General features: G+C 55.7%; 52 protein-coding genes (1 of these 52 running past the window's edge). 49 read left to right on the forward strand and 3 right to left on the reverse strand.

The genetic code is table 11. The features are described from left to right. The first annotated feature begins 114 nt into the window (after nt 1-114). The 37 genes from BUB68_RS15410 (at nt 115) to BUB68_RS06125 (ending at nt 39,421) form a co-directional block, all read left to right on the forward strand. The gene (locus BUB68_RS15410) at nt 115-309 is read left to right on the forward strand and encodes a hypothetical protein (protein ID WP_073089032.1); all 195 of its coding nucleotides are present in this window, start codon (nt 115-117) and stop codon (nt 307-309) included. A 177-nt stretch (nt 310-486) separates the two neighbouring features. Then, nucleotides 487-1,251, forward strand: a complete 765-nt coding sequence (locus tag BUB68_RS05950; RefSeq protein ID WP_073089035.1) for an MlaE family ABC transporter permease — start codon at nt 487-489, stop codon at nt 1,249-1,251. A gap of 18 nt (nt 1,252-1,269) precedes the next feature. After that, nucleotides 1,270-2,028, forward strand: a complete 759-nt coding sequence (locus BUB68_RS05955; protein ID WP_073089038.1) for an ABC transporter ATP-binding protein — start codon at nt 1,270-1,272, stop codon at nt 2,026-2,028. Then, nucleotides 2,025-3,308, forward strand: coding sequence for an MlaD family protein (locus BUB68_RS05960; RefSeq protein ID WP_073089041.1), 1,284 nt, complete (start codon nt 2,025-2,027; stop codon nt 3,306-3,308). Before BUB68_RS05955 ends, BUB68_RS05960 begins: the two co-directional genes overlap by 4 nt. Nucleotides 3,309-3,348: 40 nt before the next feature. Beyond that, nucleotides 3,349-4,980 carry a TolC family protein gene (locus BUB68_RS05965; protein WP_073089043.1) on the forward strand — a complete coding sequence of 544 codons (1,632 nt, stop codon included), beginning with the start codon at nt 3,349-3,351 and terminating at the stop codon, nt 4,978-4,980. Between the two features lie 67 nt (nt 4,981-5,047). After that, complete coding sequence (locus tag BUB68_RS05970; protein ID WP_081371884.1) at nt 5,048-9,373, forward strand: translocation/assembly module TamB domain-containing protein; 4,326 nt, start codon at nt 5,048-5,050, stop codon at nt 9,371-9,373. A gap of 30 nt (nt 9,374-9,403) precedes the next feature. Beyond that, entirely contained in the window at nt 9,404-10,036 is a 633-nt protein-coding gene (locus tag BUB68_RS05975) for a sigma-70 family RNA polymerase sigma factor (RefSeq protein WP_073089047.1), read from the forward strand. A 163-nt stretch (nt 10,037-10,199) separates the two neighbouring features. Continuing rightward, on the forward strand, nt 10,200-10,757 hold the full coding sequence (locus BUB68_RS05980; RefSeq protein ID WP_073089050.1) for a hypothetical protein: 558 nt from the start codon (nt 10,200-10,202) through the stop codon (nt 10,755-10,757). Between the two features lie 41 nt (nt 10,758-10,798). Next, nucleotides 10,799-12,868: a BamA/OMP85 family outer membrane protein gene (locus tag BUB68_RS05985; protein WP_256625804.1), complete on the forward strand. Its 2,070-nt coding sequence runs from the start codon at nt 10,799-10,801 to the stop codon at nt 12,866-12,868. Continuing rightward, nucleotides 12,869-14,161 carry an acylphosphatase gene (locus tag BUB68_RS05990; protein ID WP_073089052.1) on the forward strand — a complete coding sequence of 431 codons (1,293 nt, stop codon included), beginning with the start codon at nt 12,869-12,871 and terminating at the stop codon, nt 14,159-14,161. It begins immediately after the preceding gene. A 99-nt stretch (nt 14,162-14,260) separates the two neighbouring features. Further along, nucleotides 14,261-14,725, forward strand: coding sequence for an OmpH/Skp family outer membrane protein (locus BUB68_RS05995; protein WP_073089054.1), 465 nt, complete (start codon nt 14,261-14,263; stop codon nt 14,723-14,725). 153 nt (nt 14,726-14,878) lie between these two features. After that, nucleotides 14,879-15,967: a coiled-coil domain-containing protein gene (locus tag BUB68_RS06000; protein WP_073089056.1), complete on the forward strand. Its 1,089-nt coding sequence runs from the start codon at nt 14,879-14,881 to the stop codon at nt 15,965-15,967. 34 nt (nt 15,968-16,001) lie between these two features. After that, a complete protein-coding gene (locus BUB68_RS06005) occupies nt 16,002-16,451 on the forward strand; it encodes an OmpH/Skp family outer membrane protein (protein WP_073089058.1) in 450 nt (149 codons plus the stop codon). Nucleotides 16,452-16,466: 15 nt separating this feature from the next. Further along, entirely contained in the window at nt 16,467-17,483 is a 1,017-nt protein-coding gene (gene lpxD / locus BUB68_RS06010; RefSeq protein ID WP_073089060.1) for a UDP-3-O-(3-hydroxymyristoyl)glucosamine N-acyltransferase, read from the forward strand. Between the two features lie 3 nt (nt 17,484-17,486). Beyond that, nucleotides 17,487-18,368 (forward strand): lysophospholipid acyltransferase family protein, encoded by an 882-nt coding sequence (locus BUB68_RS06015; protein ID WP_073089063.1) that lies wholly within the window; start codon nt 17,487-17,489, stop codon nt 18,366-18,368. A 29-nt stretch (nt 18,369-18,397) separates the two neighbouring features. After that, nucleotides 18,398-19,225: a UDP-3-O-acyl-N-acetylglucosamine deacetylase gene (gene lpxC, locus BUB68_RS06020; protein WP_178139474.1), complete on the forward strand. Its 828-nt coding sequence runs from the start codon at nt 18,398-18,400 to the stop codon at nt 19,223-19,225. Between the two features lie 27 nt (nt 19,226-19,252). Further along, nucleotides 19,253-19,693, forward strand: coding sequence for a 3-hydroxyacyl-ACP dehydratase FabZ (fabZ, locus tag BUB68_RS06025; protein ID WP_073089068.1), 441 nt, complete (start codon nt 19,253-19,255; stop codon nt 19,691-19,693). 167 nt (nt 19,694-19,860) lie between these two features. Then, nucleotides 19,861-20,679 carry an acyl-ACP--UDP-N-acetylglucosamine O-acyltransferase gene (gene lpxA / locus BUB68_RS06030; protein ID WP_081371885.1) on the forward strand — a complete coding sequence of 273 codons (819 nt, stop codon included), beginning with the start codon at nt 19,861-19,863 and terminating at the stop codon, nt 20,677-20,679. 36 nt (nt 20,680-20,715) lie between these two features. After that, entirely contained in the window at nt 20,716-21,519 is an 804-nt protein-coding gene (locus BUB68_RS06035) for an LpxI family protein (RefSeq protein WP_073089070.1), read from the forward strand. A 98-nt stretch (nt 21,520-21,617) separates the two neighbouring features. Then, on the forward strand, nt 21,618-22,763 hold the full coding sequence (gene lpxB / locus BUB68_RS06040) for a lipid-A-disaccharide synthase (protein WP_073089072.1): 1,146 nt from the start codon (nt 21,618-21,620) through the stop codon (nt 22,761-22,763). Nucleotides 22,764-22,780: 17 nt separating this feature from the next. After that, the gene (gene msbA / locus BUB68_RS06045; protein WP_073089074.1) at nt 22,781-24,520 is read left to right on the forward strand and encodes a lipid A export permease/ATP-binding protein MsbA; all 1,740 of its coding nucleotides are present in this window, start codon (nt 22,781-22,783) and stop codon (nt 24,518-24,520) included. 4 nt (nt 24,521-24,524) lie between these two features. Continuing rightward, nucleotides 24,525-27,023 carry a tetraacyldisaccharide 4'-kinase gene (gene lpxK / locus BUB68_RS06050; protein WP_073089076.1) on the forward strand — a complete coding sequence of 833 codons (2,499 nt, stop codon included), beginning with the start codon at nt 24,525-24,527 and terminating at the stop codon, nt 27,021-27,023. Nucleotides 27,024-27,088: 65 nt separating this feature from the next. Continuing rightward, entirely contained in the window at nt 27,089-27,817 is a 729-nt protein-coding gene (kdsB, locus tag BUB68_RS06055) for a 3-deoxy-manno-octulosonate cytidylyltransferase (RefSeq protein ID WP_073089079.1), read from the forward strand. A 215-nt stretch (nt 27,818-28,032) separates the two neighbouring features. Then, nucleotides 28,033-28,860, forward strand: a complete 828-nt coding sequence (kdsA, locus tag BUB68_RS06060; protein WP_073089081.1) for a 3-deoxy-8-phosphooctulonate synthase — start codon at nt 28,033-28,035, stop codon at nt 28,858-28,860. Between the two features lie 32 nt (nt 28,861-28,892). After that, nucleotides 28,893-29,870 carry a KpsF/GutQ family sugar-phosphate isomerase gene (locus tag BUB68_RS06065; RefSeq protein ID WP_073089083.1) on the forward strand — a complete coding sequence of 326 codons (978 nt, stop codon included), beginning with the start codon at nt 28,893-28,895 and terminating at the stop codon, nt 29,868-29,870. Next, a complete protein-coding gene (locus tag BUB68_RS06070) occupies nt 29,870-30,439 on the forward strand; it encodes a KdsC family phosphatase (RefSeq protein ID WP_073089091.1) in 570 nt (189 codons plus the stop codon). Before BUB68_RS06065 ends, BUB68_RS06070 begins: the two co-directional genes overlap by 1 nt. A gap of 39 nt (nt 30,440-30,478) precedes the next feature. Further along, a complete protein-coding gene (locus tag BUB68_RS06075; RefSeq protein WP_073089093.1) occupies nt 30,479-31,390 on the forward strand; it encodes a lysophospholipid acyltransferase family protein in 912 nt (303 codons plus the stop codon). After that, a complete protein-coding gene (gene lptC, locus BUB68_RS06080; RefSeq protein ID WP_073089095.1) occupies nt 31,390-31,953 on the forward strand; it encodes an LPS export ABC transporter periplasmic protein LptC in 564 nt (187 codons plus the stop codon). Before BUB68_RS06075 ends, lptC begins: the two co-directional genes overlap by 1 nt. Then, on the forward strand, nt 31,950-32,639 hold the full coding sequence (locus tag BUB68_RS06085; RefSeq protein ID WP_073089097.1) for an LptA/OstA family protein: 690 nt from the start codon (nt 31,950-31,952) through the stop codon (nt 32,637-32,639). The genes lptC and BUB68_RS06085 overlap by 4 nt, the downstream gene beginning before the upstream one ends. Nucleotides 32,640-32,663: 24 nt before the next feature. Next, nucleotides 32,664-33,383: an LPS export ABC transporter ATP-binding protein gene (lptB, locus tag BUB68_RS06090; RefSeq protein ID WP_073089099.1), complete on the forward strand. Its 720-nt coding sequence runs from the start codon at nt 32,664-32,666 to the stop codon at nt 33,381-33,383. An 11-nt stretch (nt 33,384-33,394) separates the two neighbouring features. Further along, nucleotides 33,395-34,495 (forward strand): LptF/LptG family permease, encoded by a 1,101-nt coding sequence (locus BUB68_RS06095; protein WP_305887657.1) that lies wholly within the window; start codon nt 33,395-33,397, stop codon nt 34,493-34,495. Nucleotides 34,496-34,530: 35 nt separating this feature from the next. Beyond that, nucleotides 34,531-35,769 carry a DUF3084 domain-containing protein gene (locus BUB68_RS06100; RefSeq protein ID WP_073089104.1) on the forward strand — a complete coding sequence of 413 codons (1,239 nt, stop codon included), beginning with the start codon at nt 34,531-34,533 and terminating at the stop codon, nt 35,767-35,769. 34 nt (nt 35,770-35,803) lie between these two features. Then, nucleotides 35,804-36,214, forward strand: coding sequence for a RuvC family protein (locus tag BUB68_RS06105; protein ID WP_073089225.1), 411 nt, complete (start codon nt 35,804-35,806; stop codon nt 36,212-36,214). A 3-nt stretch (nt 36,215-36,217) separates the two neighbouring features. Then, on the forward strand, nt 36,218-36,688 hold the full coding sequence (locus tag BUB68_RS06110; protein ID WP_073089107.1) for a deoxycytidylate deaminase: 471 nt from the start codon (nt 36,218-36,220) through the stop codon (nt 36,686-36,688). Nucleotides 36,689-36,830: 142 nt separating this feature from the next. Further along, nucleotides 36,831-37,883 carry a glycosyltransferase family 4 protein gene (locus tag BUB68_RS06115; RefSeq protein WP_073089109.1) on the forward strand — a complete coding sequence of 351 codons (1,053 nt, stop codon included), beginning with the start codon at nt 36,831-36,833 and terminating at the stop codon, nt 37,881-37,883. 144 nt (nt 37,884-38,027) lie between these two features. Then, entirely contained in the window at nt 38,028-39,194 is a 1,167-nt protein-coding gene (gene wecB / locus BUB68_RS06120; protein ID WP_073089227.1) for a non-hydrolyzing UDP-N-acetylglucosamine 2-epimerase, read from the forward strand. Continuing rightward, complete coding sequence (locus BUB68_RS06125) at nt 39,191-39,421, forward strand: AtpZ/AtpI family protein (RefSeq protein ID WP_073089111.1); 231 nt, start codon at nt 39,191-39,193, stop codon at nt 39,419-39,421. The genes wecB and BUB68_RS06125 overlap by 4 nt, the downstream gene beginning before the upstream one ends. Nucleotides 39,422-39,460: 39 nt before the next feature. Here BUB68_RS06125 and BUB68_RS06130 read toward each other — a convergent pair whose 3' ends face one another. Continuing rightward, on the reverse strand, nt 39,461-39,772 hold the full coding sequence (locus tag BUB68_RS06130) for a hypothetical protein (RefSeq protein WP_073089114.1): 312 nt from the start codon (nt 39,770-39,772) through the stop codon (nt 39,461-39,463). 152 nt (nt 39,773-39,924) lie between these two features. On the opposite strand from BUB68_RS06130, the gene BUB68_RS06135 reads away from it, so the two are divergent. The 11 genes from BUB68_RS06135 (at nt 39,925) to BUB68_RS06185 (ending at nt 53,497) form a co-directional block, all read left to right on the forward strand. Then, on the forward strand, nt 39,925-40,461 hold the full coding sequence (locus BUB68_RS06135; RefSeq protein WP_073089117.1) for a GNAT family N-acetyltransferase: 537 nt from the start codon (nt 39,925-39,927) through the stop codon (nt 40,459-40,461). A gap of 22 nt (nt 40,462-40,483) precedes the next feature. Next, a complete protein-coding gene (locus tag BUB68_RS06140) occupies nt 40,484-41,794 on the forward strand; it encodes an ATP-binding protein (protein ID WP_073089119.1) in 1,311 nt (436 codons plus the stop codon). A 9-nt stretch (nt 41,795-41,803) separates the two neighbouring features. Beyond that, entirely contained in the window at nt 41,804-42,559 is a 756-nt protein-coding gene (locus BUB68_RS06145) for a YdcF family protein (protein ID WP_073089122.1), read from the forward strand. After that, nucleotides 42,556-43,893: an MATE family efflux transporter gene (locus BUB68_RS06150; protein ID WP_073089124.1), complete on the forward strand. Its 1,338-nt coding sequence runs from the start codon at nt 42,556-42,558 to the stop codon at nt 43,891-43,893. The genes BUB68_RS06145 and BUB68_RS06150 overlap by 4 nt, the downstream gene beginning before the upstream one ends. A gap of 218 nt (nt 43,894-44,111) precedes the next feature. After that, the gene (locus BUB68_RS06155) at nt 44,112-45,605 is read left to right on the forward strand and encodes a hypothetical protein (protein ID WP_143188101.1); all 1,494 of its coding nucleotides are present in this window, start codon (nt 44,112-44,114) and stop codon (nt 45,603-45,605) included. A gap of 105 nt (nt 45,606-45,710) precedes the next feature. Beyond that, nucleotides 45,711-47,393 (forward strand): phospho-sugar mutase, encoded by a 1,683-nt coding sequence (locus BUB68_RS06160; RefSeq protein WP_073089130.1) that lies wholly within the window; start codon nt 45,711-45,713, stop codon nt 47,391-47,393. Nucleotides 47,394-47,548: 155 nt separating this feature from the next. After that, nucleotides 47,549-47,776 carry a preprotein translocase subunit SecG gene (gene secG, locus BUB68_RS06165; protein WP_073089132.1) on the forward strand — a complete coding sequence of 76 codons (228 nt, stop codon included), beginning with the start codon at nt 47,549-47,551 and terminating at the stop codon, nt 47,774-47,776. A 75-nt stretch (nt 47,777-47,851) separates the two neighbouring features. Then, nucleotides 47,852-48,586, forward strand: coding sequence for an alpha/beta hydrolase (locus tag BUB68_RS06170; protein WP_073089134.1), 735 nt, complete (start codon nt 47,852-47,854; stop codon nt 48,584-48,586). A gap of 157 nt (nt 48,587-48,743) precedes the next feature. Further along, nucleotides 48,744-51,485, forward strand: coding sequence for a ribonuclease R (gene rnr, locus BUB68_RS06175; RefSeq protein ID WP_073089136.1), 2,742 nt, complete (start codon nt 48,744-48,746; stop codon nt 51,483-51,485). A 15-nt stretch (nt 51,486-51,500) separates the two neighbouring features. Beyond that, complete coding sequence (gene smpB, locus BUB68_RS06180) at nt 51,501-51,974, forward strand: SsrA-binding protein SmpB (protein WP_073089138.1); 474 nt, start codon at nt 51,501-51,503, stop codon at nt 51,972-51,974. 185 nt (nt 51,975-52,159) lie between these two features. Further along, nucleotides 52,160-53,497 carry an amino acid permease gene (locus BUB68_RS06185; RefSeq protein WP_073089140.1) on the forward strand — a complete coding sequence of 446 codons (1,338 nt, stop codon included), beginning with the start codon at nt 52,160-52,162 and terminating at the stop codon, nt 53,495-53,497. Between the two features lie 689 nt (nt 53,498-54,186). On the opposite strand, the gene BUB68_RS06190 is transcribed toward BUB68_RS06185, so the two are convergent. Both BUB68_RS06190 and BUB68_RS06195 read right to left on the reverse strand, forming a co-directional pair. Then, nucleotides 54,187-56,184 carry a molybdopterin-dependent oxidoreductase gene (locus BUB68_RS06190; protein ID WP_073089142.1) on the reverse strand — a complete coding sequence of 666 codons (1,998 nt, stop codon included), beginning with the start codon at nt 56,182-56,184 and terminating at the stop codon, nt 54,187-54,189. A 20-nt stretch (nt 56,185-56,204) separates the two neighbouring features. Next, on the reverse strand, nt 56,205-57,092 hold the full coding sequence (locus BUB68_RS06195) for a 4Fe-4S binding protein (RefSeq protein WP_073089144.1): 888 nt from the start codon (nt 57,090-57,092) through the stop codon (nt 56,205-56,207). Nucleotides 57,093-57,310: 218 nt separating this feature from the next. On the opposite strand from BUB68_RS06195, the gene BUB68_RS06200 reads away from it, so the two are divergent. Then, nucleotides 57,311-57,671: the 5' portion of an ECF transporter S component gene (locus tag BUB68_RS06200; RefSeq protein WP_073089146.1), read on the forward strand. It continues 158 nt past the right edge of the window; only the first 361 of its 519 coding nucleotides appear in the window; the start codon lies at nt 57,311-57,313; its stop codon lies off the right edge, out of view.

A 57,671-nucleotide genomic window follows, 5' to 3' on the forward strand; every position in this document is an offset into this window, starting at 1 on the left:
GATTTTGGCAATTGGCACGAACTCGGTTCTCCTGTAACAAGAACATCGATGTGCTTGCACCTTACAGCAAAGGCGTAGTGGTCTTTACGTGCGTATCTTTGGGTGGCGGTGGGGATGCTTTTTCGCCGACGGAACGACTGCCTGAACGAAGTGAAGGCTGGCCCGCAAACAGCATTTGCTGGAAGCTTCGTTGATTGGAGCGCCGTTGGCCTGCCCGGCGCAGGTAGCTGGAAGATGCGTAATTCTGCTGGCGGGTCATTTAGTGGAGCGGCGAAAAAGTATTCCCACCGCCGCCCCACTGAGCTGTAACAAATTTTATTCAGGCTCGCATTGATAAACTGCAATTTATCTGTGTGGATGTTTGAGGGAAATAACTTGAAATTTTGACAAAAAAATAGTACACTTATATTTACTAATTGCCCTTTGCCTGTTACAATCAAAGGGTGGAAAAAATTAGTGTTTTTTGAGTGAGAGGAGGCACGTTGGATGCGGGTTTTGGAAGCTGTGGGCGCCTGGGTTTTGGCGCGGCTGGCAGAATTTGGCACCATCGTGCTTCTTTATCGTGAGACCATACAGGAGCTTTTCCGGCGGCCCCGTTACGGGCATATCCTGACGCAGATGAGCCATCTGGGCGTGGATTCCCTGCTGATTGTGAGCCTGACCCTGCTGTTTACCGGTGCGGTCTTTGCCTTGCAGACGGCGGATATATTGATTCAATTTGGAGCCCAGGGCACCGTTGGCGGGATTATTTCCATTGCCATCGGGCGTGAGTTGGGACCGGTACTGGTGGGGGTGGTCTGTGCCGGACGGGTGGGAGCTGCCATTACAGCAGAGATTTCCACCATGAAAGTAACCGAGCAGATCGATGCCTTGCGGGTGATGGCGGTGAATCCCGTCAATTACCTGATCGTGCCGCGGATGCTGGCCTGCATGATGGTGGTGCCGCTGCTGACCGTCTTTGGCGATGTCATTGGCGTGCTGGGTGGTTATCTGGTGGCGGTGTTTTATTCCGGCATCAGCTCGTATAGTTACATCAACTCCATCCATATTTTCGCCGAGGCCTTTGATCTTACCGGCGGTATGATCAAGGCAATTTTCTTTGGCAACGTCATCGCTGTGCTGGGCTGTTATTACGGTCTGCACTGCCCGGCGGGCGCTGAGGGGGTAGGTAAGGCCACCACCCGTACGGTGGTGACCTCCATCATCGTGATCTTCATCCTGAATGCCCTGCTGACGTTTATCTTATATTGATTTTACTGAGGTGTACCGATGATCCGGCTGTCCCATGTTAGTAAGATTTATGATGGCAATTATGCCCTGCATGATATCAATATGGAAATCAAAACCGGGGAAACCCTGGCGATAATCGGCGGTTCCGGTTCCGGCAAGAGCACGCTGCTGCAGCTCCTGGTGGGGCTGATCCGTCCCGACGAGGGTGAGATCTATATCGGTGAGCGGGAGATCAGCCGGCTTTCGGAAAAAGAGATGGACAAGGTACGGCTCCATATGGGCATGGTCTTCCAGTATTCGGCGCTCTTTGACTCGATGACTGTGGGTGAGAACGTGGCCTTTGGCCTGCGGGAGCACAGGCATCTGCCGGAAAAAGAGATCCGGCGGATCGTCCGTGAGAAGCTGGAACTGGTAGGCCTGCCCGGCGTGGAAGCGAAGATGCCTGGAGAGCTCTCTGGCGGCATGAAGAAGCGCGTGAGCCTGGCCCGGGCCATCGCCATCGAGCCGGAGACCATCTTCTATGATGAGCCGAGTTCCGGGCTGGATCCTTTGACCACGGCGAAGATTGACGAACTTATCGTGGACATGCAACGGAAATTAGGAGTGACCTCTGTGGTGGTCACCCATGATATGGCCAGTGCCTGCCGCATTGCCGACAGGATCGCTATGGTCTATGAAGGCGAGCTTATCGCCGTGGATACGGTGGAGCGCTTCCAACAGATTCAGGATGAACGGGTGCAGGCCTTTTTCAGGACCCTGCATACGCGGAAGGCAAAAAAGGAGGAACAGCGGGCATGAATGTAGAAGCGAAGGTAGGAGCCTTTACGTTAGCGGGCCTGGCATTGCTCGCCGGCGTGGTGATCATGCTGAGCGGTTTCAAGCTGGGCGGGGATAAGGGCTATACGGTCTATGCCGGCTTCAAACAGGTTACCGGCGTGGAACCGCAGTCTCTCGTACGGCTGTCCGGTGTGCCCATCGGCAAGGTCAAGTCCGTGGAAAATGATGGCAGGGGGGTCACCGTGACCATGCAGATCAACGAGGGGGTACAGATTCCCAAAGGATCGCAGGTGGGAATCGGTTCTTCTGGCATCATGAGCGACAAATACATCAATATCACGCCTGCCGATAGCGCCAATGGCTATCTGTCCGAAGGAGATTACCTCACCGGCACGGATGAGGCCGGCATGGACGAGATGTTCCAGAATGCCAACAAGATCATGATACAGGCGCAGGAACTCCTGACCAGCATGAACAACATCATCGGCAATGGGGATTTCCAGTCCTCCATCGTCCAGATGGCTGTGAATATGCGGGATGCCACTGCGCACCTGAATGGCATGATGGCAGCCTTTGATGCGATGCTGCAGGCCAATCAGGGCAATATCAATCAGATCCTGACGAACATGAATGCCATTACGGGCAGCCTGAACCGCACCATGAATTCCGTGGAAGCGATGGTAAGCAATCTGGCGACGGTGGGCGCTGACCCGCAGACCGCTGAAAATTTGCGGCTGACGCTGGAGAATATCACCCAGACCAGTGAGAAGGTGCGGCTGATTTCGGAAGACATCGCCAAGGTGACGCATGACGAAAAGACCGTGGAAGATGTCAAGGCCACGATCCACAATGCCCGGGAGATCACTGAGAAAGCCCAGCGGGCCAAGAAGAAACTGGAATCCATCCGGACCTCCGGGGAGATGTCGGTTCTCTACAGTGGTGGAGCCCATGACTGGGATACGAATTTTTCCTTTACGGCCGGCAATGATAACGGTGCATTCCTGAACGTGGGCCTGGAGGACGCCGGTGAATCCAATCGCGTGGATTTTCAGGTGGGCAAGCGCCGTGGGAATCTGGCCGCGCGGGCCGGGGTCATCCATGGTGATGCCGGCGTGGGCCTCGATGCGTATGCGGGCCAGAACTTCAAGTTCTCTGCCGATGCCTACAATCTCGATGATGTGGATGTGCGTCTGGGCGCACAGTGGCGCCTGAAGGACGATACCTGGCTGATGGGGCAGTGGCAGAACGTCAACGACCGTGACCGTCGTGCCGCTTATTTGGGAATCAAGCAGGCCTTTTGAGGCTGAACGATAGATTAACCTTTGCTGAGGAGGAATTATAATGAATAAATTGCGTTTCTATAAAAAACTGACTGCTCTTGTCTTGGGCGGTCTCATGACTTTTTCCGTCGGTTCTGCGGACGCGGCCAACCGCGTGCAGCTGAATCTGGATGATGCCGTGCAGATGGCGCTCGAGAACAACCGCAGTGTGAAACAGGCACTGGCCGGGGTGGATGCTGCCAAATGGAACCTGTCCAACTATCGCCGCCAGACCGGTGTGACGCTGTCGCTGTCTTCCGGCTACAACCGGGTCAATGATACGCTGGCGCTTAACCACGGAGGGGATAATTCTTATTTCACCAACAGTGCTTCTGCGTCCATTCCCCTTTACAATTTCTCCCTGCGCAGCGGCATTGATTCCGCCGGCTATGGGGTGAATGCGGCTGACGTGACGCTGGAGAACACCAAGCAGGCTGTGCGCTATCAGGCTACGGCAGCTTATTACAACATCCTGAACTACCAGAATCAGATCAAGGTGCAGGAAGATACCGTCCGGGCTTATCAGGAACACCTCGACAACGTAAATGCCCAGTACCGTGTGGGCACCGTTGCCAAGTCGGATGTGCTGTCTTCGAGCGTCAACCTGGCCAATGCCCAGCAGTCTCTGGTCAGTGCGCAGAACAACTATGATATCGCCGTGGCGACGCTCAATAACCTCATTGGCCTGCCCACGGATACGATGCTGGAGATCAAAGATGAATTGCAGCATCCCAGCTATAAATTCGAACTCAGCGATTGCACGAACTATGCGCTGCAGAACCGTGCAGATGGGGCTGCCGCTTACTATACGGTGAAACAGGCTGAAGCGGGCATCAACAGCGCCAAGGCCGGCTGGTATCCGACGGTGTCGGCTTCGGCTTCGAAGGCCATAGAGGGCAAGCGGGAATTCCGCGCGGATCACAGCAATGCCTGGACGATCGGTGCTACCGCCAACTGGAATGTCTTCGACAATGGCGTGACTTCTGCCAGCGTCCATAGTGCGGAAGCCTCGCTGATCAAGGCACAGGAAGCGCTGAAGGCACAGGATGAGACCATCCAGCTCGATGTGCGCACGGCACTGCTCAATCTGGAAGCGGCAGAGAAGAATATCAGCACCGCGGAGAAGGCTGTGGCCCAGGCGCAGGAAGACCTCAAGATCGCCAATGTGCGCTATGCTGCCGGTGTGGGCACCAACCTGGACGTCATGGACGCCACGGAGAAGATGACGCTGGCCAGCACGAATTACAATGCGGCGCTCTACAGCTACAACGTCAATAAGGCAGCGCTCGATAAGGCAATGGGCGTGCCAGTGGATATTGATGTGGCCAAATACAAGGCCTCCCAGATAGAAGGCAATAAGTATAAGCAGGCTCGGGAAGATGCCAAGCTCAAGGACAATCCGGTACTGGAACTCACACCGGAAGCCATCCAGGCATCCAAGGCTGAAGTGAAGGCCATGCGGGAAAAGGAACTGGCAGCCCGCAAGGCGGCTAAGGCAGCCAAAGCCGAGAAGAAGAACCAGAACAAGAAGGCCAATAAGAAGGATAAGCCTGCCGCTGCACCGGAAAGTGCACCGGCAGAGAGCAGCACATCTGCGCCGGCACCGGAGAAACCGGCCAGCACGGCAGATGTGGCTGGTGAGATGGCAAACTGACAGCGGATTGAAAAATACATGCCTATGAAGGGCTATTGGGGAGAATGAAATGAAGGGGAAAACATGGATGATAGGAGGTGTGTTTACCGCTGTCGTAGCGGTCAGCACTCTCTGGTACTATGTGCAGACGAATAACTTCATGCAACAGGCTGGTGAGCAGGTTGCTGCACTGGCTACCCAGGCCCTGGGAACACAGGTGGATATTGGCAGGATTGAAGTGGACTCGCTTCATGAATTGAAACTGCATGATCTGGCTATTTATGACAAGCAGGCGGAGCTCATAGCCCGTGCCGATTCGGCACGGGTTAGCTATCGCCTGCTTTCTGCGCTTTCAACGCCTGCTGATGCCATCAGTGAGATTGCCGTCAGCGGCGTGGATGCACAGCTGACCGAGCGCAGTGATGGCACCTGGAATGTGGAGGATCTGATCTCCCAGGAAAAATCCTCCCAGGAATTCCATGGCCGGATCAAGGTGGACGATGCCAGGATCAATGTGCGCCGCCAAGGACAGGAACTGGCCCTGACGGATGTGGCCGCCTCGGTGGATTGCGCGGACTTCCCCGTTTACAAGGCTGATTTTGCCGCCAAGAATCAGGGGACGGCTGTAGCGGGCAATGCGGTTATTTCCGATACCCGCCAGATCCTGAATGCCAAGGTATCCGGACTGGATATCGAGAAGTATCTGCCGCTGGTTCCTGCCGGGCTTATTCCAGAGAATGTGGAGATTCAGGAAGGCCGGCTGCCGCAGGCAGAGATTCACGCTTATCGGCGGGATGGGGATCTTTTCGTCAGCGGTGAGGGGGATCTGGCAGATGGCAAGGTGCAGGTGGATGGAACCACGATTGAGGCTATCCAGGCGCATGCCAGCTTCACCAATGAGGAAATCCTCCTGAGCGCGCAGGCCGAAGCTGCCGGGCAGCAGGCTAAGGTGCATGGCAAGATCAAAAATCTGACCACCCGGCCCTATCTGGACCTGGAAGCGGAATCGGAGTCCTTCGATCCCAGCATGATCTTGACGAATATTCCCTACAGCGGTGCGGCCCGCTTCGCGGTCAAGGTGACCGGGGACATCAAAGACCCCAGTGTGGATGGCAGCGTGGAAGTGCCGCAGGGCCAGGCTGCGGGCATCGCTTTTTCCGGGGCGCGGGCGAATGTACGCTATCAGGACAAGAACGTCTTTGTGCGGAATTTCTCTGCTCAGCTCTGCGGAGGCAAGGCCAGTGGTGAGGCCGTGCTCTCCACGGAGAACCTGGGGTACACGGTCCATCTGAAGGCCGATGATATCGATGCTGCCCAGGGGGCAGCGTTTGTACCGGAACTGGCCGGAGTCAGCGGGCGGGTGTCGGTTGACATCGGCGGCAATGGCACGGGCACGGATTTGAGCACCCTGCAGCTTTATGGCACGGCAGCGGTGAAGAATGCTGCTTATCAGGGCTTTACCATCGACCGGGCGAGCACGTCCTTCTATCTGGCCGATGACGATCTGATCGTGGACTATTTGAGCGTCAATATGCCCAATCACAGCAGTCTGGGATTGGAAGGCTCGATCCGGGACATGCGCGGGCGTGCTCAGCTGGATCTGGCTTTCTATGGCGGTCATGTCGACCTTTCCCTGCTGCAGAATCTGGACCCGCGGCTGGAGCTTTCGGGCCTCTCGGATTTCAAGGGCACCGTTCATGGTGATAAGGCCAATCCGCAGGTGGAAATCAAGTTCTCCGGGCTTAAAGGCTCGATCTTCAAGCAGCCCTTTGACAGCCTGAAATTCAAGGCCAGCGGCAGTCTGGACGGCGTGGGCATCGATGATTTCCTCATGGAGAAGGGCGGCAAAGAGGTATGGCGTGCTGCTGGTTCTGTGGGCTTCACGGGCGAGAAGAAGGTCAATCTCCAGCTCGATACCATGGGGGCCCGCATGGAAGATATCGCTGCCCTGATCGCGCCCGACCAGCCCATCACGGGTAATGTGGACAACATCATCAAGGTGACAGGAACGCTGGACAACCCGCAGGCTGTGGGATACATCCACTTCTATCGGGGCAGTTATCATGGCGTGCTGCTCTCCGGTATGGATGGTGACTATTTCCTGGAGAATGGCCGGCTGCGCCTGCAGGATTTCCATGCCTATTCCCCGATGATCGACATGGTGCTCAACGGGACCATAACCACGGATAATCAGGCGCTGGATATGGAAGTGGTGGCCAAGGATATCGACCTCACGCGGGTGAAGCATAAGCTCCCTTATGATATCAGCGGCCACGGCACTTTCAAGGGCAAGATCAGCGGTACGGCAAATGACCCCGAGTTCCACGGCATCCTGGATTTCCCGGAAATCCAGGCTAATGGTGAGACCGTCACCAATCTGCGGGGCATGGTCAAGTACCGCGGCAAGAGCTTCGATATTGACCATTTCGGCTTTGAACAGAATGGCGGCAGTTACGATATGGAGCTGTCCTATCATACCGATACCGATGCTGTCCTGGGCGATGTGGTGCTGCAGAAGGTGGATATGGCCGGCCTGGCTGCGCTGCTGGACAAGAAGAATGATGTCCTGAGCGGTACGGCAGACCTTACGGCCCATATCAGCGGCACGGCGCATAATCCCACGGCGCAGGTGTCGGGCAAGATCGACAAAGGCATAGCGGGTGGCTATGACATTCATGGCGTGGAACTGGATCTGCGCTTGCTCAACAATGTGGTTTATGTGAAGAAATTGCAGGGCAGCCAGGGCGACAACGGCAAGTTTGCCGCCGATGGCACGGTGGAGATCGGTGGTCCCATCAATGCGAAGCTCACCGCCAGCCAGCTGGAACTGGGCATGTTCACCGGCCTGGCCGGCATCAAGGCCCGGGGCGTGACGGGTACGGCGGACATCGACGCCGTGCTGGGCGGCTATACCCATAATCCGGCCGCGGATGTCAAGGTCAAGGCGGTCAACGGCGGTTTCCAGGGGGCTTCCTTCGATACCCTGAGCAGTGAAGCTCATCTGAAAAACGGCCTGATCGACCTGACGGAACTGCGGGTGGACAAGAAGGTCGGCGAGAAAGACTGCGCCGCTACAGCCAAGGGCATCGTGCCGCTGAAGGCCTTGACGGCCAAGCCAGATGAATGGCTGGAAGATTTCGAGCAGATCCAGCTGACCATCGGCCTGCAGAATGCGGACCTGTCCCTGCTGCCCACCATTTCCAAGCAGATCGACTGGGCGGTGGGCGCGACTGAGGGCGAGCTGAAGATCCATGGCGCCCTGTCGCATCCGCAGTTTGACGGCAACATCACCATTCCGAATGGTGCGGTGAAAATAAAGGATATCAAAGACCCTGTCACCGATATGGCAGCGCGTGTGAATTTCCGCGGCCAACAAGTGACAGTTGAGGAATTTTCTGGTAAAATGGGCGGTGGTTCCTATAATCTCAAAGGCAAGCTGACCCTGAACGGCCTGGAGCCTGAGCATTATGATTTTTCCCTGCTCGTGGATCAGCTGGGCATCAAGAGCAGCTTCTTTGAAGGGCCATTGAACGGCGAGTTGTTCCTCACCGATACGGATTTCTACGGACAGCATCTGCCGAAGCTGGCCGGACATATCGATTTTGACCGCTGCAAGGTCAGTGTGCCCACCATTCCCGAAGGGGAGGGTGAGCTGCCGGAAATGGTTCTTGATGTGCAGGTCAATGTCGGGGACAAGGTGCATTTCTATACCCCGTATCTCTATGACCTCTACCTCACTGGCGGCTTCCATGCCGGCGGGATCACGAGCCATCCCAAGATGAGCGGTTCCCTGCAGGTGAAGCGGGGCGGAACCATCAACTATCTGAAGACGGAATTCAAGATCCGCGAAGGCATTGCCAACTTCAATCAGGTGGCATCCTTCCTGCCCAGTATCGACTTCTTTGCCGATACCAAGCTGAGCCGGACCCGGGTATTCCTGTCGGTCAAGGGGCCGCTGGGGGCAGCGGAGATGAAGCTTTCCTCCAGTCCGGAAATGAGCCAGACCCAGATCATCCAGCTCCTGACGCTGCGTGATGCCTACAAGGAGGGGCAGGCCAATATGGATGCCGGTGACCTGCTGGTCGTGGGCCTGCAGATGGGCTTCCTGTCGGAGATGGAGGCCATGATGCGCCAGTACCTGCTGCTGGACAAGTTCTCCATTTCCCGCGGCAATGGTTCGGCCTTCGATAATAATCGGGCAGAAAAAGAAAATAGCGAAAACAAATATGATTTTAATGTTTCTATGGGAAAATATGTTACAGATAAGGTCATGCTCCGTTACATCAAGGGGTTTGGTGGTGACAACATCAACCGCTATGGTGTGCAGTACGATCTGGATGATCGCTGGGGCCTGACCGTGGAACGGGAAGCCAATGAGTACATCTTTGGCGTGGAAGCCCGTATCCCGTTCTGATTGCATGCCGGCTGAAAGGAGGTGGCTGATTTGCGCTTTGAACAATATGTAGAAGAATTACAACGGGTGAGACCTTTGTCCCGGGACCAGGAGGCTGAACTCTGGCGGGCCTATAAGGAATGCGGTGATGAAGATGCCCGCCGCCAGATCATCGAATCGTATCAGCCGCTGGTATTCAAGCAGGCCCTGCCTTTCCGCAGCCTGCAGAATGTCATGGATGTCGTGCAGGAGGGGACGGTGGGCCTGATCGAGGCCGTGGAACGCTATGACCCGGCACGGGGGGTAGCGTTCAGCCTCTTTGCTGTCCACCGTATCCGCGGACGGATGCTGGATTTCCTGCAGAGGGAAGGCCGCTCCGACAGTCCCTGCATGGATGTCTGGCTGGAGGATGGCGGCGTGAGCCTGAAGGAAAACCTGATGGATGCGTCACCTACCGTGGCGGAGCAGGCTGAGACCCATGAGCTGGTGGGACGCCTGCGCACGGCTATGGCGCGCCTGCCGGTCAAGGAAAAGGCGGTGCTGGAGAATGTATTCCTGGGCAGCCGGGATGTAGCGGCCGTGGCTGAGGACATGGAACTGAGTCCCGGCCATGTCTACCGCCTGCAGAAAAATGGCATACGCCGCATCCGGGGAATGCTGGCTAAATTTATGCAAAACTGGTGAAATTTTATTAAAATCAGTAGAAATAAGCAGAAAAACGCTGAAAAACTGTGCTGAGCACAATTATTGCCTGCTGACAGGCGGACAAATCGTGTGAAGGCAGGGCTCCTTTCGTCGATTGTAAATGTAGATTTGGAGATTTTAGGTGAGCGATGGAGGGGCGCATATGGACAGGCGTTCACAGCGGAATCATATCCGGGCGGCACGGGACTGGCTCGGCAAGGCAGAGGACTCTCTGGCCCGGGAAAAGGACGTGCAGGGGGATTTGAAGCTGATGCTGGCCAAGGCGGAGCTGGCACAGATGGATCCAAGCCCGCAATCCCGCCGGTTATCCTCATGGGGAGGCCGGCTGGCGGCTTTGCTGCTGGCTATGGGCATAGCTGGTGGCTTTTGCTGGTGGAAGGCGGTGACGCTGCCGGTGGCAACGCCGGCCGTCCCGGCTGTGACTGCTGACCGGCAGGGGGATATGCCGGAGCCGGCAAAGCTGCCGGAAACAACCCCGCCGGCGGTTCCCGCCAGACCGGATTTTTCGGCACAGCCCGAAGCACAGCCTGCACCGCCGGTAAAAGTGACGGAACAGGCAAGTCCTGCTCCGCCGGTGGAAAAGACTGCGCCTGTATCGCAAGGCATGGCTGCGCCGCAAGGACAGCCCGTGCCGCCAAAGGTACCGGATGTAGATAAACAACAGCTTATGCAGTCCGCAGGCAAGATCCTGCGGCAGTGAAAAAGTGATATTGGGAGGTTTGACCTTTGTACAAACGCAACATGAAGAACAGGAAATTTTTAGCTTGCGCGGTGGCGCTGGCTACTAGTTTTGCGGCTGTGCCCGGCATGAGCCAGGCAGCAACCGAAGATGAGATGTCAGCAGCCAATGCGCCGGCAATCACCGAGCCTGCAGACAGCAGCACGGCAGCGGCGCAGACCAGTGCAAGTGCACCCCAGAGCGAACCGGCACCAGCCACTGAAGCTCAGGATGCGGCAAAGGACAATTCTCCCGCAGCAGAGACCAGCGGGGCAGCAACGCCTGCAGCTGATGCAGCAGCCCCGGCAGAGTCTGCCCAGGCTGCCCAGACGAACCAGACGGATCAGTCTGCCGGCCAGGAAGAACGGCAGAATGAAGATCCCCGCACCAGCGAGTGGGCCAAGAACCGTCCCAATGAAGACTTCATTGAAAAGTACAGCAAGCAATTTGAAGGCCAGACCATCGTGGATACGGTCTTTGATGGCGCTACGGCACTGACGGAAGGCACCGCCAAGGCTGCGACGTCGATGAAGACCGGTGATATGTTCACGGTGAAAGGCTTGAATGCCGACCGTGAGGCCATTTACAATACGGGTTATTTCTATGACCTCTTCCCCACCTTTGAGAAGGTGCCGGAAGGTGTGGTCGTGACTTATCATGTGCTGGAAAATCCTGTGATCAAGAGCATCACCATCACGGGCAACACGGTGATCAAGACAGCTACGCTGATGTCGGCGGTGACGGTCAAAGAAGGCGAGATCCTGAACAGCCGCAACCTGCAGCAGAACGTCCAAGCCATCAAGGAGATGTACCGCAAGGACGGCTATATTCTCGCCAAGGTCACGGATATGAACGTGGACAAGGATGGCAACCTGATCCTGCGTGTCAATGAAGGCATCCTGGAGGGCTACAAGGTCAAGGGCAATACCAAGACCAAGGATTACGTCATCCTGCGTGAGATGCGCCAAAAGGTCGGGGAGCCGTTCAATTCCAAAATGGCCCGCCGTTCCATGCAGCGCGTTTACAACCTGGGCTTCTTTGAAGACGTCAACATCAAGATGAACCCGGGCGTAGAGCCGAATGCCGTCATCATGGAACTGGATGTGAAGGAAAAGCGTACGGGTTCCTTTGGCATTGGTGCCGGTTACAGTACGGCAGATGGTATCCTGGGTATGGTAAGCATCGGTGATACGAACTTCCGGGGCACGGGTGATGCCGTGAACGTGACCTATGAAAAGAGCGGCGACGCGGATGATGCACAGGGCTATTCGTTCTCCTGGCGCCATCCCTATCTCGACAAGAAAGAGACGGCAGGAACCCTGCGCCTCTATAACCGTACCTATGAGTACAGTGATTACAACACGAAGGGTAATCTGAATGAGAGTTATATGCGCAAGTACAGTGGCGGGGAAATCACCCTGAGCCGTCCGGTCAGCGAATACTCCACGAACTACATCACCTTCCGCAACCGCAAGGACGCTTACAAGCGTCATACGGAAAACGGTCTGGCCGGTGACCGCAGCGGTGCTGCAGGCAAGGCATGGCGCGACTACAACTTCGGCACGACCCGCAGCATCACGCTCGAACATGTTACCGATACCCGCGATAACATCTATAACCCCACGGAAGGCGGACGCATCAGCCTGTCCGGTGAAATCGCCGGTTTGGGTGCAGATTTCGATTTCCAGAAGGGCACCATTGAAGACCAGCGTTACTTCAAGGTGGGACATGCCCAGGTCGTGGCCCTGCGCGGCCAGTACGGCTTAGGCCGCGGCCATATTTCCGAGTTCAACCTGTATAAGGTCGGCGGCCAGAGCAGCCTGCGCGGTTACCGTGAAGACCAGTTCCGCGGCACGCGCATGGGACTGGCTACGGTGGAATATCGTTTCCCCATCGTCACCAAGGTACAGGGCGCCATCTTCACGGACTGGGGCGCTGCCTGGAGCAAGGACCTGATGCCGGCCCAGAAGGATATCCACGGCAGCGTAGGTGTGGGCCTGGCCCTCAATACGCCTATCGGTCCGCTGCGCCTGGACTACGGCCGTGGCAGCCAGGGCGGCCGCGTGCACTTCTCTGTAGGCGGCACCTTCTAAATGCTCAGGCATCTTGCTGTGGTGCTGTTGGCAGCGCTGGTCTGGCTGCTTCCGTGGCCGGTAGCGGCAGCGGAACGGGTGACTGCGGTGCAGGCTGAGACCTTTGCGCAGAGCAATCTGCCGCCGCTGGTGGCAGAACGTATGAACCGCAGTGTGGCGGCCATCGCCGGCCAGCTGCTGGAAGGAAAGGACGTCGCGGCGGCAGAAGCGGCCAAGGGCAGTTATGCAGAAGTGATCCATGAGGTCTTTGACAAGGTGCTGGTCGGTTATACGGTCGGCCATGTCAGCCTGGACATAGCGCCGGTGACCACGGTGCGCGTGGAACTGATGCCCTGGTCTGAAACCATCCGGTCTGTCCAGGTGGATACTGCGGTGGAGGGGATGCCGCCTCGCATAGAGAGACTGGTGCGCACCGATCTGGCCGGCGTGGAAGGCGCCTTCCGGGAAACCCTGACGGGCCTGCCTACGGCCGCGGCGGATTGGACGAATGGCATCCTGAAGCAGCATGTGAATGCGTATCTGGCAGAACATCTGCCGGAGTTCCGGGCGGATTTTGATCTGCTGCCGGAACCAGAGGCGAAGGTAAAACTCACGGTCTATCCGCGGCTGCCAGTGGTGCGTACCGTGGATCTGTCCATGCGTTCGGATACCCTGCCCAACAGCATCCTGCTGGCGCGGCGTGACCTGATGCAAAATCAGGTCAATGATATCGTCGGGGTGCCGGTGGGCTTTGTCCGCCGCCATCGGGAGGAACTGGCCGCGCAGTTTGCCAGTTCCCTGGATAGCAGTCCGGAATTTTCCCTGCTGAAGATGCGGACCCGGGTGGAGATCGAGCCTGCCGAGCGCAGCCATATCATGAGCCGCTCCGATACGTCACGTTACCGCCTGCGGCTCAGTGGCTGGCTCGATGTGGGCCGCCATGGGGACAAGTCCCATGATAGTGACAAGAACATGCTCCTGCGCCTGCATGCCGGCCAGATGCTGAGCTCGCGGGACGAGTTGTTCCTGCTCATCGGCTTTTGGCCGGAGAAGGTCTCCTGGGATTACCAGCTGGGTTACCGCTATGACCTGCATGGCGGGCGGCAGCTGGGCCTGCGTTATGACCTGCGGCAGAAGAGCTTCATCTATACGGCATCACAGCAGCTGTCAGCCCGCTGGCTCCTGCGTTATGAATACCGCCGGGGAGATCATCTGGGCGAAGCGGCGGTCCGGTACCGCCTCCATGATTTCCTGAGCATGGAATATGTGTTTGATCATGACCAAAATTGGCTGCGGCTGATTGGTAATTTTTAGGCGAATATCTTGAATAAAAAATAAGAGTTTGTTATAATGTTCCACGTATGTGGAATACTCACTCTTAAACAATCCCATATGGGAAAAGGAGATTTTGAAATGGTAAAATTGCAGAAAAAACAGGTTAAAATTGTCAGCATTCTGATTGCACTGGCATTCGTAGGTTCCGTCGTGGCTATGGCACTCACGCAGTTCGGCCCGAACATGGCCAGCGCAGCCAGCTCTAATGTCGGCGTAGTGGATTACAGCCAGGTGATGAGCCAGCATCCGAAAGTTCAGGCTGCTTCCAATGAAATGCAGACGGCTGTCCAGGAAGCACAGAAGGAATTCGAGACCAAGTCTGCTAACATGAACGATAACGAGAAGCGCGATTACTACACGCAGACCCAGCAGCGCCTGCAGCAGAAGAACCAGGAACTGATGGAACCCATCACCAAGAGCGTGGAAGATTCCGTCAAGAAGGTCGCTGAACAGAAAGGCCTGTCCGTAGTGCTCGACAAAGGTGCTGTGGTTTACGGTGGCGTAGACATCACGCAGGATGTCCTGAAGCAGGTCAGCAAATAAAAGAGATATGATAGCCTGCCCCTAGGGGGAAGGTGTCAGCCGCAGGCTGACGGAAGAGGCATTGAGATAGCTAGCTGAGCATCTTCCACCGCTTGGCGGTTCCCCTCCCCCGTATGGGGGAGGCTTTTTTGACAATGAGAAGAGGGGGCAGTCATGGAAGAGAACAGGGACGAAGGTCAGAAAAAGAAGAAACGGGGCCGCAATATCGTTGTCGGCGCCATCGTGGCTCTCGTTTTTGTCCTGTTGGGAGCCTGGCTGGCACGGGAACTGCTGGTTCCCAAGGCGCCGCCTCCCCAGGAAAGCGTGGCGGCTGATACCGGCCTGATCGACTGGCAGAAGGTGCTGGCGGCGCATCCCGATTATGAGAAATACAAGGATATGCAGGCTGAGTGCGAGCTTCTGGAGCTGGAGACCAATGATGTGGGGGAACTGCTTTCCCTGCAGCCGCCCAAACTGATGGACGAGCCGTTCCAGGAATCGGTCTGGCAGAAGAATGCCGTTGATGTCATCGGCAGCCGGGCGGAACTGGAACGCAAGGCCCAGCGCCTGCGGGAGGAATACAAGAAGAACACGCAGGCTGATTTTGAGGCCCGGCGGCAGGCCATCGATGCGGAGTATCTCAATGCCATCCTGAACCTCAATATCAAACTGGATAACCAGGAATCCATGCACAATCCGCTGGATTCCAAGGAAAGCATTGCCCGCGAGCGGGAGGATTGGCTGAATCAGCGCAGCCAGCTGCAGGCTGAGCGCGGACGGCGCCAGTACGAGATGTGGAAGGCTTATAAGGCCGAGATTGAAGCGTATGTGCAGAAGGTCCTTGGCCCGGAGCTGGAGAAGTGGCGTTCGCAGCTGCCTGAGATGAAGAACCAGCAGATGGCCGCTGCCCTGCAGAAGCAGAGCGAAGCGGACAGTCGCAATACTGAAGCCTTGCAGAAACAGCAGGAAGCTGCGGTGAAGGTTCAGCAGCGCCTGGAAAAACGCCAGCTTTTGGCGGAGAAGAAAAGTGAACTGGCTGCCCTGGAAGCCCATATCCTGAATGATGTGGCCGGCAAGGCAGCCAAGGTGGCAATCCTGCATCATTTCACCATGATCCTGGTGCATCATCCCCAGACCTTGCAGAGTTTCCTGCCCCGGACTTCTGGCGTGGACGACTTTGCCCCGCGGGACAGCATCGCCATCGGCATTGCCACGGAAGATGTGACCGATGAAATCGTGCAGGAACTCAAGAATCTGCAATAACGTTTATTTTTAGAGAGAAAGAAGCGAATTGATCATGAAGTTACGTAAAAAAACAGCAGCGGCTGCCATTATGGCACTCCTTTGTGCAACCCTGGCCAGCGGCTGCGGTCAGACGAAGATTGGTTATATAGATGGTGAGCGGGTGTCCAAGGAGGCTCCGCAGATCAGCAGCCTCGTGGAAGAGGGCAACCAGAAGATCCAGGAAGCGCAGAGCCAGGCCAGCGCTGACCTGCAGAAGAAGATGCAGGAAAACCCGAATATGAGCCAGGAAGACCTGCAGAAGGCACAGATGGACAGCCAGCGCAAGATCCAGGGCCTCAACCAGTCCTATTCCCTGCAGCTGCGCCAGAAGATGGATGTGGCTCTGGCCGCTGTCAGCAAGGAAAAGAAACTGGATGCAGTCGTGAATAACAGCTCGGATCAGCCGGTAGCCATTACCGGGGCTGTGGACGTGACCGATGATGTCATTGCCCAGCTGCAGTAAGATGGGAGTACCAAGATGAAAAAAACTTTGCAAGAGATTGCAGAAATTGTCGGTGGCCGTGTCGCAGGTGAGGCTGGTGTGGAAATCACCGGCCTGGATAATATCGATGGTGCCGGCGCCAATGACCTGACCTTTGCCGTTGAACCCCATATTGAAAAGGCCAAGACCTGCAAGGCAGCCGCAGTCATGCTGCCCGAAGGCGTGACGGATTTCCCCAAGACGGCACTCTATGTGGAAGATCCCCGGGCCGCCTTTGCCAAGCTGCTGGACATCTTCACGCCGAAGCTGGAGCGTCCTGTGGGCGTGAGCGATAAGGCCCATGTAGGCAAGGATGTCAAGCTGGGGCAGAATGTCACCATCATGCCTTTTGCCATGGTGGATGACCATGCCGTGATCGGTGATAATGTGGTGATCTATCCGCATACCTACATCGGCCAGTATGCGGAAATCGATGACGATACGGTGATCTATTCCAATGCCACCGTGCGGGAATACTGCCGCGTAGGCAAGCGCTGCGTGATCCACAGCTCGGCTGTGATCGGTTCCGATGGCTTTGGTTTCACGACCAAAGACGGCGTGCATACCAAGGTGCCGCAGGTAGGCATCGTGGTGCTGGAGGATGATGTGGAGATCGGTGCCCATGATGGCATTGACCGCGCCGCTATGGGGGCAACCGTCATTGGCAAGGGCACGAAGATCGACAATCTCGTGCACATCGGCCACAACTGCAAGATCGGTGCGAACTGCTTGATCGTGGCGCAGACGGGCATCTCCGGCTCGACCACCGTAGGTCATAATGTGACCTTTGGCGGCCAGACCGGTACGGTTGGCCATATCCATATCGGCGCCAATTCCGTCTATGCGGCTCGGGCAGGCATCATCGGGGATATGCCCGAAGGTGTGTTCTGCGCTGGCTTCCCGGTGCAGCCCCATACCGAGTGGCTGCGCATGCAGGCACTGATGAAGCACCTGCCGGAAATGAACAAGAAAATCAAGCAGCTGGAGAAAAAGCTGGCGAAATACGAGGGATAACCTTTGTTGTACTATGTTTTGAAAGCAATCAGCTTTGTGGCTTGCCTTCTGCCACGCGGTGTTTGCGAGCTGCTGGGGCTTGCCCTGGGCAATCTGGCCTGGCTGGTGATTCCCGGAAAGCGCAAGCAGCTGGCCGTGAACCAGATCAAGAAGTGTCTGGGCGCAGATGAAGCTGAAGCTGTCCGCATTGCCAAGGCCAGTACCGTGCGCTTCGGCCCCATGCTGTTTGAGGTGCTGCGCTTCCCGGTCATCAAGAAGGACCCGGAACAGTATGTGCACATCGAGGGGCTGGAAAAGATGCAGGCGGCGCTGGCAGACGGCCGGGGCGGTGTTATCGCTGCGGCGCACAGCGGCAACTGGGAACTGCTGGGCGGAGCCTTTGCCATGGCCGGTGTCCCGTTGGTGGGCGTCGCCATGAAACAGAAGGATTCGGCAGCAGACCGGTTCATCAATGAATACCGCACCATGATTGGCATGCATATCACTTACAAGACCGGTGTGCGGGAAATGTTTGCGATGCTGAAGAAAGGCTGGTTCATCGGCCTCATCATGGATCAGGATACGACCATCAAGGATGGAGTCATCCTGGACTTCTTTGGTCAGCCGACCAATTGCACGCCGGGCGCGGCTTCGATGGCCCGCTTCCAGGATGTGCCCATCTTCCCATCCTTCATGCATCGGGATGAGCATGGCCGGCATACCCTGGTGATACAGGATGCCATCTATGTGGAGAAGACCGCAGACAAGCGGGAGGATATCCGGCGCACGACCCAGATCATCAACAAGGCCATTGAGGCCCATGTGCGCAAGTATCCGGAGGAATGGTTCTGGCTGCATGACCGCTGGAAATCCCTTCGTGAGGAATATGGAACGGAACGCGAATAAGATATAAGGAAAGATCGGGAGGAATCGATTTGCAACAGACAACTTTGGCGGCCGAAGCCCATTATACCGGTGTAGGCCTGCACTCCGGCCGTGAGGTGCACATGGTTTTGAAGCCGGCACCGGAAAATACCGGCCTGGTGTTTGTGCGCACGGATCTGGAGGACAGACCGCAGATCCATGCGACCGCGGCTAATGTCACGTCCACCATGCGGGCAACCACCGTGGAGGAAAATGGCTGCAAGGTCTTCACCATTGAGCATTTGATGAGTGCTTTCCACGCACTCGCCATTGACAACTGCTATATCGAGATCGATGCAGAAGAACCTCCGGTGGCGGATGGCAGTTCCCTGGCCTTCTTCCGGACGATGAAGGAAGCAGGGGTGCAGGAGCAGGCAGCTGAGCGCAAGGAAATCGTGATCGACAAGGTCTATCGCATTGATGATGAGGAACATAATCGCTTTGTGATGGTCCTGCCCTATGATGGCTTCCGGGTGAGCTTCACCTCGGTGAATCCCCATAAGCTGATCGGCATACAGTATGAGAACTTCGAGATCACGCCGGAGCTTTATGAGCAGGAAATCGCGCCGGCCCGCACCATTGCCTATGAGAAGGAGATCGAGGCTCTGCGCAGCATGGGATTGGGCCTCGGCGGGACGCTGGAGAGCGTGATCGTCTACAATGACGAAGGTTGGATGAATCCTTTGCACTTTGAGGACGAGCTGGTGCGGCATAAGATCCTGGATGTGATCGGTGACCTGCGTCTGGCTGGCCCCATCCGCGGTCATGTGATTGCGGTGGCGTCCGGTCATGCACTCAATACCAGTCTGGCCAAGATGCTGCAGAATAACTTAGGTTAAGAGACTTAACAGGAAGAGGGAATAAAAATGGTTTTGGAAATTACTGACATTATGAAGATTTTGCCCCATCGTCCGCCCATGCTGCTGGTGGACCGGATTATTGAGATTGAACCCTTCCAATCCGCTACGGGCATCAAGAATATCACCATGAATGAGCCGCAGTTTGCCGGCCATTTCCCGGGGCATCCCATCATGCCCGGTGTGCTGATCCTGGAGGCAATGGCTCAGGTCGGCGGCGTGGCCATGCTTTATCCGGAAGAACACCGCGGCAAGATTGCCATGTTCGGCGGCATGGAGAACATCAAGTTCAAGCGCCCGGTAGTCCCTGGCGACCAGCTCGTGACCAAGGCGCATATCGTGAAAGTGCGCGGGGATTTCGGCGTGCTGCACTGTGATGGTTACGTGGACGACCAGCTGGTGGCATCGGCTGACTTTAAGTTTGCCATGAAAAAAGAAGAAAATATGTGATGTTAGCTTGAAATATAACGATAATCTTTGTTCAACTCAGATAACGCCTGGATTTGCTGTCAGAGAATGTGAGAGAATTAGAGGTCAATTTGGGAGTATTTAGAAAGACAGAGCAAAGAAGCTGTCAGAGGTTGAAGCTGACAGAGTTTTTATAAGGAGTTGTAGAGATGAGCATGGAAACCATTAGTGCGCAAGCACAGATACACCCCACGGCAATCGTTGAAGATGGTGCCAGGATTGCTGCCGGCGTCAAGATCGGTCCCTATAGCGTGATTGGCCCCAACGTGGAGATTGATGAGGGCACGGTCATTGGCCCGCATGTAGTCGTTACCGGCTGGACGAAGATCGGCAAGGAGTGCCATATATTCCAGGGCGCTTCCATCGGTGAAGAACCGCAGGATCTGAAGTTCAAAGGTGAGAAGAGCTATACTTCCATCGGTGACCGCACGGTCATCCGCGAGGGTGCTACGGTGCATCGGGCTACCGGTGAAGGCGAAGAGACTCGTATCGGCAACGATTGCCTGCTGATGGCGCTGACGCATGTGGCACATAACTGCGTGATCGGCAACCGGGTCATCATGTCCAACCTGGCCAGCCTGGCTGGCCATGCCGTGGTGGAAGACCGGGCTGTGATCGGCGGCATGACGGGCGTCCATCAGTTCGTCAAGATTGGCCGCAATGCCATGATCGGTGGCATGAGCCGCCTCGTGCAGGACGTTGTGCCCTTCACCATTGTGGCTGGCCAGCCGGCCAAGGTGGCAGGTCTCAACAGCGTGGGCATCTCCCGCGCTGGCATTGAAGTGGCTTCCCGCCGCAGCCTGAAACAGGCTTATCGGATTCTCTACCGCTCGGGCCTGAGCCTGCAGAAAGCGGTGGAAATCATCGAACAGGAAGTTCCTTCCTGTGAGGAAGTGGATCACCTGCTGCGTTTCCTGCGCAATGCGGATCGCGGCATCTGCCGGGAACGCCGGGACGACAGAGATTGATTTTTTAGCAAGAAATAGGAGCTGTGGAGGTTTGTAATGGAGCGGATTGGACTTTTGGCAGGGATTGGAGCCCTGCCGGTGGAGATTGCCCGGGCGGCCAAGGAACTGGGTTATGAGGTTTATGCCGTGGCGCTCCTGCCGGACACAGACCAGCGCCTGAGAGATTTTGCCGATGATTATCAGGAAATCCATGTGATGAAAGTGGGCAAGATCCTCAAGCATCTGAAGAAGAACGATATCCATAAAGTCACCATGATTGGCAAGGTCACCAAGGAGGTGCTCTTTGCCAAGAAGACGCTGCCGGATCTCAAGGCCATGCAGATCCTCATGCGGGTGCCGGATCGGAAAGACGATACGATCATGCTGGCCATCATTGATGAGCTCAGGAAGATCGATGTGGAGGTTTTCGATCAGACGGAACTCATCCGGAAACTGATGCCGGGCAAGGGCGTGCTCACGAAGCGTCAGCCGACGGAGGCTGAGCGCAAGGACATGGAGTTCGGCTTCCGGATGGCCAAGGAGATTGGCCGCATGGATGTCGGGCAGACGGTAGTGGTCAAGGATATGGCTGTCATGGCCCTCGAGGCTATCGAGGGAACGGATGCCTGCATCCTGCGGGGCGGCAAGCTGGCGGGCGGCGGCGCTGTGGTGGCCAAGGTGGCCAAGCCTGAGCAGGACAGCCGCTTTGATGTACCTACGGTGGGGCTGAAAACCATGCAGATGATGGTGGAAGTCAAGGCCAAAGCCCTGGTCATGGAGGCGGATGCCACGCTTTTTGTCGAGCGGGACGAGGTCATCGCCCTGGCCGAGGCCAACGATATTACGATTGTGGCAATGTAGTGAGAAGAACACGTCGGGGATGCAAAAAAATGTGTGCTCGGCGTGTTTTTATGTTACAATATAGATTGGCTTAGTGTTGAATGTAGGGAGGATCACCCATGAAGATAATGCTTTCCGCTGGCGAAGTGTCGGGGGATGTGCACGGGGAAAATATTGCCAAAGCAATCCTGGCCATGGCACCGGCAACGGAACTCATCGGTTTTGGCGGCAGCCGGATGGAAGAAGCTGGCGTACGCCTGCGGCAGAACTTTGCCGATTACAACGTGATGGGAGTTTGGGAGGTACTGATCAACATCCGCCGCCTGTATAGGCTGCTGGAGGATCTGACGGCCTTCATGCGGGAAGAAAGACCGGATATGCTGGTCCTTATCGACTATCCGGATTTCAACTGGCGGCTGGCCAGGAAGGCCAAGGCCCTGGGAATCCCCGTCTTTTCTTATATCCCGCCGTCGGCCTGGGCCTGGCGCAAGGGGCGGGCGAAGGACTGTGCGAAGATCGCCGATGAGTTCATCGCGATTTTCCCCCACGAACTGCCTGTCTATGAAGCAGCGGGAGCGAAGATATCCTTCGTGGGCAATCCGCTGGTGGATGCGGTGAAACCGGAACTGCCCCGCCAGCGGGCCCGGAAGTTCTTCCAGATGCCGGAGGACAAGACCGTGATCCTGCTCCTGCCGGGCAGCCGCAAGCAGGAAATCGAGCTGTTGCTGCCTTCGATGCTGGAAGGTGCGAAGAAATTGCTGGCGGAAAGGCCGGATACGGTCTTTTATCTGCCCGTGGCGGAGTCGGTGAGCCGGGAGCGGATCGAGGAACTGATCGCTGCCGCCGGTGTGGAGGTCTTGCTGACAGATGAGAAGCGCTACAGCCTGATGGCGGCAGCCGATGCGGCCATGGCGACTTCGGGGACGGTGGTCATGGAGGCAGCGCTTCTAGGCCTGCCCTGCGTGGTGCTCTACCGCCTGTCTGCCTTGTCGGCGTTCATCGGCCGGCTCGTGGTCCATGTGGAGAATTTCAGCCTGCCCAATATCCTGCTGAACGAAGGGTTCCAGACGGAACTCCTGCAGGAGGAAGTCACGCCGGACAACATCGTCCGCGAAATGCTGAAACTCTATCCTGGCGAAGAGCATCGCCGGGAAGTCACAGAAAAACTGAAACTGGCCTGCCAGAAGCTGGGCGCCCCTGGGGCTTCCGGCCGGGTGGCACAGAGGATTTTGAATGCTGCCCGGGAATTTGCGGCGGCGAAGTAATATAGAGAGGGAAATATATGAAGAATTATAAGCGGCTATTGCAATATATCAGGCCCTATCTGAAGCGCCTGGGGCTGGCCATTGTCTGCATTGTGGTGGCAGCAGCCTGCAATCTCTACCTGCCCTGGATCATCAAGGACATGGTGGATAAGGTTCTGGCTGACCGGGATATGGTGATGCTCTACATCATCTGTGTCAGCATCGTGGTGGTATTCCTGATCCGCGGGATCTTCTATTATGGGCAGTCCTATCTGGTTTCGTATATCGGCCAGAAGGTCGTCATTGACGTGCGGGAAGTGATGTTCCGCAAGTTCCAGCGCATGCCCATGTCGTATTTCGACAAGCATCAGACGGGTGAGACCATGAGCTACATCACCAATGATGTGGCGGCCATCCAGTCGGCGCTGGTCGATCAGCTCATCGAGATGGTGACCGAAGGTTCCATCCTCATCGGTTCCATTGTCATGATGCTTTATCTGGACTGGAAGCTTTCCCTGCTGACGCTGGTCGTTATCCCGCTGGTGGGGCAGGCCATGAAGATCTTCGGGCGGAAGCTCAAGCGCAATGGTACGGTCATTCAGGAACGCATGGCGGATATCACTTCCCTGCTGCAGGAAAGCATTTCCTCCATTCGCGTGGTGAAGTCCTTTGTGCGGGAAGAATATGAGATCAAGCGGTTCATCGACCAGAACATCCTGAACTTCCAGGCGGCTATGAAGAACGTGCAGCTCACCAGCCTGCTGACCCCGACGGTGGAATTCCTGGCGGCTGTGTCGGTTACGTTCATCGTGGGCTTCGGCGGCTATGAGGTCGTCAATGGTGAGATGACTGCCGGTGCATTGGTGGCCTTCCTGACTTATGCGGTGAACCTGGCCAATCCGGTCAAGCGTCTGGCCCGTGTCTATGGCAACCTGCAGCGGGCTATGGCTGCGGTAGACCGTGTCTTTGAGGTCATTGATCTGCCGGAAACCATCCGCGACAAGGCAGGTGCCAAGCCGCTGCCGGAAATCACCGGTCATGTGGTGGTCAAGGATGTTACCTTCGGCTATAAGGAAGGCATCAATGCCCTGGAGCATGTCTCGCTGGAGGTAAAACCCGGCCAGATGATTGCCTTCGTTGGCCCCAGCGGGGCGGGCAAATCCACGATGGCCAACCTGATTCCCCGTTTTTATGAGATCGGCAGCGGTTCCATTTCCATTGACGGTCAGGACATCCGTGATGTGACCGTGGCATCCCTGCGTGAACAGATCGGTATCGTGCCGCAGGAGACGATGCTGTTCTCCACCACTGTGATGGAAAACATCCGTTACGGCCGGCTGGATGCTACGGACGAAGAGGTCATCGAAGCGGCAAAGGCCGCCAATGCGGACATCTTTATCCGGGAACTGCCGCAGGGTTACGATACACCCATCGGGGAACGCGGCATGAACCTGTCCGGCGGACAGCGCCAGCGCATGGCCATTGCCCGGGCCATCCTCAAGAATCCACGCATCCTGATTCTGGACGAAGCTACGTCTGCTTTGGATACGGAAAGCGAGAAGATCGTGCAGGCTGCTCTGGATGACCTGATGGTGGGCCGCACCTCCTTTGTCATCGCGCATCGCCTGTCGACGATTTTCAACGCCGACCAGATCTATGTCATCGATGGTGGCAAGATAAAAGAACATGGTACTCATGAGGAACTGTTGGCGAAGAATGGCCTCTACAGCCATCTCTACAACATTCAGTTCAACAAGAGTGCTTTAGAAGGGGCATAAGATCATGCAAATCCTGTACAATTTAGCGGCGATACTGGCCGTCATCCTGATCATACCGGTGTTTATGATCCGCTCCGTTCGGGAAAAAGGCTTTGTGGAGCGCATCCGGCAGAGTCTGGGCTTCTTTCCGGAACATACGCTCGACAAGGTGGCGAAGAAACACTGTATCTGGGTGCATGCGGCATCGGTAGGAGAGATCGTCGCTACGAGCCCGCTGATAAAGGAATTCCATAAGGAATTCCCCCAGACGCCCATTCTCGTCTCGGTGGTCACGACCAGCGGCTATGAGATGGCCAACCGCATCATCAAGGATGCGGATGCCATCATCTACTTCCCGCTGGATCTGCCTGTATTGGCAGGGCGGGTACTCCGCCGCATCCATCCCCGGGTTTTCCTGCCCGTGGAGACGGAACTGTGGCCGAACTTCCTGAAGACGGCTCGCAAGCTGCACATCCCGGTCATGATGGTCAATGGCCGTATCAGCGACCGCAGCGTGAAGCAGTACAAATACCTCAACAGCCTGTTGACGGATATGATCGGCACGGTGACCAAGTTCGCCATGCAGTCGGACATCGATGCGGATTACATCATGCGTCTGGGCGCACCGCCAGAACTGGTTACCGTGACTGGCAATACGAAATTCGACCAGACCTATACGGATGTCAGCCCTGCTGAAAAGGCAGAGATCATCCATCAGATGGGACTTTCCGGCGCTGAGGGCATCTTGTTGGCCGGCTCCACCCATCGGGGAGAAGAGGACTTCGTGCTGAAGGCTTTCAAGGCCATCCGTGAGAAGCATGCCAAGGCCAAGCTGGTCATTGCTCCCCGGGAGCTTCTGCGCACGCAGGAAGTCATCCATCTCTGCAAACGGGCTGGCTTCACCGTGACCACGCGCACGAAACAGCAGGAAGAAGGTCCTCAGGATGCCGATATCGTGATTCTCGATACGATCGGTGAACTGGGCAAGGTATACAGCGTCGGTGATGTGGTCTATGTAGGGGGAAGCCTGATCCCGCATGGCGGGCATAACATCCTGGAGCCTGCCGCTCATGGCAAGGCCATCATCGTGGGCCATTACATGTTCAACTTCAAGGACACCCACGCCCTCTTCAAGAAGCGGGACGCCTGCATCACGGTCAACAATGAACAGGAACTCTGCCAGGAAGCCGTGAAGCTCTTTGATGATGCGGAACACCGCCATCGTCTGGAGTCTGAGACGCTGGCCATTGTCGGGGAGAACAAAGGGGCATCCCGCAAATCGGCCATCATCCTGCGGAATCTGCTCGAAGAGTATGAGAGCAATCCGGAGAACCGGCAGCGTGCCCGTTCCACTCAGAAAATCGACAACTTCCAGACCTATTTCATCGATCTGGTGCATCAGAAAGAAGTGGATGGCCCGCTGATGCATATCCTGACGGCCATTCTCTATGTGTTCTCCAGGATCTACGCCCTGTTGGTGGATATCAAGCTCTGGGGCTACCGTCATGGTATCTTCAGCCGCAGGCAGCTGGACTGTTTCGTCATCAGCCTGGGCAACGTGACCGTAGGCGGCACGGGCAAGACCCCGACAGCACAGCGGCTGGCCAGCGATATCCGGGACATGGGCTATAAGGTCGTCATCCTCAATCGCGGCTATCGTGCCAAATGGCATGGCAAGATCGGCATTGTCTCCGATGGTGAGCGTCTCCATATGACTGCAGCTGATGCGGGGGACGAAGCTTTCATGCTGGCCAAGCATCTGCCCGAGGTACCGGTGCTGATTGGTGCGGATCGTTCCGTGACCGGCCAATATGCCATCGAGAACTTCGGGGCTGAGGTCGCAATCCTGGATGATGGGTTCCAGCATTGGCAGCTGGAACGTGATATGGACATCCTGCTGGTGGACGCGGTCAATGTCTTTGGCAATGGTTATATGCTGCCCCGCGGAACCCTGCGCGAACCGATTTCCCATATCAGCCGCGCGAGCGTGTGCCTGATGACCAAGGTGGATCAGGCGGCGGAAGGCTCCCGGGAATACATCCGCGAGACTGTGCACCGCTTCAATGAATCCGTGCAGATCGTGGAAAGCATCCATAAGCCGCGGCGGTTTATCCCCCTGGCTGACTGGTATGTGGATATTGCTGGTGATGGCATCGACGTGAACCAGATGCGGGGCCGGAAGATCATGGCGGTCTCCGCTATCGGTAATCCCGCTTCCTTCGAGCAGACCTTGTCGGATCTGGGCGTCGTCATCCTGGAAAGCCTGCGCTATCCGGACCATCACGACTACAGCATGCAGGAGATGGCAGACATCCTCCATCAGGCTGAGCGCATGGGCGCAGAGGCCATCGTCATTACAGAAAAGGATGCCGTGAAGATACCCATGGAAGTCATCCATTCCGGTATCAATATCCCGGTCTATGTCATCTGTGTGGAAGTCAGCTTCCAGCAGGGCAAAGAGGAATTCAGTGAACTGTTGGCGCAGCGCCTGGAAAAGAAGCTGGGCTCGCGTCCTGCAAAATAAACTTCGTGTGAAACCGTGTTTGGCATTATGCCCTTGCACGAAGGCTTGGATAGGAAGGAATAACAATGAAGGTACTATGTGTGATACCCGCCCGCTACGCATCGACCCGTCTGCCGGGCAAACCGCTTAAAGACATCGCCGGCAAACCGATGGTGTGCCGGGTCTATGACCGGGCCAGCCAGGCAAAGCTGGTGTCCGATACCATTGTGGCTACGGATGATTCGCGCATCCTGGAGGCCGTGGAAGCAAATGGCGGCAAGGCCATGATGACGCGAGCCGACCATCCCACGGGAACGGACCGGCTGGCCGAAGTGGCCGCGGCTTTCCCGGATGTGGATCTGATTGTCAATGTGCAGGGGGATGAACCCCTGATCGAGCCGGCGCTGATTGACGAACTGGCGGCTGTCTTTGAGACGGACTGTGAGCTCATGATGGCTACGGTCAAGACACAGATGACGGACCGCGCAGAAATCGAAAATCCCAACAATGTGAAGGTGGTAACCGATAAGAACGGGTATGCTTTGTATTTTTCCCGTTCGGTACTGCCCTATCCGCGCAATGAAGGGTGCCCGGTGTATAAGCATATCGGGATCTACGCCTATAAGCGGGATTTCCTGCTGAGTTATGCCAAGATGGAGTCCACGCCGCTGGAGCAGTCCGAGTCGCTGGAGCAGCTTAGGGCGCTGGAAAACGGGTATCGCATCAAGGTGGTAGAGACTGCTGCTAAGTTCGTGGGCGTTGATACGGCTGAAGACCTTGCGAAGGTCAACGAGATATATAGAAGTATGAAGTAACGTCTTTCTGTCCTTTTCTTTGGCGCAAAGAAAAGGAACCAAAAGAAAACGTGGCTCAAGATCCCATCATGGGATTTAAAGCCACCTGCGTCCCTCCTTGGGCGCCGGGCAACGATATAGCGGTTCCTATGCCCGCCTCTTAGAGGAGAGGCTTTGTCCTCTGGCCCGCATTTATGGATTTGTGATATTAGATGGGTATGAAAGGAGACTTGAATATGAATCAGGTTAAGGTTGGTAATTATGTGATTGGTGGCGGGGAAAAGCTGACGCTTTTGGCCGGTCCTTGTGTGCTTGAGGGGCTGGATCGTTGTCTGCTGATTGGCCGCACCATCAAGGAAATCTGTGAGCGGCTGGATATCAACTATGTATTCAAGGCTTCTTTTGACAAGGCCAACCGTTCTTCTTATCATAGCTTCCGCGGCCCGGGCCTCAAAAAGGGTCTGGAGATGCTCAAGACCATCAAAGAGGAATTGGGCGTGCCCGTCGTGACGGATATCCATGAGACTTCCCAGGCAAAGCCGGCATCTGAAGTGGCGGATATCCTGCAGATCCCGGCTTTCCTCTGCCGGCAGACGGACCTGCTCCATGCCGCAGCCCAGACGGGCCGGGTGATCAATGTCAAGAAGGGACAGTTCCTGGCACCGGAGGATATGCGCAATGTGGTGGACAAGCTCCATGAAAGCGGCTGTGACCAGATCATGCTGACTGAGCGCGGTGCGTCTTTTGGCTATCACAACCTCGTGGTGGACATGCGTTCCCTGCCGATCATGCGTTCCTTTGGTTATCCGGTGGTCATGGATGGCACGCATAGCGTGCAGCTTCCCGGCGGCAATGGCACGACCTCTGCCGGCAACCGCGAGTACGTGGAATACCTCGTGCGGGCGGCTGTAGGCGCAGGTATTGATGCCCTGTTCCTGGAAGTCCATGACAATCCGGAAGAAGCACTGTCGGATGGTGCGAATATGGTCTATCTCGACAAGCTGGAAGATCTCCTGCGAGATGCTGTGGCCATTCATGAGATCGTGCGCCACAAGCAGAAATAATAGGGCAGGCTTTTTGTAATGAGGGGATAAGATTGGTAGAACAGATTAAACAGGCCGCGCTGGAAACGCTCTCGATAGAGGCGGCGGCTGTAGAAAAATTAAAAGCCCGTATCGACGGGGAGTTTGTAGCGGCCGTGCAGTGCATCTTGGACTGCAAGGCCCGCGTCGTGGTGACAGGCATGGGCAAGTCCGGGCATATCGGCCGCAAGATGGCGGCAACTTTTGCCAGCACGGGCACGCCTGCGTTCTTTATGCACCCTGCGGAAGCGTTTCATGGTGATTTGGGCATGGTCACGGAAAATGATGTGGTCATTGCCATCTCCAACAGCGGTGAGTCTACGGAAGTGGTGAACATCCTGCCCGTCATCCACCGCATCGGCGCCAAGATCATTGCCATGTGCGGCCGCCGGGATTCCCAGCTGGGGCAGAACAGCGATTACTTCGTCAATATCGGCGTGGAAAAGGAAGCCTGCCCGCTGGGGCTGGCTCCCACGGCCAGCACGACGGCAACGCTGGCGATGGGGGATGCCATGGCCATTGCCCTCATGAGTGTAAGGGATTTCACGAGCCAGGATTTTGCGCTGTTCCATCCGGGCGGGGCTTTGGGACGGAAGCTCCTGCTTACCGTCAAGAATGTCATGCATACCGGGGACGAGAACCCCATTGTGCATAAGGACAAGACGGCCAAAGATGCGCTGTTCATCATGACGGACAAGGGGCTGGGTGCAGCCTCGGTCATCGACGACAGCGGCAAGCTCGTGGGTATCATCACCGATGGTATCATCCGCCGGGCGCTGGCCAAGGATTACAAATTCCTCGATGAAGCAGTGGGGAATATCATGTTCGGCACGCCGCTGACCATCAAGCAGGAGGCCATGGCTTCTTCGGCGCTTTCCGTCATGGAGAAGCACAAACCGCGTCCGGTTACGGTATTGCCGGTCATTGATGGAAACAATGTTCCGGTGGGAATTATTCATTTGACTGACCTTTTACGGCAAGGAGTGGTATAATGGAGATTCACAGCTGTGCATTAAGTGCCGCGAAGAAGATCAAGCTGGTCATCCTGGATGTGGATGGCGTGCTGACTGATGGCGGCATCTATATCGGTGAGAACGGCGAACTCTACAAGCCTTTCAATTGCCGGGATGGCTTAGGCATCACTCTGGCGCATAAGCTGGGACTCAAGACCGCGATCATCACGGGCCGCACCTCCAAGCAGGTGGCTTTCCGGGCCAAGGAGCTGCATATCAGTGAAGTGTTTCAGGGCAATAGCGATAAGCGTGCAGCCTATAACGAACTGAAACGGCGTACCGGTCTCCGGGACGAGGAAATTGCCTATATCGGCGATGACCTGATCGACCTGCCTGTCATGCTGCAGGTGGGCCTGCCCATGGCGGTAGCCGATGCCGTGCCGGATGTACGGATGCATTCGCTGGTGATTTCGGATTGCAAGGGCGGTCATGGTGCCGTCCGCGATCTCCTGGAATTCATCTTCAAGGCACAGGGAAGATGGGAAGATATGGTTGCCAGCTTCCTGGTGCCGGTAAAACTGGAAGAAAATGCAGGCCTGATGCAGTAAGGCCTGCACGGATAAAATTATGTTGGGGGAAAAAGATTCATGCAGTATAAATTCGTGATGTTCATGAGCTGGGTGGTGTGTCATACGCCCTATAAAATCGTCATGGCTGCTGGCTGGCTTTTGGGCCAGCTCTATTACCTGCTCATCAGGAAACAGCGGGAACTGGCAGTGGCACAGATGATGCCGGCTTTGGGACTTAGCGAAGCGGAGGCCCGGAAGACCGTGCGCGCTTCCTTCGTGAATCTGGCCCGCAATGTGCTGGAAATCCTCTATATGCCCAATCTCACACCCCAGACCTTCCAGAAATACATCGAAATCGACCATCTGGAACGTCTGACCGAAGCGCTGGCCGAAGGTCACGGTGTCGTCGTCCTCACGGGGCATATCGGCACCTGGGAATGGCTGTCTGCAGCTTTCACCATGAACGGCCTGCCCGTTACCGCCATTGCCAAACCGCAGCCCAATATGCAGTATACCAATGCGCTCAATGATCTCAGGAAAACCATCAATGTGGAGATCTTCTCCCGGGGGACCAGCGAGCTGCTGGCGGCGGCCAAGGCCTTGAAGAAGGGCAAGATCCTGGGCTTCCTGGCCGATCAGGATGGCGGCCCGAATGGAGCCTTCCTGCCGTTCCTCGGGAAATTGGCGGCGACCCCTATGGGCCCCGCTGTCTTTTCCTGCAAGTTCAATGCGCCGGTCGTACCCGCCTTTATCCTGCGCCAGCCGGATGGCAGGCATAAGGTGGTGATCGGTGAGGTCATGCGTTATGAAGACACTGGCGACACGGATAAGGACCTCTTTGACTTCACCGTCAGGATGACCCGCATCATTGAAAACATCATCCGGGAAAATCCCACGCAGTGGATCTGGTTCCAGAAGCGCTGGAATACCCCGGTGGAGCAGCAGAATGTAGGCAAGCATCACATTGTAAAAGCACAGGAGGAAGGTTGATGGATACAAAGCGCAAGTTCTTGCTTGGCGCAGGGCTGATCGTGTTTATCGCGCTGGTGGTCTGGGCGGTAACCACTGTTCCGGAAGCCCCTCAGAAGACCGAGGATCCGCAGGAGAATGCGAAGGTCATGAGCTATGACGGCAATGAGATCAGCGAGGAGAAGAATGGCCGGAAGATCTGGGATCTGACGGCTGAGCATATCGAAGTCAATATCGATACCAAGGATGCGCAGCTGGTGAATCTGTCCGGGCATTTCTATGCCGAGGACGGACGCGTGGTGGAACTGAAAGCCGACAAGGGCAGCTATGAAGCCGCGTCGAAAAACGTCGTCGTCAGCGGCAATGTGAGCGTGAAAAACAGTGATGGTGCCGTACTGACCAGTGAGGAACTGCGTTGGGATGCGGTCAAGGAGATCCTGGCGGCTATCGGCAGTGCCAAGGTCACGAAAGAGGACATGCTGGCTACTGGTGACCGCATCGAGAGCAGTGATGGGTTCAACAAGATCAGGATTTTAGGCCATGCCCATTTGAGCAAAGGTGCTAAGGGAGGAGAAACGAAATGACAAGCCGTATGAAAAGAATAGCCCTGACTATGGCCCTGACAGCCGTTCTGCCCTGGGGGCAGCTTTCGGCAGCTGGTGAGCCATCCGAAGTCAATGCCGACAATCTCGAATACGATATGAGCACAGGACTGGCTGTGGCTACAGGGGATGTCCTGCTGAAGCAGGGCACGAGCAAGATGACTGGTGCCAAGGCCACTTATAATACCAAGACCCAGGAGGGCACGATCGAAGGCAATGTCATTGTCGTGCGGGATACCCTGCGGATGACCTGTGAACGCCTCGTGACCAATGGTCAGGAAAAACTGGTTGCCTCCGGTGGCGTGCAGGGCGTTGATGGCGTGAAATCCTTCACGGCCTCGCAGGTGGAATACTACCCGACGAAGAATAAATATATAAAGATTCCCGGCGGCGGCACGGTGGTGGATCAGGATGGAACCCTCACCGCCAGCTACATGGAAGGCTGGCTCGATGATGAGCATTACATCGGTGAAGGCAATGTCCATGTGCTGAGCGGCAGCCGCAACCTGGAAGCCGGCGGCGACCATGCTGATTTTGTCGGCAAGAAGGAAGGCCGCGTGGTGCTTACGGGCAATGCCTGGGCTATTCAGGACAACAACACCATGAAGAGCAACAAGATGACTCTTTATCTGGACCAAAATGGCAAAGCCAAAGTGAAGCAGAAGTAAGGAAAAATATTGGAGGGCAAGACCTTGCATATCGAGGCAAAAAATCTGGTAAAGAGATTCAAAGAACATACGGCGGTGGACCGGGTTTCCCTGCGTGTGGAAAAGGGGGAGATAGTAGGTCTTTTGGGCCCTAATGGTGCAGGAAAGACAACGTCCTTCTACATGATTGTCGGTCTGGAAAAACCGACGTCCGGAGATGTCTTTCTCTCGGATGTGAACATCACCAAAATGCCCATGTACCGCCGAGCGGCACTGGGGATCAGCTATCTCACCCAGGAGTCCTCCATTTTCCGGAAACTCACGGTGGAAGAGAACATCATGGCCATCCTGGAGACCACGGAGCTTTCCCGGGCGGAACAGCGCGTGAAGTTTGAGGAATTGCTGGAAGAATTCCATATCACCCATGTGCGGAACCGCAAGGGCACGGAGCTTTCCGGTGGTGAGCGCCGCCGGGTGGAGATCGCCCGCTGTCTGGCTTTGGAACCCCAGTTCATCCTGCTGGATGAGCCTTTTGCCGGCGTCGACCCTCTGGCCGTGGCGGATATCCAGGAGATCATCCAGTATCTGCGGCAGCGGGGGATGGGCATCCTGATCACGGACCATAATGTGCGGGAAACCCTGCAGATCGTGGACCGGGCCTATATCCTGAGCGAGGGCAAGATCCTGCTCGAAGGCAGCAGCCAGACCATCGCTGAAAGTCCCATAGCCAGGAAGTTCTACTTAGGCGAAAACTTCACGTTATAAGGAGATTGACTATGCGTTTGCGAATTTTAGACAAGTATATATTCCGTGAAGTTACCCTGGCGTTTGTCTTTGGTATCTGTGCCTTTTCGGCTGTCTTCATCGGCTCAGGCACGCTGTTCAAGATTGCGAAATACATCACCGATTATGGTGCCTCCCTGCAGGCGGTGGTGAAGATCTTCATCTTTGGCCTGCCCAGCGTCATCATCTGGACCTTTCCCATGTCGATGCTGCTGGCCACGCTGCTGACCTTTGGGCGTCTCTCCAGCAACAGTGAGATCACGGCTATGAAGTCCTGCGGCATCAGTTTCAGCCGCATCGCCATGCCGGCCATCATCATGGGCTTCGTGGTGAGCATCGCGGCCATTGCCTTCAATGAGTATGTGGTGCCCTGGGCGAACAGCGCCTACAAGAACGTGGTCTATTATGAAATCGAAGGCAACAGCGGCATGAAATCCCAGGAACATATCATCCTGAAGGAAATCAAGGGCGATAAGATCCAGCGTCTGGCCTATGCCCGCCTCTATGATGCGGAGACCCAGCAGCTGCAGGGCATCACCCTGCAGGAGTTCGGTGAGAATGGCAAGATCAGCCATGTGGAAAACGCCGATTACGCCGAATGGAACGGCAACGTCTGGACCATGCATAATGGCATGATCTATGACATCAGTGATGAGGAGGGCAAGAGTGAGCATACCGTGCGCTTCAAGACCCAGGTGATGCCGCTCAATGCCAATCCCAAGCAGATCGTGCGGGAGCAGAAGGACGCCTCGGAGCTGACCATGAAGGAACTGCGTGCCCAGATCGACATCATGAAGACCCAGTACGTCAATACGAACAAGCTGGAAGCCGAGCTTTACCAGCGCGTATCGGTTCCTATGGCCAGCCTCATCTTTGCCTTGATCGGCGTGCCGCTGGGCCTGCAGCCTACGCGTAATTCCTCGTCGGCAGGTTTTGCCATCAGTGTGATCATCATCTTCATTTACTATGCGCTGATGACTATGGGGAATGCCCTGGCTCGCAGCGGTGCACTGGCTCCGCTGCTGGCTGTCTGGATCCCCAATATCGTTGGTCTTATCGCCGGGGCTTATTTCGTAAGGCGTGCTTCCCGGTAATGTTTTCTAGTTTTTGAAAGAAAGGCGGATGCAGGATGGATGGAATCCTCTTGATCGTCGTGCTGGTGATTGCCGGTGGGGCAATTGCTTTTATCGGTGACCGCCTGGGTACGAAAATCGGCAAGAAACGCTTGTCGATTTTTGGTTTGCGGCCCCGGCATACTTCCATTGTGATTACGATTTTTACTGGTGTGGTGATCACCGCCCTGACCTTCGGGGTCATGGCGGCGGCATCCCAAAACGTGCGCACGGCGTTGTTTGGCATGGAGCAGCTCAACAGAGCCATGCGGGAGACCAAGGAAAGCCTGCAGAGTACAGAAGAGGCACTGCTGATGGCCAAGAATGAGCAGGCGAAAACGGATGCCGATCTGCAGCAGTCCCAAGAAGACATCAAGAAGCTCAATCAGCAGCAACAGGAACTGCTGGAGGAGTCAGCCCGCTTGCAGGCCGGCAATGAAGCACTGCAGGCTGGCAACGCAGCCCTGATGGCGGATAACAACCAGCTGGCCGCCCAGAATGCGGAGCTGAATGACCGCAATACCGAATTGGGCAGCCGCAATACGGAACTCACGGCGAAAAATGAAGGCCTGGCGGCCGATAATAAGGTTCTCGAGGAGCGCACCAATATGTTGCGTGATGGTCTCATCACCATGCGGGAAGGCGACATTGCCTTCCGGGCCGGAGAAATCATTGCCAGCGGCGTGATCCGCGGCAATCGTCCGGCAGCGGAAGTGGAGGCCGATATTGAGTCCCTGGCGGCTTTGGCCAACCGCAATGTATCGGCCCGTTTCGGCAGTGACCGTTCGGATCAGGAAATCTGGATCTACCGGCCGGAGCATGATGCTGCTGTGGAGAGCATCGCCAAAAGTCCGCAGGACATGGTGGTACGGATCGTGGCTGCTGGCAACCTGGTGCGGGGCGAGGACGTACGCACCAATCTGGAACTGTATCCCAACAGCGTGATCTTTGAGGATCAGGAGTTCATCATCGCCCGTCCTTATGACATCCTGACCGGTGACGGCAGTGAGGCTGAGCAGACCGTGATGAACTTCCTGAAGGACGTCAACTTCGCCGCTACGGCCAAGGGAATCCTGCCTGACCCGCTCCGCGGCACGGTGGGCGTGATGGATGGTTCCCAGTTCTATGATGTCGTAGCCAGATTGAAGGGGCAGCGTGGCCCGGTCATCCTCTCGGCCTATGCCAATGGCAATACCGATGCTTCCGGCCCCCTGCGCCTGAAGATAAAAGTAGAACGAAGTACCAATGTGCAATAAGGCCATCCCTTCCCGGGAAGGCCAGGGAGTGAAGATGAACATTGCAGCCTTGGATCCGGGCAGGGATAAATGCGGCTTCGCTGTGCTCAGTGAAGCCGGCACGATTCTCTGCCAGCGGGTCATTGAAACCAATAACTTGATTCACGAAATCGATGCGGCTAAAGCTGATTACGGCTTTAGCCGTCTCATTATGGGCAATGGCACGACCAGCAAGATTGCCCAGCAAAGACTGGCCTCCGTAGCCGGTCTGGAAATCCTGGTCCGGGATGAATACCGCACGACGGAAATGGCCCGGGGCGAGTATTGGAAAGCCCATCCGCCGACGGGCTGGAGAAGGCTCCTGCCTGTGACGATGCAGGTGCCGCCCGTGCCCGTCGACGATTTCGTAGCGGTGATTCTCGCCCGGCGATTTTTAGAGGAACAACAGGAGCGCAAAGGAGAGTAATTTATGGAGCAGAACAAGAAAACGCAGCAGCGTCCCGAATGGACGGAGTATTTCCTGGATATTGCCAGAGCCGTAGGCCGCCGGGCAACCTGTCTGCGCCGCCGCTACGGAGCAATCATCGTCAAGGACCATATCATCATCAGTACGGGCTACAACGGTGCCCCCAGAGGCGAGGCCAACTGCATCGACACGGGCATCTGCGAGCGTGAGCGGCTCCATGTGCCCAAGGGACAGAATTACGAGCTTTGCGTGGCTGTCCATGCCGAGCAGAACGCCATCATCAACGCTGACCCCGCGGTCATGGAGGGCGCGACCATCTATATCGTGGGCATCAATGCTGACGGCACGCTGGCTTCCGGCAAGCCCTGCCTGCTGTGCCGCCGCATGCTGCGCAATGCGAAACTGGCGCAGGTGGTCTACTACGAAACCGATGGCAGCATCGTGACCTGCCGCCCGGATGAAATCCGCGATTGAGCGCCCGACATTCACTTTTCAGGGGCCGTTTCAGGCAAATAAACGCGGGCTTTCAGCTTATTTTCATTGACACTAAAGGTTCACTGCGCTAAAATAGGCTTGTTATGAAATTACGATTTTGAGAAAAAGAGGTGCGACTTGTATGCCGGAGTATATGTTGGCGTTCGTCATTGCCGCTGGTGTGGCCTTGGCTATCACGCCTGGTGTGATTTTCCTGGCGGCCAAGACGGGAGCCATGGATGCTCCTGATGCGAGAAAAGTACATAAAAGACCGATTCCCCGTATTGGCGGTCTCGGAATTTATGCGGCCTTTATGGTGGCAATCTTAGGGATCATGCAGTTCGTCGAAGTGGAACCGGAGGTCCTTTTTGAAGTGACGGGCCTGCTGTTGGGCGGTTCGCTTATCGTGCTGGTGGGCATCATTGACGATTACAAGAACCTGCCGGCCAAGGTGAAACTGGTGGGGCAGATCATAGCGGCTGCCGTGCTGGTCATTGCCTTTGATGTGCGGATCGACTTCATCACCGATCCGTTTGGTGACTTCATCTATACGGAATGGCTGGCCATTCCCGTGACGATCTTCTGGATTGTGGGGATCACCAATACGGTGAACCTTATCGACGGCCTGGATGGCCTGGCCGCAGGTGTTTCTACGATTGCAGCTACGACCATCTTCCTGGTGGCCCTGCAGCAGAACATCCTGCTGGTAGCTGTGCTCACCGCTGCGCTGGCCGGTGCCGCCTTTGGCTTCCTGTATTACAATTTCAATCCGGCCCGTATCTTCATGGGTGACTCCGGAAGTCTCTTCCTGGGGTATATGCTGGCCGGTATCTCGGTGATCGGTGCCGTGAAATGTGCCGCTACCATCGCCCTGATCGTGCCGATCCTGGCTTTGGGCCTGCCGATCCTCGACACGACATTTGCCATCGTACGCCGTTATCGCGGTGGCGTGCCCATCTTCAAGCCGGATAAAGGTCATCTGCATCATCGGCTGATGGATTTGGGATTCAGCCAGCGGCAGGCTGTCCTGTTGATGTATGTGATCAGTGCACTGCTCGGACTCAGTGCCGTGGCTCTGACGGAAGTCAGCTATCAGTTTGCCATTGTCATCGTGTGCATGGTCGTGGCGCTGGTGCTCTTCGGAGCCAAGAAGATTGGCATCTTCCGCATGAATGATTCGGCACAGCAACATTAAATAAATCAGCAATGAGTTGCCTTCCCCTTGGGGGAAGGGGGACCGCAAGGCGGTGGAAGGGAAAACTGCAAACAGGATTCCTTCATCAGCCTGCGGCTGCCGCCTTCCCCGGAGGGGAAGGTTTATATAGAGAGGGGACTATTAATGGAACAAAAGAAAATCAAGGTTATGACGGTGTTTGGTACTCGTCCTGAGGCCATCAAGATGGCACCAATCGTGCTGGAGCTGCAGAAGCATCCGGATAAGATCACGCCGGTGGTAGCTGTGACTGCCCAGCACCGCGAGATGCTGGATCAGGTGCTGGGACTCTTTGAGATCACCCCGGATCATGATCTTGACATCATGGCGCAGGGACAGACCCTCTTTGATATCACATCCAAGGCCATGATGGGGCTGGACAAAGTGCTGGCTGAGGAAAAGCCTGATATCGTGCTGGTACATGGCGATACGACGACCACCTTTGCCGGTGCTTTGGCGGCTTACTACCATCAGACCACGGTCGGCCATGTGGAAGCAGGCCTCAGGACCCATGATAAATACAGCCCCTTCCCGGAGGAAATGAACCGCAAGCTGACCGGCTGCATCGCTGACCTGAATTTTGCGCCCACGGAGACCTCTGAGCGCAATCTGCTGGCTGAAAACGTCAAGCCGGAAAGCATCTTTGTTACGGGTAACACCGTTATCGACGCCCTGCATCATACGGTAAAGGATGATTTTGCGTTCGAGGATGAACTGCTGCAGAACATCGATTTCAAAAACAAGCGCATCATTCTCGTGACCACGCATCGCCGGGAAAACCTCGGTGAGCCCATGCGCCATGTCTACAAGGCCCTGCGCCAGCTCACCGAAGAATTTGAGGATGTGGAAGTGGTATTCCCCGTACACAAGAACCCGAAGGTCCGCGAAGTCGTGCGCGAGGAGCTCGGCGGCCTTTCCAAGGTCCATCTGATCGATCCGCTGGATTATGAGCCGTTTGCCAACCTCATGCACAAAGCGCATCTGATCCTCACCGATTCCGGCGGAGTGCAGGAAGAAGCACCGGCACTCGGCAAGCCGGTACTCGTGCTGCGCGATACCACGGAGCGTCCTGAAGCAGTAGCCGCTGGTACGGTGAAATTGATCGGTACGGATCGAGATGTCGTATACAACGAGGCCAAGAAACTGCTGACCGATGACAAGGCTTATAGCTGCATGGCGGAATCCGTCAACCCCTATGGTGATGGCAAGGCTTCGCAGCGCATCATCCAGGCGATCCTCTATCATTACGGGCTGGCTGAGGAGCGTCCGGACGTTTTTGACGGCAGCAGATGAGCAGGCAGGAAGAAAGCGCTCTGAAACAGGCGCTCAGGGCGTTTTCCATTTTAGGCGGGGTTGGCATTTACCTGGTGGTATTCGTCGCGATCTGCGGCTTTTTAGGCGCATGGATCGGCGATCATCTGGAGATCGGCAATGCCGGCAGGATCATTGGCATCATTGCAGGTTTTCCAGCCGCCTTTTATACGCTTTACCGGCAGTTGAAGAATAACGGATTGCTATAGAAAAAAGCTGAGCGCATGGCTCAGCTTTTTTCTATAGGGCTATTCATTTACCTCAACGTCATTTTTCCGGCATTCGTTGAAGAAGAATACGGCATTGGTGTCTTTGGGATTTTCGGACCAGAATTTGATGAGCTTCACAGCCATCTGGTACTTTTCCTGCATGAAGGGCAGGAGATTCTCGGCGGTGACGGGGCCGCCGACGGTCATGAATACATCGATATTATGGCCCAGCGTATCCAGCATCTCCTCGGTGCATTCATTGTCAGCCAGCGCCTGGGCAAAGCGCACGCCCTGTTCCACATCGTCAGCGTAACCTCGCTTCAGGAGCCAAACGGCAATCAGTTTATCCATGGAATTCCCTCCTCGTAATCGCTGTGTGCTACATTTATTCGCTATGGCAGAGAAATATTCCTGCTTGTGGGCGAAGAAATAAAATTTGCTTTTCTTTACATGGAGACGGATTAAGTGATAAAATTACTTCATATTCAAAGGATGGTGGCAATATGGCAGAAATTTTGATTGCCGGTCCGCGGTTGAGGCTGCGGCGGGCAGAGGCAGCAGATATTGACTATATCATTGACCTGGAATACGCAGAGGACAACCTTCCCTTCATCGTACCCTTTGACCGGGATTTCCATGAGCGGGTCATAACGGAAGGCGAAGCTTCCTTGGATGTGATCGTGGAGGAAATCAGCACCGGGGAAAGGGTCGGATATTTTTTGGTAGCAGGGCTCAAGACCGATGCCAAAGAGATGGAATGGACGCATGTGATCATTGGCCGGAAGGGCCAGGGATATGGACATGAGGCCATGAAGCTCATCAAGAAGTGGTGCTTTGCGGTGAAGAAATTCCATCGGGCCTGGCTGGATTGCAAGGATTACAACGAGCGGGCGTTGCATCTCTATGAAGCGGAAGGCATGGTGCGGGAAGGCCTTATCCGGGAGACCATCCTCACCAACGGCCGTTATGAGAATCTGGTGATACTGGGGATCCTGGACAGGGAATACGCGGCGCGGCAAGAGGCCGGGCTGGAATTATAGGCAATGAGAACGGGGGATTTTTATGTACGATCTGACAGCGGGATTGGTTATCTATCGTAATTTTCCGAAAGACTCGATTCTGTGGCGGATGGCAGAGATCTGTCAGCGCTTTCAGGCAGAGGCTTATGAAACAGCAGAATTGCGGGGCGCGATACTCACCGAGGTGAACCGCCTGCTGGATGTGGCGACGCGCTATGGCTTCGACGGCAATCTGTGGCATGGATATCTGGCTTTTTTGCTGGCGAATACCGAAGCGCCGTTCACGCTGGTCTGTGAGAAGCGAGGCGCCGTGAATGGCAGTGTTCAGGTCTTTGCAGAAAATGATCTGGCCATCTTCAAATATCTTTGGGATTATGATTTTACGGAGATGGAAAGCTCGCTGGGGCTGAATTGCTTTAGCGTCATCACGCATTATCAGGCGGTGGCAAAGCCGGCACAGATCTATAATAAAAGCGTCAGCGATAAGGTGCGGGAGCTGGCTGCGGCCATTGATGGCGCCCCTGATGCGGCGGCCATGTATCAGGTGGTGACCGATTTTTATGCGAAATACGGCGTAGGCGTGCTGGGGCTCAACAAAGCCTTTCGCGTATCGCCGGAAATCGAGGTGACAGGCCAGCTTTTGGAGCCCATCACCACCACCGGTGATATCTGTTTGGCGGATATCGTGGGCTATGAGAGCCAGAAGCAGCGGCTGGCAGCCAATACCCAGGCGTTCGTGGAGGGGCGCAAGGCGAACAACGTGCTGCTCTATGGAGATGCCGGTACAGGAAAATCTACCAGCATCAAGGCAATCCTCAACGAATATTATGACCAGGGCCTGCGCATGATCGAGGTCTATAAGCATGAGTTCAAGTACCTGCAGCGGATCATCGCCCAGATCAAGAACCGCAATTACAAATTCATCATTTACATGGACGATCTGTCCTTTGAGGAATTCGAAATCGAGTATAAGTATCTCAAAGCGGTCATTGAAGGCGGCCTGGAGGTGAAGCCGGACAATATCCTGATCTATGCCACGAGCAACCGGCGGCACCTCATCCGGGAGCGTGTGGATGACCGGCCTGACTTTATCGACCCGGACCTGCATCAGAATGATACGGTGCAGGAAAAGCTTTCGCTGGCGGACCGTTTCGGTCTGTCCATTGGCTACTTCAAGCCCAATCAGAAGGAATATTTCAAGATCGTGGAAGAACTGGCTGCCCGTCATCCGGAGATCACGTTGTCTGCAGAGGAACTGCGGGCGGGCGCGGTCAAGTGGGAGATGAGCCACTCGGGGTTATCCGGACGGACGGCGCAGCAGTATATCAATTCCCTGTTGAGTACATGTGTATAGGTGTGATCTATGGTTTATTTGTTGAAATTCGGTGCCAGCTGGATACTGCCGCCGGGAATCTTTTTCCTGGCGTTGTGGTATGTGGCCTGGCGGTTGTATAAGAAACGGGAAAAGGGGCTGGCTGGCATGCTTGCTGCTTTGGTGTTTGTATTCTATCTGCTGTGTACGAGTCTGGTGTCCGAGCGGGTCATGGGGGCTTTGGAGGCCACCTATACGCCGCCGGAGAATCCCCAGGGGGATGTGATCATCATGCTGGGAGGCGGTGCCTTCCCGGATACGCCGGATGTGAGCGGGCAGGGCACATTGTGCTCCAGCCCGGCGAACCGCCTGCTGACGGCGGCACGCTTGCAGCGTAAGCTGGATCTGCCCATCATCCTTTCCGGGGGACAGGTCTACAGCGATTCCGGCCCAGAGGCGGTGATTGCCAAGCGCATCCTGATGGATCTGGGCGTGCCGGAGGAGAAGATTTTCGTGGAGGGCCGCAGCATCAATACCACACAGAATGCGCGCTTCTCAAAAGAGATCATGCAGGAGCAGGGGTTCACAAAGCCGATCCTGGTGACCTCGGCTTTCCATATGCGCCGCTCGGTGCTGAACTTCGAGAAATGCGGTGTAGAGGTTACGGCTTATCCTGCCGATTACCGGGTGAATACCCGCCATGATTTCCATTACAATAAGTTAAAGCCCAGCACCAGTGCTTTGGAGGATAATGTATTGGTGATGCAGGAAGTCCTGCGGGCTTTGGTTACGAGGTATCTTGAATGACAAAAAATCTTACGGAGGGTGAGCCGGCCCGGCTCATTCTCTTTTTTACCTTGCCCCTGATTGCAGGGAATATCTTTCAGCAGCTGTATGCCTTTGTGGACACGTTGATCGTCGGGCGTTTCCTGGGCGTAGAGGCGCTGGCTGCAGTAGGCTGTACCGGCAGCCTGATGTTTCTGATGCTGGGCTTTGTGATCGGCTTTTCCACCGGTATCACCATCTATACAGGCCAGCGTTACGGAGCCAAGGATTTTGCCGGCGTGCGCAAGAGTGCCGCTACCTGTGCGGTGCTGTCCCTGCTGGAGGCGGCAGCGCTGACAGCCTTTGGCGTGCCGATGTGCCGTTACCTGCTGATCTGGATGCAGACGCCGCCAGAAATCATTGAGGGGGCCTATGCCTTCATCAGTATTGTCTTTGGCGGCATCGTGATGTTCGTCTGCCTGCAGACCCAGACCAATCTTCTGCGGGCGCTGGGGGACAGCCGGATGCCTACGGTGATCCTGGCCACGGCGCTCATCATCAACATCATCCTGGAGCCGGTGGCAATCCTTGTGTTGGGCTGGGGCATTCCCGGTGCGGCTCTGGCTACCATCGTGGCACAGTTCCTGGGCAACGTCATCTGCTATATCTACATCTGCAAGAAGGTGCCGGTATTGCGCACGCATCGGGCCGACTGGCAGATTACTCGGCAGGACCTGAAGGCCCATCTGCGGCTGGGACTGCCCATGGGCTTCCAGTCTTCGATCATCGCCATCGGCGCGGTCATCCTGCAGGTGGCACTCAATAATCTTGGGCCTACGGCTGTGGCCGCCTATGCGGCAGCCCAGAAGGTGGATTCCATCGCGCTGATGCCCATGATGTCCTTCGGTCTGGCCATGGCAGCCTATACCGCCCAGAACTACGGCGCCCAGAAATACGAGCGCATTGCTGAGGGCGTGAAGAAATGCAGCTATATGTCTGTGGGTTTCAGCATTTTGGCAGGCGTCCTGCTGATTCTTTCCGGCCCCTTTATCATGGAACTCTTCGTAGGGCAGGGGCAGGAAGAAGTCGTGTCCATGGGCCATGAGTATCTGATTGTCAACGGTTCGACTTATTGGATCCTCTCGCTGCTATTCATCTTCCGCTATACCTTGCAGGGACTGGGCCAAAGCGTCGTGCCCACCATTGCGGGCATCATGGAACTTCTGATGCGTGCCGGGGCGGCGATCTTCCTCTGCGAGATCTGGGGCTACTTCGGCGCCTGCGTAGCCAACCCCATGGCCTGGGCCGGCTCCTGCATTCCGCTGGCCATTGCCTTCTTCTGGACGCGGCGGACGTTTCGGAAAAAATATAGCTAAAAATATGACAGCACAAGCAAAAATCCCCGGTCTGCATATCAAATCTTGCAGGCAGGGGATTTCTTTTGACTTTGCTATTATGCAGTTTTAGGGATTTAGTCAAGATTGCAGCCGGTGAAGGCAGCTTAAATTTCTCCTTAAGTTCCCTCGTTCCTGCATCGATATACAATATGGAGTTGTATGTGTTTTTGGCAGTGGGCAAGGGAGTGACGCAAAAAATGATGATCGGCAGGACAGAAGGACAGGAGAGTTCCTACATAAGTCAGGCGGTTCGGGGAAGAGCGCTGGCAGAACGCAGGATAGAGCAGGCTGCGCTGAAAGATGATGCTTTTGGTGCGCCTTATCGGGTAGAACTTAGTGACAGGTTGAAAAATATCGCAACCTATCAAAACGGGTCCTTGGTCGAGATCGGACAGCGTGACAGTCATGGCAGGCTGCTCAGCCGGGAAGAGGAGCTGGCTGTTTTGCATGATAAAGTGGCTGTGTATCAGGAAATGAATGAGACTTATAGGCGCACCGGTTCACCTGTTGATAGCGAAGCCCTGAATCGCAAGCTGCAGGAAGAGATGTTGGATCGTGTGGAAAAAATGGCAACGGGCGGCAGGCAGGAGGTTCAGTCTGTAAGTGGTGATAGCGGGCTTCCTGGCATAGAGCAGGATTTTTCGCAGATTCGCAAGACGCCTACAGGCTTTGAGGATAAGCCTGTACCCAAAATTGAGTACACGCCCGTAACGGAAATCCGCAGCCGTCATTATCGCTGGACCGAGGAGGACGGCATAGAGGAAACGCTTACGCAAGAGGCAGAATGGGCACAAAGCCGCGCTTACCTGCGTGAACGGATTGAGCATGCTGCCACCGACGCCATAAAGGACATTTTGGAACCATGCGAAACTTATGAGGAAGCGATGAAAAAACTCTATACGGGCGGTGGGCAGGCGCCCATCCAATCCTACGACAGGGAAAATATGACCTACACCATAACCTTGAGGCCGGTTGATGGTGCTTATGCCGTATTGGGCACGGTGTTGAATAATTTTCAGGAAGAATTTGGCAGCGAGGATTCCTTCTATGATACCTTATTGACGGCCTTGAACGATCTGGACCCGCAGGGCGATAATGAACTGGTTAAGCAGATCCGCCGCATGGTGAAAACCGTACAGGGGGGGCAACAGATTGATGTGGACAGCGACGAATTTAAGAAAGACATAGAAGATGCCGTGGCTAGGACGTATGGTATCGCTGTCGGAGCGAAAAAAGAGGAAAAGCCCCAAAATGTAAACACAAAACAACAGGAAACTACAGGGCGTTCCTATCTTGATATGCAGCTGCAGCGAGCGAAAGAGGAGAGCCGTCTGCTCGATGAACTTTTAGGCACAGCAGACAAGGAAACGGAACATGACGAAAAGAAAATAGAGTCAGCAGGGGATATACTGAAGCACCGCCAGCCAGAGGGCAAGGATGCAGGCTTTATCGATAAGCTGCGCCGGGTAGATGAACGCAAAGAACCTGCTAAGCCCTATGTCTTTTCTACAGGAGAGCAGAAAGCGGGAACACCGATAGCACAGGAACAACGCGAAGCACAGCAGGCTGCTTACGATAAATGGCTGGCCATTGGTGAACGCCTTACAGAGGTATTTGCTGCAGATAGATCCACATATTATGAAAAAGCCTTCCTCAGCGCTGTAACAAACAACGTAGATATTTCAGGGTGACATTTGTAATTTTTTATAATGATTTACATTTTTAGCAGGAATTTTTAAATGTTGCGTTGTATATATACATATATTGATTCAAACTAAATGAAGGGTGGATTTATTATGTATCAAGATGAATACAAGCGTTGGTTGGAGGCTGACCTCATTGACTGCGATCTGGGGAAAGAGCTGCGGGACATTGAAGGTGATGACGAAGCCATCAAGGAGCGTTTTGCTGCATCTTTGCAGTTCGGTACGGCAGGCCTGCGTGGCACTTTGGGTGCCGGCACCAACCGCATGAACATCTGGGTGGTGCGTCAGGCTACCCAGGGCGTGGCTGACTGGGTGAAGGGCGAAGGCGGCAGCCAGACCGTAGCCATCAGCTATGATACGCGCCTCAAGGGCTGGACTTTTGCCAAGGAAGCTGCGGGAGTTCTTGCCGCCAATGGCATCCATGTCCGCATCTACGACGAACCCATGCCGGTACCGGCGCTTTCCTTTGCCACCCGTTTCTATAAAGCAAATGCCGGCATCATGGTGACAGCCAGCCACAACCCAGCCAAGTACAACGGTTACAAGGCTTATGGCCCCGACGGCTGCCAGATGACCGATGATGCTGCTGATGTGGTCTACAATGCCATCCAGAAGACCGATGTGCTGACCGGTGCAAAGTACATGTCCTTTGCTGAAGGTGTGGAAAAAGGCCTGATCAAGTTTGTCGGGGAAGACTGCAAGGATGGCCTTTATGAAAATATCGAGGCCTGCCAGGTGCGTCCGGGCCTCTGCAAGACGGCTGGTCTGAAGCTGGTCTACAGCCCGCTCAACGGTACGGGTCTGGTGCCCGTTACCCGCGTGCTGCGTGATATAGGCATTGATGATGTGACGATCGTGCCGGAGCAGGAATACCCCAACGGCTATTTCACGACCTGCTCCTATCCGAACCCGGAAATCCTCGCTGCGATGGAAAAGGGTGTGGAACTGGCCAAGAAAGAGGATGCAGATCTGATGCTGGCCACTGACCCGGATGCTGACCGTGTGGGCATCGCCATGAAGTGCCCGGATGGCTCCTATGAGCTGGTGTCCGGCAACGAGATGGGCGTACTGCTCCTCGATTATATCTGCGCCGGCCGTCAGGAAAAGGGCACCATGCCCCAGAATCCTGTGGCTGTGAAATCCATCGTATCCACGCCGCTGGCTGATGCTGTGGCCAAGCACTATGGCGTAGAGCTGCGCCATACGCTGACGGGCTTCAAGTGGATTGGCGACCAGATCCTCGGCCTGGAGAAGGCCGGTGAAGTGGAACGCTTCATCTTCGGCTTCGAGGAAAGCTATGGCTATCTGGCTGGCCCTTATGTGCGCGATAAGGATGCTGTCGTGGCTTCCATGCTGATCTGCGAGATGGCTGCCTATTACCGCAGCCAGGGTTCTTCCATCAAACAGCGCCTGGAAGAGATCTATCAGCAGTATGGCCGCTACCTCAACAAGGTGGACAGCTTCGAGTTCCCGGGCCTGTCCGGCATGGACAAGATGAAGGGCATGATGGAGAACCTGCGCAAGGACCCCATCAAGGAACTGGCTGGCAAGAAGGTAGCGAAGGTCATCGACTATCTTGATACGGCTGCTACGGGCCTGCCCAAGGCCAATGTGCTGACCTATGAGATGGAAGATGGTTCTTCCGTCATCATCCGTCCGTCCGGTACGGAGCCGAAAATCAAGGCTTACTATACGACCAAGGGCAAGGATCTGGCAGAAGCACAGGCCGCTAAAGATGCAATGGCTGCTGCGGTCAAACCGTATCTTTCCTAAACGTTTATAAAGGTGGAATATCCCGGTGAGGCGGTTCGTGCTTCACCGGGTTTTTTATGGGAAACGTCATGAATTTGCGAAGAAAAAAGCTTGCGCAGCGGGTTGTAATTGTGTTACTATGAATTGAAGACTGTAATAAAAGGGAGGCTTATCTAATGCTTACCGTTTTGATGATAATTGATGCGCTGGTGGCAATCGCCCTCATCGCAGCAGTACTGGGACAGGAAGCAAAATCTGCCGGCATGGGCGGCATGGGTGGCGGTGCGGACACCGTTTTCTCCGGCAAGGCCCGTGGTATGGATGCACTGCTCGCGCGTGTGACAGTGGTGCTGGCTATCTTGTTCGCAGCGATCACCATCGTGATTGCCAAAATGACAAGCTAATAAAGAGCATCCCTGTTCACTAGAGCAGGGATATTTTAGATTTTGGAATATTTGGAAATAATTGGGGGTACGAAGATGATTTTACCGGGAGCAGAGCCTTTCTTTATGCCGGGCGGCAAAAAAGGGGTGCTCCTTATCCATGGCTTTACGGGACTGCCTGCAGAATTGCTGCTTTTAGGAGAGCATCTGAATAAGGCCGGCTTTACGGTACTCGGCGTGCGGCTGGCTGGACATGGCACGACGGTGGAGGATATGCGCCATATGACCTGGGAGGACTGGATGGACTCCGTGCGGGATGGCTATGCTCTGCTCTCGGGCTTCTGTGAGGAGATTTCGGTGATCGGGCACTCCATGGGCGGGCTCTTTGCCCTGCTGTTGTCCACGGAAGAGGTCATCTCCCATGTCGTGACGCTGGCTGCGCCGATCTTCATCCCCGAGGAACGGGGGCTGGCGGCATTGCCGCCGCGGGAAGCCTGCTATGACGGCTATGTGACCAAGCCCAGGCGGAAGCTCAGGGACGTACCCCCTGCTGCCAATCGTACCTATCGCAAGATGCCGCTGATTTCCATCCATGAGCTGGTGGAGGTCATCGAAAAGACCAAGGGTGCTATCGAGGAAGTGAAGGCACCGACGCTCATCATGCACAGCCGGGATGACCATACGGCGGCACCGGTGAGCGCAGACTATATCCTGTCCCATGTGCAGGGACAGGCGCGAATCGTCTGGCTGGAGGAATCCGGGCATCTGTTGCCCCTGGCCAGCGAAAGAGAGAGAGTATTTGAAGAGGCTGCGGCCTTCCTGCAAGGGTAGTGGTGTGACTTTTCTTTGGTGCAAAGAAAAGTCACCAAAAGAAACAGCGGGCTGAAATCCCATCACGGGATTTACGCCCGACGGCTCCCGTCCTTGGGAGCCGATTACGCTTGCCTTATGTTTGCAGGTAAATCGTAAATTTATGTAAGGAGAAAAAATGGACTTAAAAGAAAGAATCCTCGCTTATATGCGAGAAGCTGCCTATAAGCCACTGGCCGCCGAAGATTTAGGCGAAGAGATGGGACTGACGGACGAAGAACTGGTGGATTTTGAAGCAGCCTTGGATGAATTGGAGGCAGAAGGGGCCATCATCAGGAATCGCAGTGACCTTTACGGTGTGCCCAGCCGCATGCATCTGGCCGTGGGGCGTCTTTCCATGACGGCGAAGGGCTTTGGCTTTTTGATTCCGGACGTCCGGGAAACGGAAGAGGAGACGGATGTATTCATTCCGGCCAATGCCGTGGGCTCCGCCATGCATGGCGACCGTGTTGTGGCGCGGGTTGCGCCGGCGCAGGAGGAAGGCCGTTCCCGCGAAGGCGAGATCATCCGCATCCTTGAGCATGCCAATGAGAAGATCGTGGGCACTTTTGAGCGCAGCAAGACCTTTGGTTTTGTGACGCCGGACAATACGAAGCTCACGCAGGATATCTTCGTGGCCAAGAAATTCTTCAAGGGTGCCAAGACGGGCAGCAAGGTGGTCGTGAAAATCACCAAATGGCCCAGCGGCCGCCGCAGTGCGGAAGGTGAGGTCATTGAAGTGCTGGGCAAGGTGGGCGATCCCGGCGTGGATGTGCTCTCGGTGATGCGCCAGTATGAGCTGTCCGAAAGCTTCCCCGAGGATGTGCAGGCGGAAGCCGATGTCGTTGAGCAGGAGCCTGCACCGGAGGAATACCGGGGCCGTGCTGACCGCCGTGACCTGCCCATCGTCACGGTGGACGGTGAGGACTCCAAGGATCTCGATGATGGTGTCTTTGCCCGCAAGAACCCTGATGGTTCTTACTTCCTGGGTGTCTATATCGCCGATGTCAGCCATTATGTGCGGGAAAATGCGCCCCTTGACCGGGAAGCCTATGCCCGCGGCACGAGTGTTTATCTGGTTGACCGCGTGATTCCCATGCTGCCCAGGGAGCTTTCCAATGGCATCTGCAGCCTGAATGCAGGTGTTGACCGCCTGGCTATGGCCTGCGAGATGCAGATTTCCCCGGAAGGCGAGGTCGTAAGTTACGAGATCCTGCCGACGGTGATCCATGTCTACCGCCGTCTGACTTACAATATCGTCAACAAGGTATTGGTGGGCAAGGAAGAACCCTTCCTGTCCGATAATCACGATATCCTCTCGATGCTCGAGACGCTGGCCGAGCTGCGCGGTGTCCTGAAGGCCAAGCGCCATCGCCGCGGCTCTATCGACTTCGACTTGCCAGAAGTCAAGGTCAAGCTGGATGAACACGGTCATCCGGTGGCACTCATCAAGCGGGAAGGCAGCCTGGCGGAATCCATCATCGAGGAATGCATGCTGGCAGCCAATGAGACCGTGGCCCGTCATATGGACACGAAGAACCTGCCCTTCATGTACCGCGTCCATGAGCAGCCTTCCGAGGAAAAAATCGAACGGCTCAACAACCTGTTGGCAACGTTCGGTCTTTATGTGAAGCGGGATGAAGCCGGGCAGATCCAGCCCATGGATGTGCAGAAGGTACTCGAAAAAGTCGAGGGTCGTCCGGAGGAACGCATCATCAGCACGGTGTCCCTGCGCTCCATGCAGCAGGCGCGCTACAGTGAGCTGAGTCTGGGCCATTTTGGCCTGGCCGCCCGCTATTATACGCACTTCACGTCACCCATCCGCCGCTATCCGGATCTGATTGTCCACCGCCTCCTGCGGGAGACCTTTGCGACAGGCAGTATCCCCGCAGAACGGCAGGCCAAGCTGAAGACCATGCTGCCTGAGATTGCCGACCATACCTCCCAGCGGGAGCGGGTGGCCATCGAGGCAGAACGCGAGACCACGGACATGAAGAAAATCGAGTATATGGCGCAGTTCGTGGGCGAGGAGTTCACAGGTGTCATCAGCGGCGTGACCGCGTTCGGTATCTTTGTGGAACTCGATAACGGTGTGGAAGGTCTGGTTCATGTTTCCACCATGACCAATGACTATTATGAATATGTGGAAGAACAATATGCAATGATTGGCGAGCGCACCCGGATGAAATACCGTTTGGGCGATGAGGTGGAGGTAATCCTCGCGCGGGCCAATGTGGAGGAACGGAATTTGGATTTTGTGTTGAAAGATAACGGCCAGTATGTGCCGGAACAGCCAGCCGCTAAGAAAAATGACGGCCGGAAGAGCAACAAGAAAACGAAGGCGCCCCGCCCCAAGAAGGCGAACAAGCCGCTGCTTGAAGATGAACTGATTGCCGAGCCCATGCTGACGGAGGAAGAAAGCCAGCAGAAGGAGCAGCAGGGACACAGCCAGCATAAGAAGCGCCGCAACCATAAGAAGCGCGGTGCTTCCGGCGAAAAACTGCCGCAGGAGGAAAATCAGGAAAAGCGTCAGCCCAAAGAGCGCAAGAACCGCAATGATAAGAGCCGCCGTCCGGGCAAGGCCGAACGCGCGGACAAGGAAAGCCGTGTCGGTTCCGGCTCCTTCCGTGGAGGCTCGGGCGACCGCAGCCGCAATCGCGAGGAACGCCGCGGCGACAAGGAAGCCGGTTACCATCGCGTCTATGTGACGGGGCTCAACAGCGCCATCTGGCCGGACCCTCCCGGATACCATGAGAAGAAGGAACGGGAAATGGCCGCCGCAGCCGCCAGGGCTGAAAAAGAAAAGGCGCAGAAGTCCAAGGGCAAGCGCCGTCCGCGTCCGCACCGCAAGACGGAAGGCGGTACGGGGAATAGCAAATAAGTTCGAGGTGAGAGAATGGGCAAGAAAAATATCGGTATGAAGGTAGTCTGCGAAAACCGCAAGGCACGCCATGACTACTTTATCCATGAGACATACGAAACAGGTCTTGCCCTCGTGGGCACGGAGGTCAAATCCCTGCGTGCCGGCAAGGCCAACCTCAAGGACAGTTATGCCATGATCAAGAACGGGGAAATCTTCGTGGAGAACATGCACGTTTCCCCCTATGACCAGGGCAATATCTTCAACCACGACCCGCTGCGGGCGCGGAAGCTCCTGATGCACAAGAGCGAGATCGTCAAGCTCTTTGCCAAGACGCGCGAGAAAGGCTTTACGCTGGTGCCGCTCAAGATTTACTTCAAGAACGGCAAGGCGAAGCTGGAACTGGCCCTGGCTTCCGGCAAGCACAACTACGACAAGCGGCAGGATCTCCATGAGAAAGCCGCCAAGCGGGAAGTGGAACGGGCGCTCAAAGACAGGCAGCGTTATTGATGTAATGTTGTAAAGTGTTCCTGATTTATGTTACAATAGGCAAGGAACTTTAGCCTTCCCTGTCGGGGAAGGGGGACCGCGTCAGCGGTGGAAGGGGCTTTTATCCTGGAACCCTTTTCGCCAGCCTGCGGCTGCCACCTTCCTCAGAGGGGAAGGCTTTATTATATTTAGAAGGGGAATATCTTATGAGTGAAAACGGAAAATTGAAGCGGGGGCTGAAGAACCGCCATCTGCAGATGATTGCCTTGGGCGGGGCTATCGGCACCGGGCTGTTCTATGGGTCAGCCTCGACGATTGCGCTGGCGGGGCCGGCGGTCATGCTGGCTTATCTGATCGGCGGCATCATGATTTTCTTCATCATGCGGATGCTCGGGGAGATGGCGGTGGATGAGCCGGTGTCCGGTTCTTTCAGCCATTATGCCACGAAATATTGGGGCAGGTTTCCGGGCTTCATGTCCGGCTGGAATTATTGGTTCAATTATGTGCTGGTGTCCATGGCCGAGCTTACCGCCGTGGGTATCTATATGCAGTTCTGGTTCCCGGACCTGCCGCAGTGGATTGCGGCTTTGATCTGTCTGGTGGCCATTACCGCCTTGAACCTCATCAATGTGCGGCTTTATGGGGAAACGGAATTCTGGATGGCGCTGATCAAGATTACGGCCATCGTGCTGATGATTGTACTGGGGTTGTATATTTTGCTGGGCAATCCCCAGCCCTTTCCGCAGAACTTCAGCAACCTCTGGAATAACGGCGGCTTCCTGCCCCATGGGATCTGGGGGCTGGCGCTGTCCATCGCCGTGGTCATGTTCTCCTTTGGCGGCATTGAGCTGATCGGCATTACCGCAGGCGAGGCGGAAAATCCGGACAAGACCATCCCGCAGGCCATCAATCAGGTCATCTGGCGTATCCTCATCTTCTATGTGGGCACGATGGCGGTACTCATGGCGCTTTGGCCCTGGAACGAGGTGGGGATGGAGGCCAGTCCCTTCGTGCAGATCTTCATGAGCGTGGGGATTCCTGCCGCGGCTCATATCCTGAACTTCGTGGTGCTGACGGCGGCGGTGTCGGTCTATAATTCCGCCATCTACAGCAACAGCCGCATGCTCTATGGGTTGGCGGCCAAAGGTGAGGCCCCTGTGTTTCTGAGCAAGCTTTCCGGGCGCGGCGTGCCGGTGCGGGGCATCCTCCTTTCCTCGGGCATCACGCTGATCTGTGTGGCGCTCAACTACTTCTTCCCGGGGAAAATCTTCATGTTCCTGATGTCCATTGCTACCATTGCCGCGACCATCAGCTGGCTGACCATCGTCATCACCCATCTGAAATTCCGTGCCCATTGCAAGGCGGCAGGCAAGGAGACGAAATTCAAATCGCCGCTCTACCCGTTCGTCAACTACCTCTGCATCGCCTTCCTGCTGGCCATCTGGGGCCTTATGACGCAGATCGAAGGCATGGATCTGGCGGTCTATATCCTGCCGGTATGGCTCTTGTGCCTCTGGATAGGCTACAAGTATCAAAATAAATAAAAGCATTTGTGAAGATATTGCAGTTTGTTGGTGCGTTAGTGCCAAAGGCAATCCGTTCATGCGCCGTCAGGGGTTCACGGGGGAGTACTTTTTCTGTTTCCGCTAAACGACCCTCCCTGCAAGGTTAGAGTTACTTAGCTGAATGCGCCGGGCAGGCCAGCGGCGCGTTTTTCAGCGTGCTCTTTAGCTATTGCCTACGTCGGGCCGGTCTTCGCTGTCGCTCAGACAGTCGTTCCCACAGAAAAAGCACTCTCCCGTTCGCCCCAAGGCACGATTTTGGGCATTGGCACGAATCGCTTCTCCCGGAACAAGCACATCGATGTGCTTGCAGCTTACAGCCGGAACATAGCAGTGTACACCAACGTAACTTTGGGTGGAGGTGGGGATGCTTTTTCGCCGACGGAACGACTGTCCGAACGAAGTGAGGACTGGCCCGCAAACAGCATGTGCTGGAAGTTGCGTTGATAGACGCGCCGCCGGCCTGCCCGGCGCCAAGTTGCTGGAAGTTACGTACTTTTGCTGGCGGGTCATTTAGTGGAGCGGCGAAAAAGTATTCCCACCGCCGCCCCATTGCTTTGTAACGAATTGTGTTCCAGCTCGCATCAGCAAACTGCAATTTAGAGAAAACATCCGTTGACATTTTGGTCAACGGACGTTTTGGTCTATGAAGGGGATTTTCCGATCTACTTTTATTTGGGGGCGATGTTGACGAAGACGTCGTAGAAGGCTACGCCGGAGGCGGAGGTGGTCAGCAGGCCAAGGTCGGTGGGGACGCCGGAGTTCAGGACGTTGAGTCCGCCTTTCTGGCTGGCGCCCTGCATGCTCAGGATGATGTCCGGGGCGAGGTCTGTGCGGAATCTGACGCTGACGGTGATCTGCCCCTGTTCGTTCCAGACGACGGCGGGATGCAGGTCCTGAAGCTGGTGTTTTCGGGCTGCATCCGGATGGATGTAGACTAGCGGATACTCTGACATGAGATGGTGCTGGTGATAACTTTGGCCGTTGATATGTTCCTGGGCATGGGGCGTCAGGAAATGGAACGGATATTCTTTGGTGGGCAGCATTTGGGGGAAATCCTTCGGCAGGGTGCAGCAGTGGAATCTGCCATCCGCGGTGGCAAAGCGGCCGTCCTGCCACGGATATGCCTGATGCCGGAAGCGGGCAGGGCCTTGATAGAGGTCCTGCCATTTTTTTATGTGCAAAGCCTGACAGACTGCGGGCGTGAATTCGGCAGCGAGGAATTCCTCATCACGGCGATGGGCAGGGAATGTGCTGGTGCCGGGGGCCAGCTCATTGAGGCGGCGCGTCAGCAGGCGGGCAATCTCCAGATCGCTTTTGGCTTCCCCTTGTGGAGGGATGGCGGGTTCGTTCAGGCCCACCCAATGGCGGAAGTAGCTGCCGTATACATCGAGTTCCTCAAATTCGGTGGTGACCGGCAGGACAATATCCGCCATCTGCGCGGAGTGCGTCAGGAACTTATCGGCCACCACCACCAGTTCCAGTTGAGACCAGAATTGCAGCAGGTCTTTCAGTCCCACATCCTGCCGCAGCAGATCACGGCAGGCTATCCAGAGGAATTTTATCGGAGGATCGGTGAGGTCCTGCAGGCTTTGGGCGAAGTTGTTGATATTGACGAAGCGGGTGTCCTGGCGCTTTTGCATGATATGGAAGGGGAAAATATCCATGCCCTTGTCGGCAAAGTTCACACCGCCGCCGGGAATGCCGATATTGCCGGTGAGCAGGGAAAGCGCATCGATCAGGCGGATGGTCAGTCCGCCTTGAATGTGGCGTTGCAGGCCAAAGCCGCACCAGATATGGGTAGGATGGTTTTCGGCAAGCAGGCCAGCCAGGAAAGAGATGGCTTCATCGGTTTGTCCGACAGCCTTCAGCAGGGGCGCGGCAGGCATTTGCAAAGCGGCATCGATAAGTTCTGCGGCACCTGTTGTTTGGTCGGGATTGTAGGAAAGCTTTTGTGTCTTAGCCAGTTTTTGCAGCAGCAGGACAGTCAGCGCAGCATCCCCGCCAGGGCGCAGTTCGATATAGTAATCGGCCTTGCGGGCGGTTTCCGTGTATACCGGGTCGATTACCACGACTTTTGCGCCGCGTTCCTGAGCGGCGTAGATGATGGGCATGGTATGGACGGAGGTCCAGGCGGGGTTGATGCCCCAGAGGATGATCAGTCTTGCTTCCAGCATCTGGCGGATATCAGCCGTCACATTGGCGCCAAAATCCAGCCGCTGCGCATCCAGACCAGAGGAGAAACAGGGCGTGCCGGTGGTCTGGGTGGTAGGGCCGAGGCTGTTGAACATTCCCTCGGCGGCGTAATGGAGCAGGCTGAAATTGCCCGAATACTTGTTGAGGCAAAGGGGGAGGGTGGAATGGTAGCGTTCTTTCAGCTCCAGGATCTTCCGGGCAATGATATCGATGGCCTCGTTCCAGGAAATCTGCTGCCATTGGCCGGACCCGCGCCTCAACTGGCGCTGGGGATAGAGCAGGCGCTGGGGATGATAGACTGTGGCGAGGATTTCTTCCCGCTTGCTGCAAAGCCGGCCGGAGGCACCTTCTTTTTTATCACCGGTGATGTATTCGAGTTTTCCACCGCGGGTATAGGCCAGTATGGGACAGGAGTCGTAGCAGTTGCGGGGACATATATGGCGGGTGACTTGACAATTGCCGTGAAAAAACATGGGAACCTCCTTTCGCGGGGTCAGCCTCTTTGCAAGGTGGATCCATCCTGGACAGTTGGTGGGGACGGAGCGTCTGTGCGCAGAGGAAAGGCTGTCTGGCCGTTGAAACTGGGGAGCAGTTTCAGGCTGCTTTGGGGGCAGTTATTGTGGCAGAGACCGCAGGCGGTGCATCTCACCGGATTGAAGGCCAGCTCCCGGCCATCGCGGATGGTCAGGGCTTTTTCCGGGCAGAGCATGGTGCAGAGCCCGCAGGCCGTACAGGAAGCCTGCATGGTCAGGCCGGGAAAGAGGCTACAAGGAGAAGCGCCCTGTTTTTCCAGCCAGATCACCGGGTCAAAAGCGTATTGCTGCTGCGTCTGTGCGGCGGCAATCTCGGTGGCGGTATCAGCAGCGGCATGGAACAGGGAACGGAAAAAGGAGCGGCGGGCCACAGGTTTAGCGGCAGGGGCAGCGTCCTTTACATGGACGAGCTTCAGTGGAGCCTTGCCTGCTGCTTGCAGGGCGTCATTGCAGGCGGCGATTTCGGTCTCCAGCCATTGGAAGACCGCGGGATTGCAGGCCGCGCAGCGGCTGGTGTCGATGGCCAGCGGCTGTTTTTCGGCCAGAGCCCAGAGCAGGCGGCGATTGAGTGCACCCAGGCAGGGCATGCCGGCAGGCGATACCTTCCGGCACATCAATACCTGCGGGGTGAAGTTCTGCGTGACGGTAAGGACGGCATCATAATCGGCATCGCTTTGGATAGCTCCCGTGGGACAGACAGCCGTGCAGAGTCCGCAGTTATCGCATTTTTCCGCATCAATATCGCGATTCTGGATGGCCGACTGCGGGCAGATGGCTTGGCAGCGGTTGCAGCTGACATTGGTGTAATGGAACAGACAGCGATTTAGGTCGATATTGCGCTTGGGCATGGAACAGTCACCTTTCTCGGATCGTTTTTTCCATTATACTGCCAGCAGGGAGGTTTTGACAAATTATCCGTTCCGAGCAGGATGGAAATCTTTTGCTGGAGGACAAATAGCGCAAATATAGTGGCGTGGAATGTATAATGGGGTAAATTATGCCTAGTATTGCAATGGGTAATGTAAAGTGTTACAATAGGCTCATATTTTATGAAGGGGGAATGATTATGTATTTATCCGATATGGAAAAAAGCCGCTGGACCGCGCGTGATATCAGTCTTACGGCGGTCATGACGGCGATTGTGTTCTTATTGACTTTTGTGCCGAAGATCCCGATTCCTCTGGGCTATGCTCATTTGGGGGATGCGGCGATATTCGTGCTCCTGTGCCTGGGTGGGCGGCGGGAGGCTTTGGCTGCCGCCTGCTTAGGCTCCATGTTGGCAGATCTTATGGGCGGTTTTCCCCTCTGGATAGGGCCGACGCTTATAATCAAATGGGCTATGGCAGAAACATTCCTGCACATGGCAAAACTGTCGGACAGGGATTTCCTTACATCACCGCGTACCTTGCTGGCTCTGGTATTGGCCT

It is taken from the genome of Pseudoselenomonas ruminantium, from assembly GCF_900142515.1.
Taxonomy (GTDB): domain Bacteria; phylum Bacillota; class Negativicutes; order Selenomonadales; family Selenomonadaceae; genus Selenomonas_A; species Selenomonas_A ruminantium_D.

Excerpts from the sequence above, each read along its gene's own strand:
- BUB68_RS15410 (WP_073089032.1), top strand. The coding sequence starts at position 115 with ATGCTTTTTCGCCGACGGAACGACTGCCTGAACGAAGTGAAGGCTGGC.
- BUB68_RS05950 (WP_073089035.1), top strand. The coding sequence starts at position 487 with ATGCGGGTTTTGGAAGCTGTGGGCGCCTGGGTTTTGGCGCGGCTGGCA.
- BUB68_RS05955 (WP_073089038.1), top strand. The coding sequence starts at position 1,270 with ATGATCCGGCTGTCCCATGTTAGTAAGATTTATGATGGCAATTATGCC.
- BUB68_RS05960 (WP_073089041.1), top strand. The coding sequence starts at position 2,025 with ATGAATGTAGAAGCGAAGGTAGGAGCCTTTACGTTAGCGGGCCTGGCA.
- BUB68_RS05965 (WP_073089043.1), top strand. The coding sequence starts at position 3,349 with ATGAATAAATTGCGTTTCTATAAAAAACTGACTGCTCTTGTCTTGGGC.
- BUB68_RS05970 (WP_081371884.1), top strand. The coding sequence starts at position 5,048 with ATGATAGGAGGTGTGTTTACCGCTGTCGTAGCGGTCAGCACTCTCTGG.
- BUB68_RS05980 (WP_073089050.1), top strand. The coding sequence starts at position 10,200 with ATGGACAGGCGTTCACAGCGGAATCATATCCGGGCGGCACGGGACTGG.
- BUB68_RS05985 (WP_256625804.1), top strand. The coding sequence starts at position 10,799 with ATGAAGAACAGGAAATTTTTAGCTTGCGCGGTGGCGCTGGCTACTAGT.
- BUB68_RS05990 (WP_073089052.1), top strand. The coding sequence starts at position 12,869 with ATGCTCAGGCATCTTGCTGTGGTGCTGTTGGCAGCGCTGGTCTGGCTG.
- BUB68_RS05995 (WP_073089054.1), top strand. The coding sequence starts at position 14,261 with ATGGTAAAATTGCAGAAAAAACAGGTTAAAATTGTCAGCATTCTGATT.
- BUB68_RS06000 (WP_073089056.1), top strand. The coding sequence starts at position 14,879 with ATGGAAGAGAACAGGGACGAAGGTCAGAAAAAGAAGAAACGGGGCCGC.
- BUB68_RS06005 (WP_073089058.1), top strand. The coding sequence starts at position 16,002 with ATGAAGTTACGTAAAAAAACAGCAGCGGCTGCCATTATGGCACTCCTT.
- lpxD (WP_073089060.1), top strand. The coding sequence starts at position 16,467 with ATGAAAAAAACTTTGCAAGAGATTGCAGAAATTGTCGGTGGCCGTGTC.
- fabZ (WP_073089068.1), top strand. The coding sequence starts at position 19,253 with ATGGTTTTGGAAATTACTGACATTATGAAGATTTTGCCCCATCGTCCG.
- lpxA (WP_081371885.1), top strand. The coding sequence starts at position 19,861 with ATGAGCATGGAAACCATTAGTGCGCAAGCACAGATACACCCCACGGCA.
- BUB68_RS06035 (WP_073089070.1), top strand. The coding sequence starts at position 20,716 with ATGGAGCGGATTGGACTTTTGGCAGGGATTGGAGCCCTGCCGGTGGAG.
- lpxB (WP_073089072.1), top strand. The coding sequence starts at position 21,618 with ATGAAGATAATGCTTTCCGCTGGCGAAGTGTCGGGGGATGTGCACGGG.
- msbA (WP_073089074.1), top strand. The coding sequence starts at position 22,781 with ATGAAGAATTATAAGCGGCTATTGCAATATATCAGGCCCTATCTGAAG.
- lpxK (WP_073089076.1), top strand. The coding sequence starts at position 24,525 with ATGCAAATCCTGTACAATTTAGCGGCGATACTGGCCGTCATCCTGATC.
- kdsB (WP_073089079.1), top strand. The coding sequence starts at position 27,089 with ATGAAGGTACTATGTGTGATACCCGCCCGCTACGCATCGACCCGTCTG.
- kdsA (WP_073089081.1), top strand. The coding sequence starts at position 28,033 with ATGAATCAGGTTAAGGTTGGTAATTATGTGATTGGTGGCGGGGAAAAG.
- BUB68_RS06070 (WP_073089091.1), top strand. The coding sequence starts at position 29,870 with ATGGAGATTCACAGCTGTGCATTAAGTGCCGCGAAGAAGATCAAGCTG.
- BUB68_RS06075 (WP_073089093.1), top strand. The coding sequence starts at position 30,479 with ATGCAGTATAAATTCGTGATGTTCATGAGCTGGGTGGTGTGTCATACG.
- lptC (WP_073089095.1), top strand. The coding sequence starts at position 31,390 with ATGGATACAAAGCGCAAGTTCTTGCTTGGCGCAGGGCTGATCGTGTTT.
- BUB68_RS06085 (WP_073089097.1), top strand. The coding sequence starts at position 31,950 with ATGACAAGCCGTATGAAAAGAATAGCCCTGACTATGGCCCTGACAGCC.
- BUB68_RS06095 (WP_305887657.1), top strand. The coding sequence starts at position 33,395 with ATGCGTTTGCGAATTTTAGACAAGTATATATTCCGTGAAGTTACCCTG.
- BUB68_RS06100 (WP_073089104.1), top strand. The coding sequence starts at position 34,531 with ATGGATGGAATCCTCTTGATCGTCGTGCTGGTGATTGCCGGTGGGGCA.
- BUB68_RS06105 (WP_073089225.1), top strand. The coding sequence starts at position 35,804 with ATGAACATTGCAGCCTTGGATCCGGGCAGGGATAAATGCGGCTTCGCT.
- BUB68_RS06110 (WP_073089107.1), top strand. The coding sequence starts at position 36,218 with ATGGAGCAGAACAAGAAAACGCAGCAGCGTCCCGAATGGACGGAGTAT.
- BUB68_RS06115 (WP_073089109.1), top strand. The coding sequence starts at position 36,831 with ATGCCGGAGTATATGTTGGCGTTCGTCATTGCCGCTGGTGTGGCCTTG.
- wecB (WP_073089227.1), top strand. The coding sequence starts at position 38,028 with ATGGAACAAAAGAAAATCAAGGTTATGACGGTGTTTGGTACTCGTCCT.
- BUB68_RS06125 (WP_073089111.1), top strand. The coding sequence starts at position 39,191 with ATGAGCAGGCAGGAAGAAAGCGCTCTGAAACAGGCGCTCAGGGCGTTT.
- BUB68_RS06130 (WP_073089114.1), bottom strand. The coding sequence starts at position 39,772 with ATGGATAAACTGATTGCCGTTTGGCTCCTGAAGCGAGGTTACGCTGAC.
- BUB68_RS06135 (WP_073089117.1), top strand. The coding sequence starts at position 39,925 with ATGGCAGAAATTTTGATTGCCGGTCCGCGGTTGAGGCTGCGGCGGGCA.
- BUB68_RS06140 (WP_073089119.1), top strand. The coding sequence starts at position 40,484 with ATGTACGATCTGACAGCGGGATTGGTTATCTATCGTAATTTTCCGAAA.
- BUB68_RS06145 (WP_073089122.1), top strand. The coding sequence starts at position 41,804 with ATGGTTTATTTGTTGAAATTCGGTGCCAGCTGGATACTGCCGCCGGGA.
- BUB68_RS06150 (WP_073089124.1), top strand. The coding sequence starts at position 42,556 with ATGACAAAAAATCTTACGGAGGGTGAGCCGGCCCGGCTCATTCTCTTT.
- BUB68_RS06155 (WP_143188101.1), top strand. The coding sequence starts at position 44,112 with ATGATGATCGGCAGGACAGAAGGACAGGAGAGTTCCTACATAAGTCAG.
- BUB68_RS06160 (WP_073089130.1), top strand. The coding sequence starts at position 45,711 with ATGTATCAAGATGAATACAAGCGTTGGTTGGAGGCTGACCTCATTGAC.
- secG (WP_073089132.1), top strand. The coding sequence starts at position 47,549 with ATGCTTACCGTTTTGATGATAATTGATGCGCTGGTGGCAATCGCCCTC.
- BUB68_RS06170 (WP_073089134.1), top strand. The coding sequence starts at position 47,852 with ATGATTTTACCGGGAGCAGAGCCTTTCTTTATGCCGGGCGGCAAAAAA.
- rnr (WP_073089136.1), top strand. The coding sequence starts at position 48,744 with ATGGACTTAAAAGAAAGAATCCTCGCTTATATGCGAGAAGCTGCCTAT.
- smpB (WP_073089138.1), top strand. The coding sequence starts at position 51,501 with ATGGGCAAGAAAAATATCGGTATGAAGGTAGTCTGCGAAAACCGCAAG.
- BUB68_RS06185 (WP_073089140.1), top strand. The coding sequence starts at position 52,160 with ATGAGTGAAAACGGAAAATTGAAGCGGGGGCTGAAGAACCGCCATCTG.
- BUB68_RS06190 (WP_073089142.1), bottom strand. The coding sequence starts at position 56,184 with ATGTTTTTTCACGGCAATTGTCAAGTCACCCGCCATATATGTCCCCGC.
- BUB68_RS06195 (WP_073089144.1), bottom strand. The coding sequence starts at position 57,092 with ATGCCCAAGCGCAATATCGACCTAAATCGCTGTCTGTTCCATTACACC.